The following is a 54,467-nucleotide window of genomic DNA, read 5'->3' as shown; positions in this document are numbered from 1 at the left end:
TGATAATCATTTTTATCTAGCGGGGAGTCAGCCCTGCGTGGAGAGCTCCCGGCGTCGGCGGACTTCGACGTGGCTCCCACCCCCATCCGACCGGAAGGCAGCACCAGTGAGGGATGAAGCAGTCGTCCAGGCGCGGACCGCGCAAGGAGACTTCGGCGGTCGTGGCCGCCACGCGTCCACGGCGGTGCGTGAGGCGGTGGCACGCGCGCTTCGGATGGCGCCGGAGGAGTTGGACGACGACCGCGACCTCTTCGAGCTCGGCCTCGACTCACTGGCCCTGATGTCCCTGGTCGGTACCTGGCGGCGAGAGGGCAGCACGGTCACCTTCCAGGACCTCACGAGCAGTCCGACCCTGCGGGACTGGACGACCCTGCTCGCGCGGGCGTGGAGCGCCGGGACGGCCACCACCACGGCCCCGCCCGCCCCGTCCACGCCAGTCCCGTCCGCGCCGCAGGGTGCGGCGGAGTCGGACTCCTTCCCTCTCGCCACGATGCAGCACGCCTACTGGATCGGACGGCAGGACGGACAGCCTCTCGGCGGCGTCGCCGCGCACTTCTACGTCGAACTCGACGGCCGCGAGGTCGATCCGGCCCGGCTCGACACCGCCGTGCGGGCGCTCGTGCTGCGGCACGGCATGCTGCGAGCCGTCTTCGACGAGGAGGGCCGTCAGCGCTTCGCTGCCTCGGGTGCGCCCCTGACCGTCCACGATCTGCGGCAACGCACCCCCGCCGAGGCCGAGTCGGAGCTGGAACTGCTGCGTGAGGGCAACACCCACGCCCGCCCGGACGTCAGCTCCGGTGACGTCTTCCGCGCGGCCCTGTGCCTGCTCCCCGACGGCAGGACCCGCCTGCAGATCGACCTGGACATGATGGCCGGTGACGCGCTGAGCCTGCGGGTCCTCCTGTCCGACCTGCGCCGTTTCTACGAGAGTCCCGACGACCCGCCGCGCGGGCTCGGCCTCGACTACCGGCGCTACCTCGCGGAGTGCGACGTCCGCAGACGGGCCGACCGCGAGCGGGACGCCGCCTGGTGGCGCGAGCGCCTGCCGGATCTGCCACGGGCCCCGCGGCTGCCCACGACCGTCGACCCCCTGACCCCGGTCAGCGCGGACGACAGTACGCTGACCCACTCCCGCCGCCTGCACCACTGGCTCGGCCCCGCCGACAAGGCCGCGCTCATCGGCGCCGCCCGCCGGCACGGCCTGACCCCCGCCGCCGCCCTCGCCACCGCCTTCGCCGAGGTGATCGCCGCCTGGAGCGACAGCCGGCGCTTCCTCCTCAACCTGCCGCTGTTCGCCCGGGAGATGTTCGAACCCGAAGTCGCCGATCTGGTGGGAGACTTCAGCAGCTCGGTCCTGCTCGACGCGGACATGAGCGCCTCCCTTCCCTTCTCCCGGCAGGCCCGCGGCCTCCAGGAACGGCTGCAGGAGGGCATCTCCCACGGTGCGTACGGCGGAGTCGAGGTGCTCCGCGACCTCACCCGAGCCGAGGGGGTCCCGGTAACGGCTCCGGTCGTGTACACCAGCGCAATCGGACTGGGGGAGATCTTCGAGCAGGACGTCCAGAAGTCCTTCGGACACCCTTCCTGGATCATCTCGCAGGGCCCGCAGGTCTACCTGGACGCCCAGGTCACCGAACTCGACGGTGGCCTCCTGCTCAACTGGGACGTCCGGGACGGCGTGCTCGAGGCAGGCGTGCCCGACGCCGCCTTCGACGCCTACCGCCGCCTCGTCACACGCCTGGTGCGGGACCCCGGCACCTGGGCCCGGCCGGTGGACGGCCTGCTCGCCCCCGACGTCCTGCCCCGGCGCGCGGTAGCGGCCCTGCCGCCCACGCCCGTTCCGGACCGCGCCCTGCACACGCGCTTCTTCCGGCTCGCCGAGACCGAGCCGGGCCGCACCGCGGTCGTCCGCGCGACCGGCGACACGATCACGTACGGCGAACTCGCCCACGCGGCACGGAGCATCGCCGCGCTGCTGCGCGCGAACGGCGTGCGGGAGGGCGACACCGTCGCGGTGACCCTGCCCAAGGGCGCCGACCAGATTCCCGCTGTCCTCGGCATCCTGACCGCCGGCGCGGCCTACGCCCCCGTCGGCGTGGAACAGCCCGCCGCACGCCGGGAACGAATCCACTCCGTGGCCGGCGCCTCCGCCGTGCTCACCGACCGGGACCACGCCCACCTGTGCGAGGACGTCTCCTCGGCCCCGGTACTGCTCTTGGAGAACGCGTCGGGGACCCGGCCCGCACCGGTCGTCCAGCCGGACCCCGCCCTGCCCGCCTACGTGCTGTTCACCTCGGGCTCGACGGGACTGCCCAAGGGCGTCGAGGTGTCGCACCGGGCGGTCGTCAACACCATCGAGGCGATGGCGGACCAGCTCGGGCTCGGCCCCGCGGACCGCACGCTCGCGATCTCCGCGCTGGACTTCGACCTCGCCACCTGGGACATCCTCACCCCGCTGTCCCTCGGCGGTCAGGTGGTGGCCACAGGACAGGCGCACCGCCGCGACGCCCACCACTGGGCGCGGCTGGTGCGCACGCACGGGGTGACGCTGGTGCAGTGCGTGCCCGCCCTGCTGGACCTGCTGATGGCCGCGGGGGAGGACGAGGGCCTCGGGGACTCCCTGCGCATGGTCCTGCTCGGCGGGGACTGGGTCGGGCTCGACCAGCCCCGCAGACTCCGGGCCCTCGTCCCCGGCTGCCGTTTCGTGGCCCTCGGCGGCATGACGGAGGCCGCCGTCCACTCCACGGTGTTCGAGGTGGAGGAGACCGACCCCGTCTGGAAATCCGTCCCCTACGGCGTTCCGCTGCGCAACATGCGGGCCCGTGTCGTGGACGGACGGGGACGCGACTGCCCCGATCTCGTCCCCGGTGAGTTGTGGATCGGCGGCCCCGGTGTCGCCAACGGCTACCGCGCGGACCCCGAGCGCACGGCGGAACGCTTCGTCGGCCACGACGGTGAACGCTGGTACCGCAGCGGCGACCTGGCCCGCTACCGGCCGGACGGCGTGCTGGAGTTCCTCGGCCGCGCCGACCACCAGGTGAAGATCCGCGGCCACCGCATCGAACTGGGCGAGGTCGAGTCCGCGCTGGAGGACGACCCCGCCGTCCTGCACGCGGTCGCCTGCGTGCTCGACACCCCGGTACGCCACCTCGCCGCGGCCGTGTCCGTCCGGGGCGGGACACCCGACCCGGACGAGGTCCGCCTGCGGGTGGCGGAACGCCTCCCCGCCCACATGGTTCCCGAGCGCCTCCTCGTCCTGCGCGACCTGCCGCTGACCTCCAACGGCAAGCTCGACCGGACGGCCGTCCGCCGGGCGCTGGCCGAGGCCGCCGGCCGGCACGGCCCCCGCACGTCGGCGCCGACCGGTCCGGTGGAGACCGCCGTGGCGGCCGAGTGGGCCGACCTGCTCGGCGTGGCCGAAGTGGGGCGCGAGAGCAGCTTCTTCCTGCTGGGCGGCGACTCGCTCGTCGCGACGCGCGTGATCGGCCGGCTGCGCGCCGCGGGCTTCCCCGGCGCCCGCGTGGCCGACCTCTTCGCCCGCCCCGTACTCCGGTACTTCTGCGAGACGCTGCGCCCCGCGACGACCGACGACGAACCGGCACCGGCCACCCCTGCCGTCCTCCTGCCCGATCCGGACCATGCGCACGAACCGTTCCCGCTGACGGACGTCCAGGCCGCCTACCACACCGGCCGCGACCCCCGGTTCACCCTCGGCGGCGTCGGCACCTGGCACTACACCGAGTTCGACGGCACCGACGTCGACCTGGACCGGCTGGAGCGCGCCTGGAACACCCTCGTCGGGCGGCACGGCATGCTGCGCGCGGTCGTCGAGGACGGACACCAGCGCGTGCTGCCCGACGTGCCGCCGGTGCGCGTGCCGGTGGAGGACGCACGTGCCGGCGGCGCGGCGAGGGCCCTGGCCGGCCTGCGCGTCCGCCTGTCCCAGCAGGTCCGCGACCCCGCCCGGTGGCCGCTCTTCGCCCTCGAGGCGGTGCGCTACCACGCGGACGAGGGCGCCGACGAGAAGGGCCGCGAGGTACGGACCCGTATCGGCATCGGCCTGGACTACCTCGTGCTCGACGCGCTCTCCATCACCACGCTCTACGCCGAACTGAACGCCCTCTACACCGACCCGGAACACGAACTGCCGCCCGTGGACGTGGCCTTCCGCGACTACCTGACCCGCCTCCCGGCGGACCCGGGGCCGACCGCGCGGGCCCGCGCCCACTGGCAGGCCCGCCTGCCGGAACTGCCGCCGCCTCCCGCCCTGCCCTTCGCCCGGGACCCGGCGACGCTCGACGCCCCCGTCTTCACCCGGCGCCGGCTGAGCCTGCCCGCCGAGGACTGGGGAGCAGTGAAGCGGGACGCGGCCCGGCACGGCCTGACTCCGTCCACCGTCCTGCTCGCCCTGTACGCGGAGGTCCTGGCGGCCTGGAGCGGGTCCGACGCCCTGACCGTCACGCTCACCCTCTTCAACCGGCGTGACGTCCACCCCCACATCCACCGGGTGCTGGGTGACTTCACCTCCCTGTCCCTGGCCGGGTACCGGCGCGCGGGCACGTCCTGGCCGGCGGCGGCCGCCGCGCTGCAACGCCGTCAGGCGGAGGACCTCGACCACGCCGACGTGCCGATCGACTGGCTGCTGCGGGAGTTCGGCCGGCGCACGGGCACGGTGGACGCCGCCGCACCCGTGGTGTTCACCAGCGCCATCGGCGTCGGGGACGCGACGCTGGCCGGACCGGGCACCGGGTTCCCCGAGAAGGTCTGGGGCATCTCCCAGTCCCCGCAGGTCTGTCTGGACAATCAGGTCACCGAGGAGTCCGGGAACCTGGTCGTCACCTGGGACGCCGTCGAGGAGCTGTTCGCCGAGGGCGTGCTGGACGCGATGTTCGCCGCGTACGAGCGACTGCTGCGGCACCTCGTGGCCGGTGACCGGGAAGCACCGCTCCCCGACCTGGTGCCCGCCTTGCAGTACGAACGGCGGGCCGCCGCGGCACGGGAGGCCGCTCTGGAACCGGTGGCGCCGCGCCCGCTGCACCAGCCGTTCTTCACCCACGCGACGGCCACCCCCGACCGCACCGCCCTCGTCACGACGACGGGGGAGGAGGTGACCTACAAAACCCTCGCGCAACAGGCGCTGCGCGCCGCCACCGCGCTCGGCGACGCGGGCGTGCGGCCGGGCGACCTGGTCGCGGTCACCGTGCCCAAGGGCCCGGAACAGGTCGCGGCGGTCCTCGGCGTCCTCGCGGCCGGCGCCGCCTACGTCCCTCTGAGCCTCGAACAGCCCGCCGCACGGCTGGAGCGGGTGCGCGCCACCGCCGGCTTCGACGTCGTCCTGGGGAGCTGGCCCGCCCGGGAAGGCGCCGGCCCCCGCACCCTGTCCTTCGCGGACACGCAGGACCGCGAGCCGCTGAGCGCGCCGGGTGGGGCATCCTCCCAGGCCCTCGCCTACGTGATCTTCACGTCGGGCTCCACAGGGGAGCCCAAGGGCGTCGAGATCACCCACGCCGCCGCCTGGAACACGATCGCGGACATCAACGCCCGGCACGGGGTGTCCGGGGACGACCGCGTCTTCGCCCTGTCGGCACTGGACTTCGACCTGTCCGTGTACGACGTCTTCGGCCTGCTCGCCGCGGGCGGCTCCCTCCTGCTGCCCACCGACGACCAGCGCCGTGAACCGGCCCGCTGGCCGGGCCTGCTGGACCAGTACGGCGTGACCGTCTGGAACACCGTCCCCGCCCTGCTCGACCTGCTGCTCGACGCCGACGAGCAGGGCGGCCGGGAAGGCGGCCGGGAAGGCGGCCGGATCGGAGGGCTGCGGACCGCGCTGGTCTCCGGCGACTGGATCGGTCTCGACCTGCCCGCCCGGCTGCGGGCCCGGACCACGCGGCCCTGCGCCTTCGTCGCCATGGGCGGAGCCACGGAAGCCGCCATCTGGTCCAACACCCTCACCGTCACCGAACCGGACCCCCGGTGGGTCTCCATCCCCTACGGACGTCCCCTGACCGGGCAGCACTACCGCGTGGTCGACCGGGACGGCCGGGACTGTCCCGACTGGACGCCCGGCGAGCTGTGGATCGGCGGCGCGGGACTGGCCCGCGGCTACCTGGCCGACCCGGTCCGCACCGCCGAGAAGTTCGTCGAACGGGACGGGCTGCGCTGGTACCGGACGGGCGACCTGGGCCGGTTCCGGGGTGACGGACTGCTGGAGTTCCTCGGCCGGCTCGACAGCCAGCTGAAGATCGCCGGTCACCGCGTCGAGGCGGGCGAGGTGGAGGCCGCGCTGGAGGCGCATCCGGCCGTCGCGCGTGCCGCCGTCGTGGCCGTGGGGGAGCGCACCGCCAGGCGCCTGGTCGCGTTCGCCGTACCCCAGGACCTCACCGCGGGCGGCACGCCCGTGGACGGAACGGGTCCTGTCGAGTCCGGCACGCCTGCGGAGTCCGGCGCGCTCGTCGAGGATCCGGAGCTCATCGAAGGCCTGTTCGGCCTGCTGGCGGAGCGAGTGCCGGTCTACGCCGTCCCGTCCCGCATCCTGCTCCTGCGGGCCATGCCGCTCACCGCGAACGGCAAGGTCGACCGCGCCGCCCTTGCCGGCCTCGCGGGACCGGAGACGGTCTTCGCCGCCGCCGAACCGCCACGGGGCGAGACCGAGACGGCCCTCGCCGCGCTCTGGCACGAGTACCTGCCACAAGGGGCGCCGGACCGCAACGCCAACTTCTTCACCGTCGGCGGCGACAGCCTCACCGCGCTGCGCCTGCTCACGGCGATCGAGCGCCGCTTGGGGGCCACCGTGCCCGCCCGCCGCTTCTTCGCCGCACCGACCATCGCCGCGCTCGCCGCGGACGTCACCCGAACGCTCGCGGCCCACGGGACCGCCTACGAGACCGGAGAGCTGTGAACATCTCTGAACTGCTGGCCCGATACGCCGACGAGGGCGTGGTGCTGTGGGCCCAGGACGGACAACTGCGTTTCCGGGCCCCGCAGGGCCGGCTCACCGACACGCACCGAGCCGAACTGCGCACGCACAAGGAAGCCGTCCTGCGCCACCTCGAGGCGCCGGAGCACACGCTGCGCGCCGACCCCGGCAACCGCCACGAACCGTTCCCGCTGACGGACATCCAGGCCGCCTACCTCATCGGCCGCACCGACGCGTACGCCTACGGGGGCGTCGGCTGCCACGCCTACGTGGAGCTGGAGTACCCCGACCTGGACGTCGACCGCGTCACCTCCGTCTGGCGGGAGCTGATCCAGCGGCACGACATGCTCCGCGCCGTCATCCACCACGACGGCTACCAGCGGGTCCTGCCCGAGGTGCCCGCGCTCCCGGTCGGGACCGACGACCTGACCGCGCTGCCGGCCGCCACCGCCGAGGCACGGACGCGGCACACCCGAGCCCGGCTGTCCACCCGCGAGGCGCCCACCGACCAGTGGCCCCTCTTCGACGTGCACGTGACCCGGACCGCCGAACGGGCCGTGCTCCACCTCGCCTTCGACATGCTCGTCGTCGACCACGCCGGCCTGCGCATCCTGCTCGCGGAGTTCCAGCGGAGCTACGGCGGCACCGCCCTGACCGACGCACCGCGGATCACCTTCCGCGACTACGTCCTGGCCCGCCGCGCCCTCGCCGACACCGACGGCCACACCCGCGACCGCGCCTACTGGACCGAACGGCTCGACACCCTGCCGCCGGCCCCCGAACTGCCCCTCGCCGAGGGCTGGGAAGCCACCGTGAGCGGCCCTGGAGGAGAGGGCGGCGCTCCGGCGTCCGGTGACGCGGTGGCGTTCCGCCGGCTGGAGGCCCTGCTGCCCGCGGCCGACCGGGACCGGCTCGCCGAACGGGCCGCGCGGCGCGGACTGACCGTGCCGACGGCTCTGCTCACCGCGTACGCCGAGACGGTCGGCGCCTGGTCGCGGACCAGCCGTTTCACGCTCAACGTGCCCACGGTCGACCGGCCCGCCCTGCACGAGGACATCGACCGCCTCATCGGTGACTTCACGTCGCTCGAACTCCTCGCCGTCGACCTCGACGCCCCGGCCACCTTCGCCGAGCGGACCGGGGCCGTGGGTGAGCAACTCCTCGAAGACCTGGCACACCCGCTGTTCACCGGCTCGGAGGTGCTCGCCGAACTCTCCCGCAGGGCGGGTGCGCCGGTGCTCATGCCGGTGGTCTTCACCAGCGCCCTGGGCTCCGGCGCCACCTCCGAGGGCGTGCCCCCCGAGGTGACGTACGCCGTGACCCGGACGCCGCAGGTGTGGCTCGACTGCCAGGTCATGCACCGCGGTGACGCGCTCAGCCTGTCCTGGGACATCCGGGAGGGCGCGCTCGCCCACGGGGTGGCCGACGCCATGTTCGAGGCGTACACGGCACTCGCGCGGTCGCTGTCGGCCGAGGGCGAGGCCGGAGAGGCCGCCTGGGACGCGCCGGCCCGCACCGCCCTGCCCGAGGCGCAGGCGGAGCGCCGGAGCGCGGTCAACGCGACCGGGGGCCCGCTGCCGGACGTCCTGCTCCACGAAGCCGTACTGGCCCGGGCCCGGGCCACACCGGACGCGATCGCGGTCCGCACACCCGAACTGGCCCTGTCCTACCGCCGGCTCGTCGCCCGCGCGAGCCGTCTCGCCCAGACGCTGACGGCGTCCGGACTGCGCCCCGGGGAACCGGTGGCCATCTGGATGGACAAGGGCTGGGAGCAGGTCGTCGCCGTCTACGGCACCCTCATGGCGGGCGGCGCGTACCTGCCCGTCGACACGGCCCAGCCGCCGGCCCGCCGGGACACGATCATCGCGGACGCGGGCGTCCGCACCGTCCTCACCCAGTCCTGGCTCGCCGAGCTCGAAGACCTCCCGGAGACGGTGACGTCCGTGGCCGTGGACCTCGTCGAGGAGGCCGCCGGGGACGGTACGACAGTCGCCGTCCACCGGGACCCGGACGACCTCGCCTACGTCATCTACACCTCGGGCTCCACCGGCACGCCCAAGGGCGTGATGATCAGCCACCGGGCCGCCCTCAACACGGTCGAGGACATCAACCGCCGCTTCGCCGTCACCGAGCGCGACCGCGTTCTCGGCATCGCGGGACTCGGCTTCGACCTGTCCGTCTACGACCTGTTCGGACCGCTCGCCGCGGGCGCGACCCTCGTCCTGCCCCGGGCCGACCGGCGCGGCGACCCCTCCCACTGGGCCGAACTCGTACGCGACTTCGGCGTCACGGTGTGGAACTCCGTGCCGGGCCAGCTCCACATGCTGTGCGACTGGCTCCGCTCCGAGCCCCCCACCGACGACGGCTCACTGCGACTGGCGCTGATATCCGGGGACTGGATACCGGTCTCGCTGCCCGACCAGGCGCGCGAACTCCTGCCGGGCCTGGAGATCGTCTCCCTCGGCGGAGCGACCGAGGGCTCCATCTGGTCCATCGCCCACCCGATCGGCGAGGTGGACACCGCTCGCCCGAGCATCCCGTACGGCAAGCCCCTGACCAACCAGACCTTCGCCGTACTCGACCGGCACCTGCGGCCACGTCCCGAATGGGTCCCGGGTGAGCTGTACATCGGCGGCGCCGGCGTCGCCCTGGGCTACTTCGGCGACGAGGAGCGCACGGCACAGCGGTTCCTCACCGACCCCGCCACCGGAGAGCGGCTCTACCGCACGGGCGACCTCGGACGGTACCTGCCCGACGGGACCATCGAGTTCCTGGGCCGGGAGGACGCCCAGATCAAGATCCGCGGATACCGGGTCGAACTCGCCGAGGTCGAGGCCGCCGTACAGGCCCACCCGGCGGTAGCGGCCGGCGCGGTCGTCGTCGACGACTCGGCGGCGGGCGGGCGACGCCTGGCCGCGTTCGTGGAGACGGCCCGCAAGGACGGCGGGACACCGCGCGAGGAGGAAGAAGGGGAACGCAAGGACGGCGGGACAGCGCACGAGGAGAAGGAGAGGGAACGCGGAGAGGGCGGGACGCGACGCGCAGAGGGTGGAGCGGCACGCCAGGACGGCGGCGGGCCCGCCGTGACGAGCCGCGAGCAGGCGCGCGTGGCGGCCGCCGACGCCGTACGCGAAGCCTCCGCGGCCGTCGACGCCGCACGGCTCACCGACTTCCTGGCGGCCCTCGACGAGATGGCGATCGCCGAGATGACCCGGGTCCTCGCCGCCTCCGGAGTGCTCGACGGGCAAGCGGCGGTCACGGCGGAGGAGGTGGGCACGGCACTGCGCGCCACACCCCGCCACCGGCACATCGTGCGCCGTTGGCTGCGCGCCCTCGCCGCCCGGGACCGGCTCACCCACCGGGCCGCCGACGACACCTACACCGGCCTCGTCCCCGTCTCCGCGCCCGAGGCGGAGCGCCGCCGGCGGCTGGCCGCCGACCTGGAGCAGGAGATCGGGTGGAGCACCGAGCTGCTCACCGTCATGCGCACCTGCGCCGAGCGGCTGCCCGAGCTGGTCTCCGGGGAGGTCGGCATCCGCGACCTGCTCTTCCCGGGCGCGGCGACGGAGGCCGCGGACGCCGCCTACCGGGACAACCTCGCCATCCGGCACCTGAACCGCGCGGTGGCCGCCGCGCTGCGCGAGATCGCCGCGAGTCACACCGGTGAGGAGCGGCTGCGGGTGCTGGAGGTCGGCGGCGGCGTCGGCGGCACCACCGGGGAACTGGTGCCCGTGCTCGCCGAGTACGGCGTCGACTACCTGTTCACGGACGCCTCGGCGTTCTTCCTGAACGAGGCCCGCGAGCGCTTCGCCGACCACGCCTGGGTCCGCTACCAGCGTTTCGACGTCGACGAGGACCCGCGCGCCCAGCACCTGCCGCCCAACACCTTCGACGTCGTGCTCTGCGCCAACACGCTGCACGCCGCCGCCGACGCGGACGCCGCCGTGGGCAGGCTGCGGGAACTGCTCGTACCGGGCGGACAGCTCGTGTTCGTGGAGAACACCCGCGACGAGAACCTCCCGCTGCTCGTCTCCATGGAGTTCCTGGAGGTCGCCGGCCGGGCGTGGACCGACGTGCGCCGGCACACCGGACAGTCCTTCCTCACCCACACGCAGTGGCGTGAGCTCCTCGAGGGGCACGACGCGTCCGAGGTCACCTCGCTGCCCGACGCCCGGGACGCCCTGGCACTCACCGGGCAGGAGGTGTTCATCGCCACGCTGAAGGACGACCGGCACCACGTGCCGGTGGGGGAGCTGGCCCGTACGGCGGCCACCCGGCTCCCGGAGTACATGCTCCCCTCGGTGTGGCAGGTCGTCGACACCCTCCCCCGCACGGCCAACGGCAAGACCGACCGCGCGCGCCTGCGGTCCTGGCTGCCCCGGGAGAGCGCACCGGTCGTCGTGGACGAGCGGCCGAAGGACGAGCTGGAGAACAGCCTGGCCGACCTGTGGGCGGAACTCCTCGCGGTCGAACGCGTCACCCGCAACGACGACTTCTTCGACCTCGGCGGCGACTCGCTCCTGGTGGCCCGGATGGTGGGCCGGCTGCGTGAACGGATACCGCGGGCGGCGGACCTGGAGTGGGAGGTCGTCCTGCGCCACATGCTGCGCCGCCCCACGGTCGCGGGTCTGGCCGGGTTCCTGCGCGGCCTGGCCGGTCCGCAGGACGCGCCCGCGTCCGGTGCCGTACGCACGGACCCGGTGATCCACCTGCACGGCTCGCGTTCGCAGGACGAGCCGACGACCGTGCTGGTGCACGCGGGGACCGCGACGATCATGCCGTACCGGGCGCTGATCACCGAGGTCAGGCGCCGCTCGCCGGGCCTCGCCGAGGTCGTCGGCGTGGAGGTCCCGGACCTGGACGGCTTCCTCGCCGCACCTCCGGACGGACTCATCGAGCAGATGGCGGCCGACTACGCGCGCGCCCTGACGGCGGACGGCCGCAGCCGCTTCCACGTCGTCGGCTACTGCCTGGGCGGCCTGATCGCCACCGAGGTGGCCCGCAACCTGGCCGAGTCGGGAGCGGAGGTGGAGAGCCTCACCGTCATCAGCAGCCACAGCCCGCGCTTCCGCCTGGACGACGAACTCCTCGCCGAGTACTCCTTCGCCGTCATGATGGGCATCGACCCGGCCGACCTCGGCTTCCCTGACGACCAGTACCGGGTGGCCGCGGCGGCCGACGCCGTCCTGGCCGCCAGTCCCGGTGTGCTGACGGACGGCGGACTCGCCGCGCTGCCCGAGGAGTTCGAGGACGTCGCGGGCCGCTTCCGGCGACTGGCCGACGTTCCCCGTGCCACCCGTATCGCCCGGATGTGCGAGGCGGTGCCGGCCTCGGCCGGCACCTACGAACCCGACCACATGACCCGGCTCTTCCTCGCCTTCCGCCAGAGCGTCTTCGCGATCACCCGTTACGACGCGGAGCCGTACGCGGGTGACATCACCTTCCTGCGCCACGACGGCGCCTACCCCTTCCCCGGCAGCAAGGACGCCGTCACCGCCTACTGGGAGGAACTGACCCTGGGAGACCTGGACATCGTCGACATCGGCGGCGACCACTACAGCTGCCTGTCCGTCGAGCACGCGCCCGGCATCCTCAAGACCCTCGGTGAGCTGACCCGGGGGGCGATCACCCGATGACCAAACCCGTGATCGGGGTCCTGGGTGCCTCCGGGGCGGTCGGCCGGGCCGCCGTACGGGAACTGCGCGCGCTCGGCCACACCGGACTCCGCCTCGGCGGCCGTACCGCGTCAGCGCTGTGCGCGGTCGCCGAGGAGGATCCCGCCGGTCATGACGAGACCGTGTGGGCGGACGCCACCGCACCGGACGGCCTGCGCGCCTTCACCGACGGCTGCGACATCGTCCTCAACTGCGTCGGCCCCACCTACCGGCTCCGCGCCACGGTGGCCTCGGCCGCACTCGCCGCCGGAGCGCACTGCGTCGACGTGGCCGGGGACGACCCGGCCGCCGAGGACCTCCTCGAGGCCGGCGACCCGGCCCACGACGGCCGCACGGTCGTCCTGTCGGCCGGAGCCCTGCCCGGCCTGTCCAGCCTCCTGCCCCGCTGGCTGGCCGGGCAGGGTCTGGACGACGTCTCCGCGCTGACCGCGCACTGCGGCGGCCTGGAGACCTGTTCGCCGACGGTGGCGCACGACCTCATGCTCTCCCTCTCCTTGGGAGGCGCGGACGGCGCGGCCTACGGCGAGGCCCTCGCCGCCGTCCGCGGCGGCCGGCGGCTCTCGCGCGCCCTGCGCACGGCCGAGGACGCCGAACACCGGTCCTTCCCCGGCCGGGTGGCTCTCCAGCCCTATCTCAGCGGGGAGAGCGAACGCCTCGCCGACGTCCTCGGCCTGGACCGGCTCGACTGGTACAACGTCCACCCCGGCCCCGCCGTACGCGCGCTGCTCAACCTGCTGCCCGGCCGTCTCGCCGCCGGGGACGCCCCCGCCGAGCTGGCGGACCGGCTGATCCTCGCCGCCGACCTCGACCTGGCCGGACGAAGGCCCTACTACGTCATGGACTTCGAGCTGTCGGGCACCGCGTCCGGACGGCCGGCCACCGCGGGGCTGACCCTGCGCGCGGCCAGCAGCTACCGGCTCACCGCGGCCGTGGGCGCGCTCGCGGTGGACGCGGTACTGCGGGCCGAGGTACCGGCGGGGGTGCGCTTCGCCTGCGACGTGCTGGACCCCGACACCGTGGTGCGGCACCTGCGAACCCGGGGAGCCGCGGACCTCCGGCCTACCGGAGCGGCGGCCGGCGCCGATCAGGTGGAAGAGGGCGTGCTGTGAACACATCGACACCCTTGCGCGTGCTGGTCTGCGGCACCAACTTCGGCCGTTTCTACGCCGAGGCGGCACACCGTCGCCCCGGATACGAGCTGGCCGGCATCCTGAGCCGGGGTTCGGCCGCCTCCCGGGCGTACGCGGAGCGACTCGGCGTTCCCCACTACGCGGACGTCGACGACCTCCCGGCCGGCATCGACGCCGCGTGCGTGGCGGTCAGCTCCTCCATCTCGGGCGGCCGGGGCACCGAGGTGGCCAGGGCGCTCATGGACCGGGGCATCCACGTCCTCCAGGAGCACCCCGTCCACCTCACCGAGCTGACGGACAACCTCGGACACGCACGCCGCCGGGGAGTGCAGTACCGCCTCAACACCCACTACCCGCACGTCGCCCCGGTCCGCGACTTCGTCGACGCGGCCCGCAGGCTCGTCGCGCGACAGCGGCCGCTCTTCGTGGACGCCGCCACCCCGGTCCACCTCATGCACCCCCTGGTGGACATCCTCGGCCGGGCGATGGGCACGCTGCGGCCCTGGCGCTTCGCGGACCCGGCGCCGCTGCCCGCCGGGACCGGTCCGCAGCCGTTCCGCTCCCTGCACGGCGTGTTCGCCGGCGTACCTCTCACCCTGCGGGTGCACCACCAGCTCGACCCGGCCGACCGGGACAACCACGCCCTGCACTGGCACCGCGTCTCCATCGGCACGGAAGGCGGAGTCCTCACTCTGGCCGACACCCACGGGCCGGTCCTGTGGAGTCCCCGCCTGCACATCGGACGCGACGCCGACCGGCGCTTCGTCCTCGACGGACCGGGCACCGGCCGTCTGGGGCTCGCCACCACGTCCGTCGTCGGAAACACGGGAACCTTCCGCACCGTCTTCTCCGACCTGTGGCCGGAAGCGGTCGGCAGCGCCCTCGACGGGCTCCGAGAGGCCGTCGAGCAGGGTGGCGACGCCCTGCGCACGGGTCAGTACGACCTGGCCGTGTGCCGCATCTGGACCGACCTGGCCGCACGGCTCGGACCGCCCGAGATCGTCCGTCCGGCCACCCCTCGGCCCCTCGCGGTCAGCGACGTCTTCCCCGCACCGGAGCAGACCCGCGGCGACACGGACCAGGCCCGCAGCGACGCGGACCAGAGTCGTACCGACGAGGACCGCGTCCGCGTCGAACGGCCCCCCGCCGGTGGGCGAACCGGCACGGAACACTCCGGTGCGGACTCGCCTTCCGCCCCTTCCCACGCCTCGCCCTACTCCCCGTCGGCGGAGTTCTTCGACCTTGTCGCCGCCGAGCACACCGCGACCGCGAGCGCGCCCGCGATCGCCGCGCTCCTCGCCGACGCCGACCTGAGCACCGGGCCGGTGGTCGACATCGGCGCCGGCACCGGCCTGGTGACCGAGGCTGTCGCCCGTGCCCGGCCGGACGCCGAGATCCTCGCCTGCGAGCCGGCGGTCGGCATGCGTGCCGTGCTCACCAGCCGGGTCTTCAGCGATCCGGACCTGCGCTCCCGAGTCACCGTCACCGCGGACTCGGCTCCCGACCTGGACCTGCCGGACCGGGTCGGCGTCGTCCTGCTCTGCGGAGTCCTCGGCCACCTCGATGCCGACGAACGAGCCCGGCTCTGGCGGCGAGTGAAGCAACGGCTGGCCCCCGGCGGGCTGGTGGTCGTCGAACTCATGCAGTTCGAGGAGCCGTTGACTCTCTCCGAGACCAGGCTCGCCACCGCCACCGCCGGACGGCACCGCTACGAGTGGTCGTTCGCGGGAGCACCGGACGAGACGGAGGACGGTGTGATGCGCCTGCACTCCACCTGGCGCGTCTACCGGGACGACGCCACCCGGGCGGAGCGCGAGGTGCACGACTCCTACCGATGGGTGCCCTTCGGACTGAAGGACGTGGCGGCCGAGTCCGGGATGACCGCACGCGCCCTGTCCACCCGTCCCGGGGCGCCCCCGCTGGCCGTGCTCACCCGGGCACCGGACGCGCCGGACACGGCGCGTGAACCGGCCCTGCCGAAGGCGCGGACCGCACCGGACGGCCCGGGCACGCAACGCGCCACCACCCCGTTCGTCTCCTCCTCCTCCACCACCGCCACTTCCACCCCCGCCTCCACTTCCACCTCCACCGACGGCTGAGGACCACCCATGACAAACCCCGCACCCCCGACGGCGTCCGACACCCCCGACGAGCCCACCATCGGTGCCGCCCCGGCCCTCGCCGCCCCGCCCCGTGACTTCCCGATCCAGCGCGGCTGCCCCTTCGCCGCACCCGCGGAGTACGCCGAGATGCGTACCGACGACCCGGTCGCCCGCGTCACCCTGCCGACCAAGCGGGAAGCCTGGGTGGTGACCCGCTACGACGACGTTCGCGAACTGCTCTCCGACCCGCGCGTCAGCGCCGACATCGGCCGCCCCAACTTTCCCGCTCTCGGAGAGGGCGAGCAGGAGGCCGGGGCCAGGTTCCGTCCCTTCATCCGCACCGACGCCCCCGAGCACACCCGCTACCGCCGCATGCTCCTGCCGGCGTTCACGGTGCGCCGAGTGCGCGCGATGCGGCCCGTCGTACAGGCACGGGTGGACGAGATCCTGGACGGCATGCTGGACGCCGGCGGTCCGGTGGACTTCGTGACCGCGTACGCCAACGCCGTCTCCACGTCGGTGATCTGCGAACTGCTCGGCATCCCGCGGCACAACCTGGAGTTCTTCCGGGACGTCACCAGGATCTCCGGCTCCCGCAACAGCACCGCGGAACAGGTCTCCGAAGCACTCGGCGGCCTCTTCGGACTGCTCGCCGAACTGATCGCCGAGCGGCGGGAGGACCCCCGGGACGACCTGATCTCCAAGCTCGTCACCGACCACCTGGTCCCCGGCAACGTGACGATGGACCAGCTGCTGTCCACCCTCGGCATCACGATCAACGCCGGCCGCGAGACCACCACCAGCATGATCGCCCTGAGCACCCTGCTCCTCCTGGAGCAGCCGGAGTTGATGGAGGAACTGCGGCAGGACCCCTCCCGGATGCCCGCGGCCGTCGACGAACTCCTGCGCGTCCTGTCCGTCGCCGACTCCATCCCCCTGCGCGTCGCCGCCGAGGACATCGAGCTGTCGGGCCGCACCGTCCCCGCCGACGACGGTGTCATCGCCCTCCTCGCCGGAGCCAACCACGACCCCGAGCAGTTCGACGACCCCGAGCGGGTCGACTTCCACCGCACGGACAACCACCACGTGGCGTTCGGATACGGCGTGCACCAGTGCGTCGGACAGCACCTGGCGCGGCTGGAACTGGAGGTCGCCCTGGAAACGCTGATCCGCCGCGTCCCCACCCTGCACCTCGCGGGGGACCGGGACCAGGTCGTCGTCAAGCACGACTCGGCCACCTTCGGCCTCGAAGAACTGATGGTGACCTGGTGACCGCCGCCTACTCGCCGAACGCCTCCGCACGCGCCGCGCGTGACGACAGCCCGTGGATCAGGTCGTGGAACGAGGGTCCCGCCTCCCGGCTCACACTGATCTGCCTGCCGCACGCCGGCGGCAGCGCGGGCTTCTACCGGACCTGGGCGGCGCTGATGCCCCCCGAGGTCGAACTCGTCGGCATCCAGTACCCGGGCCGCGAGGACCGCTTCGACGACCCGGAGAGCGCCGGCATGGGCGAGCTGGTGACCGCGGTGGCGGACGCCGTCCTGCCACTGCTCGACCGGCCGTACGCCCTCTTCGGGCACAGCATGGGCTCCGCCGTGGCCTGGGAACTGGCCCACGAACTGGACCGCCGGGAGGCCCCCGGCCCGCGCCGGCTCTTCGCGTCGGGCCGGGCCGCTCCCGGCAAGGCGGTGACCGGGCAACTGCACCGCCAGGACGACGACGTCCTGTGCGCGGAACTGAGCCGCCTCGGCGGCACCAGCCGTGAGGTCCTCGACGACCCCGGGCTGCGCTCCCTGATCCTCACGGCCGTGCGCCACGACTACCGGATCATCGAGACCCACCGGCCCGAGGAGCGCCCACCGCTGTCCTGTCCGATCCACGTCCTGACCGGAGGTGCCGACCCGGAGCTCGGCGAGGAGCGCAGCCGCGACCGGGCCGGCGGCTGGGCGGACCTCACCACCGCCCGCACCGAGGTCCGTGTCTTCCCCGGTGACCACTTCTACCTCACTCCACGACGCCGTGAGGTGGTCGCCACCGTCCTGCGCAGGATGGACCCCTCGCTGACCACGGACGGCCGGCGCACGTGGCCGAGCACCCCGTGAGCCCCCGCCACCCGGCCGCCCTCACCCGGCCGGCCACGTCCGCCCCCGCCTGGAGACTGCCGTGATCGACTACTACTCGGCCTCGGCCGAGTTCTACGAGCTGGTCGCCACCCGGCACACCGCCAGCAGCGGCCCCCCGCTGTCCCGCGTCCTCGCGGGTCTGGACGTGTCGCACGGCCCCGTCCTGGAGATCGGCGCGGGCACCGGACGCGTGACCGAGGTCATCGCCGCCGTACTCCCCGAGGCGGAGATCCTCGCCGCCGAGCCGTCGGCCACCATGCGGGCCATGCTCACCTCCCGGGTCGCCCGCGACCCGGACCTGCGGCGCCGGGTGACGGTGGTCGACGGTGCCGCCCAGGACCTCGACCTTCCCGAACGGCTCTCCGCGGTCGTCATCTTCGGCGTGGCCGGTCATCTCACCGTCCCCGAACGCGTCGCGCTGTGGAAGCGGCTCGCGGACCGCCTGCCGGACGGTGCGCCCATCGTCGTGGAACTGATGGGCGTCTCCTCCCCCCGCGTCATCCCCCCGGTGATGTCCCTGAGGGAGACCATCGGACGCCAGACGTACGAGTGGTGGATCGGCGGCGAACCCATCGAGGGCGACGCCATGCGGTTCACCACGACCTGGAAGGTCCTGCGCGACGGCCGCACCGTGCGCGAGGTCGCCGACAGCTACGACTGGCACACCTTCGACGTCGCCCGGCTGGCCCGGGAGGCAGGCATGACCAGCCGCCGCATCACCGAGGCGGGCGGCCGGCCCATCCCCGAAATCGGAGTACTCGTCAAGTGAAGTCACAACCTCCCGAGTCCGGCCCGGACCCGGTGTCCCAGGGCCCGGCGGCCCCCGGAGCGGGCCCCGAGGCACCCCCGCGCCCGCTCCGCACCCTGACCGAGCCCGTCCGGGGCCGGCTCGCCGTCGCCGTCGTCCTCCAGACCGTCGCGGCCCTCGCCTCGGTGGTGCCGTTCATCGCCGTCTCCGAGATCGCCGACCGTCTCACCGGAGGGACCCCTGCCGACGGTGACGTGCTGTGGCCGATGGTCATGCTGGCCGGTGCGGCGGGGCTGCTCGCCCTGGTGTGCGGCACGGCGGCCGGCGCCCTCGCCCACATCGCCGACAACGACCTCCAACTCACCCTCCGCCGCCGCCTCGCCCGGCACATCGGGCGGCTGCCGCTCGGCCGGCTCACCGACCGGGGCACCGGCGAGGTCAAGCAGGCGGTGCAGGACGACGTGAGCGCGCTGCACACGCTGTTCGCCCACACTCTGCTCGACGTCGTCGCGGTACTCATCGCGCCCGTGCCGGCCCTGGCCTACCTGTTCATCGTCGACTGGCGCCTCGCCCTCGTCGGGGTCGTGCCCCTGACGCTCGGCGTGCTCCTCTTCAGCCGGGCCATGGCGGGCGCGGCGGCGCAGATGGCCGAGTTCGGCGCCGCGCTGGGACGGATCTCCGCCGCCGCCGTGGAGTTCGCGTCCGGCATCGCCGTCTTCAAGAGCTTCGGGCGCGGAGGCAAGGCCCACGAGCGCTTCGTCCACGCGACCGAAGGCTTCGCCGACTTCTTCTCCCGCTGGGTCCGGACCACTCTGGTCAGTTCCACCGCCGCCGTGCTGGTGGTCGCCCCGGCCGTGGTGCTGCTCCTCCTGACCGTGGTGGGAGCGGTGTTCGTCACCCTGGAGTGGACGACCGGTGCCGAACTTGTCCCCTTCCTGCTGCTCGGTCCCGCCGTCGCCGCCCCCATGGGCGTCGTCGGACCCCGCATCCAGCAGATCCGGGCCGGCCAGGCCGCCGCCGTACGCGTCACGGAGCTGCTCCACGCTCCCACGCTCCCCGAGCCCGCCAACCCCGTGCTGCCGGACGGCCACCACATCTCCCTGCGCGGGGTGTCCTTCTCCTACGACGGGCAGACAGACGTCCTCAGCGACGTGGACCTCGACCTGGCGCCCGGCACGGTCACCGCGCTGGTCGGCCCCTCCGGCTCCGGCAAGTCGACTCTCGCGTCACTGCTGCCTCGCTTCCACGACGTCACAACCGGCACGGTGACCCTCGGCGGTGCCGACCTCCGTGACATCCCCGCGACCGAGCTGTACCGCCGGGTCGGCTTCGTCCTCCAGGACGTACGGCTGCTGCGGGCGAGCGTCGCCGACAACATCCGCCTCGGCCGCCCCGACGCCACCGACGAGGAGGTCGAGCGGTGCGCCCGCGCCGCCCGCATCCACGACCGTGTCATGGCCCTGCCCGACGGCTACGCGACCGAACTCGGCACCGCCGTCACCCTCTCCGGCGGTGAGGCACAACGCCTCTCCATCGCGAGAGCCCTGCTCGCCGACGCCCCGGTCCTCGTGCTCGACGAGGCGACCGCGTACGCCGACCCGCACTCCGAGGCACTGATCCAGGACGCGCTGTCCGCGCTCGCGGCCGGCCGCACCCTGCTCGTCATCGCCCACCGGCTGTCGACCGTCCGCTCCGCCGACCGGATCGTGGTGCTGGAGGACGGGCGCGTCACCGAACAGGGCCGCCACGACGACCTGCTGGCCGCCCGGGGCCGTTACGCCACGCTGTGGGACGCCCAGGGGAGCGCGGACGACATCCGAGAAGGAAGTGCACGATGATCCGTCAGCTCTACCGTGTCCTGGGACCGGAAGGCCCCCGCCCGCTCAACCGGCTGCTCCTCCTCCAGTGCGGCGCGGCCGTCCTGCAGGGCGTGGCCTTCGCCCTCCTGGTGCCCGTCCTGCGCACCCTGCTCGGCCCGGAACCCGACGACGTGTGGCCCTGGCTGACGGCGTTCGTCGTCTGCGCGCTCGCGCACGCCGTGCTCCAGGGCGCGGCCATCAGCGGCGGGTTCACGGTCGGTTCCCAGCTCTCCCGGGTGCTGCACCGCCGTCTGGCGGACCAGGCCCTGCGCCTGCCGCTGGGCTGGTTCACCGCCGGCCGCACGGCCGAGTTCAGCAGGCTCGCCGGGCAGAACGTCATCCAGGTGATGAGCACACCGGCCCACCTGCTGCGCCCGTTCATCAGCTCCCTGCTCACCCCGGCGACGCTGGTGGTCGCCACCTTCTTCTTCGACGTCCGCACCGCCCTGGTGCTGCTGGTCTGCGCGCCCGTGCTGTTCGCCGTCCAGAGGGCGAGCACGGCCGTGATGCGCCGGCTCGACCTCGGCCGTGACGCCGCGATCGGCGAGTCCGCCGACCGGGTCCTGGAGTACGCGCGCAACCAGCCGGTACTGAGGGCGTTCGGCCGGACCACCGAGGGTTACGGAGCGCTGGACGACGCCCTGATGGCCGAGGCGCGCGCGGACCGGCGGCTCATCGCGCGGGGGCTGCCCGGCCTGGTCTCTTTCTCGTTCGCCACCCGGCTCGTGTTCGCCCTGCTGCTCGCCCTGGGCGTGTCCTGGCAACTCGACGGATCGCTCACCGTGCCCACCCTGCTGGCGCTCCTCGTGCTCCTGGTCCGCCTGACCGACAGCGTGTCGTCCGCCGCCGAGGCCGGCGCCGGCCTGCGCATCGCCCGCAACACCCTGGACCGCCTCGGCGCGGTCCTCGACGAACCACCGTTCCCCCAGCCCGCCGAGCCGAAGACACCTCGCGACGCGAGCGTGGAGTTCACCGGGGTCGGCTTCCGCTACGACGGCGGCCCGTCGGAGGGCACGGGCACACGGCCGGTCCTGAACGACGTGACCTTCCGCCTGCCCGAGCGCAGCATGACCGCGCTGGTCGGGCCCTCCGGCGCGGGCAAGACCACGATCGCCGGGCTGCTCGCCCGGTTCCGGGACCCCACCGAGGGCACCGTCCGCATCGGGGGCGTCGACGTACGCGAGATCGGGGCCGACGACCTCGCGGCCCACGTCTCCCTCGTCTTCCAGGACGTGTACCTCTTCGACGGCACGATCGAGGAGAACGTCCGCATCGCCGCGCCCGGTGCGGGCCCCGGCGAACTGGCCGAGGCCGCGGCACTGTCCGGGCTGGACCGAGTGATCGGCGAGCTGCCCGAGGGGTGGGCCACGAAGGTGGGGGAGGGCGGCGCGCGACTGTCCGGTGGACAGCGGCAACGGGTGTCCGTCGCCCGCGCCCTTCTCAAGGACGCCCCGATCCTCGTTCTCGACGAGGCCACCGCCGCCCTCGACCAGGAGAACGAGGCGCTGTTCGCGCGGGCCGTGCGGACTTTGGCGGACCGCAAGACCCTCCTGGTCATCGCGCACCGGCTCAGCACCGTCGTGAGCGCCGACCGGATCCTCGTCCTGGAGGACGGCGAGATCACCGAACGGGGCACGCACGACGACCTGGTGACGAAGGGAGGCACGTACGCCTCCTTCTGGGAACGGCGGGCGCGGGCCCACGGCTGGCGACTGGAGGCAGCACCGTCATGACCCCTCGCCCGACACCAGCGGCCCCGGACCCAGCGGCAGAGAGAAGGCACGACACGATGACCATCGGACCCCACAACACCTGGGAGACATGGGCGAGGTCCGTCCCCCCGCTCGCATGCGCCGGCACCCGGGAGCCCTGCCCCGACCCGGCGGCCACCGCCACCCGTCTCGCACAGGCGGGACTCGCCGGCCAGTACGTGGTGTACGAGGGAGACGGCGGAGCCTGGCACTTCGCGGCGGGCTCCGACGCGAGTGTCACCGCGGGCGCCACCGGCATCACCGCGCGGGCGGGCGGACGTACCTGGACCTCGCGCACCGACGGGGAGCCCCTGACGGCGTTCGCCACCGCCCTGTCCGCCCTGCGCGACGAGAACGGCGAAGGCCGCCACTTCTACGGCTGGGCCGCCTTCGAGCTCGCCCATCTCCTTCACGCGGACCCCGCGGCGGCCGGGGACCAGCCCCTGCTGCACGCGCTGATCCCGTCCGTCGAGGTGACCCTCACCGGCGAGCGGACAGTGGTCCGCGCGGTGGACGAGGCGTGGGCGCGCAAGGTCGCCGACCTGCTCGCGGAGCCCGCGGCCGGGCGGGCCTGGCGCGACGAGCCGACGCGGGAGGGGACCGAGGGAGTCATCTCCGCGGGCACCGCCGCCTACGGGCAAGCGGTCTCCCGTACGGTCGGGGACATTCGCGCCGGGTTGCTGGAGAAGGCCGTGGTCTCCCGGAAGGTCCCGTTGCCCGCCGGATCCCGCCCGGACTTCTCCGCGACCTATCTCGCGGGTCGCCGGGCCAACACACCGGCCCGTTCCTACCTGCTGGATCTCGGCGGCTACCGGGCTGCCGGGTTCAGCCCCGAGACCGTTCTCGAGGTCTCAGACGACGGGCGGGTCAGCACACAGCCGCTGGCGGGCACCCGCGCACTGGGTGCCGACCCGGCGGAGAACGAACGCCGGCGCGCGGAACTGCTCAGCGACCCCAAGGAGATACACGAGCACGCCGTGTCCGTACGTCTGGCCTGGGACGAGATGGCGGCCGTGTGCCGCCCCGGCTCCGTCGTGGTCGAGGAGTACATGTCGGTCCGCCCACGGGGATCGGTGCAGCACCTTGCCTCGCGGGTGACGGGCCGGCTGCGTCCGGACGCCGGACCGTGGGACGCCTTCGCCTCCCTCTTCCCGGCGATAACCGCCACAGGGGTCTCCAAACGCGCCGCGCTCGAGACCCTGGCCCGCCACGAGGAAGGGCCACGGGGCCTGTACGGCGGCGCGGTGTTCCGGGGGAGCACGAGCGGCGCCCTGGACGCCGCCCTAGTCCTGCGCACGCTCATCGGAACGGAGAACGAGGCGTGGCTGCGGGCGGGCGCCGGGGTGACCGCCCAGTCCAGCCCCGAACGGGAGACCGAGGAGACCTGCGAGAAACTCCGCAGCGTCGCCCCGTATCTGCGGTTCTCCACGGAGTGACCCGGGACGGGACAGCCGAAGAGACGTCGGGCAGGGCGGGTGGCGGGCGCCCACCTCACCGATGATTCTTGCGGCAGGCCTGGTGGGGCGAGTTCGAGAGAAGCGCTCCTGGCTGGTCGGTGTACCGGAGCGGGAAACGGACCCAGGGGACGGCTCCCAAGGCGCCCCCACTGATCCGGGTGAAGGACACGACCACCGAAGCCGTCCGCACCACCCCACCGGGCTTGTCTCCACGTGTCGACCCTGAGAACGCCACCGTCTAGAAGCCTCAGGCGGCGACGTGGGCTGCGAGCCGGTCAGCGGCGGTGCGGGGCTCGCGGCCGAGGAGTTCGGCCAGCAGCGGGTCGGCTTCGGCGAATAAGGAGCGGTCACCGGCGAGGACGACCGCGGTGGCCTCGGCGATGTCGGCACGGTCGGTATACGGGACGGGGCCGTCCTCCGGCTGGGCGATCACGCCGGTCCGCTGCCACGGGCCGAGAACCTGGTCGAGCGGGCCGTAGGCCCCTTCGATATACCCCCACGGGTAAACTGCCTGGCGGTCGGAAGGTCAGCCAAGTCCGTCAAAGCGCGGAACGCCCCAGGGGCTGTCGGCAATGCAATCTTCGCTTCGTCCGCCGGGGCGTAGACGGCTGCGCAACCAAGGCCGGACGTTGCCCCAAGGGGGGCAAAGGCAGACGCCGGCGCGATGCTCACCGTCCTGTACGCCACTCTCCTGACTGTGCCCGCTTTGTGCGAGGTGGGCGCAGCCACAGAAGGAGGTGGGTGAAACCGGCAAGCTCAGCCGTTGTAAGGCGCTCCAGGTCCGGATCCATGCCGGAAGCCGGCAGCAAGGGGCGCGGTACCATCGACGGTCTGCTTGGGGGCGGGGGAGACCGGCTCGCCGACCGAAACTCCCCAAATTCTCCCCAGCGCCGTTGACCGATGGTTCTGCCTCCACGCCCCCGGGAAATGGTCCGTGGATTGCAAGGTCGAAGAGATGGGTGGCCTGGGAAGTGTTGAAAGAGGTCGTAGCGACCCGCTACGTCACGCCCTTGCGTGAGGGCGGCTCGCTGCCGGGACTCGTCGAGGCCGACGACCTCGGCACGTACGTCCTGAAGTTCACCGGCGCGGGGCAGGGCCGCAAGACGCTCGTCGCCGAGGTGGTCTGCGGCGAACTCGCCCGTCGGCTGGGCTTGCGGGTGCCGCGTCTCGTGACGGTCGACCTCGATCCGGTGCTCGGGCTGGGCGAACCCGACCAGCAGGTGCAGGAACTGCTCAAGGCGAGCGGCGGCATCAACCTCGGCATGGACTTCCTCTCCGGCGCGCTCGGCTTCGACCCGCTCGCCTTCGAGGTGAGCGCCGAGGAGGCGGGGCGCGTCGTCTGGTTCGACGCGCTGGTGAACAACGTCGACCGGTCCTGGCGCAACCCCAACCTGCTGTGGTGGCGCGGCGAGGTGTGGCTCGTCGACCACGGCGCGACCATGATCTGGCACCACAACTGGCCCGGTGCCGAGACCTCCGCCGCCCGGCCGTACGACACCTCCGACCACGCCCTCGCGCGCTTCACACCGGACATTCGCGCCGCAGCCGCCGCGCTCGCGCCCCTGGTCACCGAGGAACTCCTCGCCGAGGTCACCGCCGAGATCCCGGACGTCTGGCTGCTCGGCGAACCCGGCTTCGCCACCCCCGACGACCTCCGGCGCGCCTATGCCGAGCCCCTGCTCGCGCGGGCCGCCACCATCCACGAACGCGTCAAGGGGGACCGGTGAGCGACCGCCACGTCTTCGAGTACGCGCTGTTGCGCGTCGTACCCCGCGTCGAGCGCGGGGAGTGTGTCAACGCCGGAGTGCTCGTGTACTGCCGGGGCAGGTCCTACGTCGGTGCCCGCACCCACCTCGACGAGACCCGGCTGCTGGCCATCGATCCGGACGTGGACCTGCCCGGCGTGCGCGCCGCCCTGCGTGCCGTCGAGGGGGTGTGCGCCGGCGGCGACGCGGCGGGCCAGGCGGCCGGCGACGACCCCGGCCGCCGCTTCCGCTGGCTGATCGCCCCCCGTTCCACCATCGTCCAGCCCGGCCCCGTTCACACCGGCCTCACGACCGACCCGGCGGCGGAGACCGAACGGCTCCTCGACCTGCTGGTGCGGTAGCCGTGCTTCGCGCTCCCCGCCTCAGACGCGTCGGCGGCGCCTGATCGCGTAGGCCCCCGCGAGCCCGGCGCTTGCCACGAACCCCAGCCCGATGCCGATGTCCTGGCCGCTCGGCCCGGTACCCGAGGCACCGCCGACTCCGCCCTGGGTGCCGCGCGTCGGCACGGCGGTGGGAGAGACTGCGGGATCCGGCGTGGCGGTGGCCGAGGCCGTCGGGGTCGAGGTGGGGCGGGGCACGGAGGTCGCGGAGATGGTCGGGAGCGAGGCTCGCCTCGGCGGCGCCGCGCCGGCCGCGCCTCCGTCCGCTTTCCCGGCGGCGACGATCCCTCCCTGGTCGAGTCGGCTCTCGCCCGGCCGGCCTTCGCCGGGCCGGGCCTGGTCTGTTCCGTCCTGACCGACGTCCTGGCCGATGCCGCCCTGCTCGGGGCGGCCCAAGTCGTTTCCGCCCGCGCTGCTCTCGTCCCCGTCGATTCCTTCCGAGCCGTGCCCGCCCTCGTCGGGCCGGTACTCGTCGAGTCCGCCCGCGTCGAGGGCGACCTCCTCCGGCCGGCCTTCGCCGGCCCCGCTTCCGTCGGCTCCGCCTTCGTTTTCGTTGGCCTGGCTTGCCTCGGGCCGGTTCCCGTCGGACAGGTCTGCGGGGAGCGCGTCCGGACCGAAGGCTTCAGGGTCGGACGGTTCCGGGTCGAACGGGTTCCTGTCGAGGGCGGACCGGGACGTCTTCTGGTGGGTGAGATCCCAGGAGTCCGGTCCCTGGGGGTGTGCGGGGTAGGCCAGCGGCACGATCGCGGCGATCGCGACGGCTATGCCTGCGGCACCGGTACGACGGCGCATGGACGCCTCCTTTTCCGGCCACGAGTGGCTCGCGCTCCGACGCTAGGGCGCCGGTGGCGCGGGGGCCCGCAGCGCTGGGCCGATCGGGTGGGCCGCGCGCGGCCCACCCCCGGGAGTCCAGGTAATGGATCACACCGGCCCGGTGTCCCGTTGACACCGGGTGCCGAGGCTTCTAGCGTCACGTCTGCGGAAGGTACTAAGCGGTCGCTCACCCAGGGCGCACCGCGACACTCCGCACGGGCCGCATCCCCAGGACGAGGAGAAGCAGCAATGTCCACCACTGAGCAGCGGGTCGCCGTAGTCACCGGAGCCGCGCGCGGCATCGGTGCCGCGACCGCCGTACGACTGGCCGCCGAGGGCCGCGCCGTCGCCGTCATCGATCTCGACGAGGCCGCCTGCAAGGACACGGTCGAGAAGATCACCGCGGCCGGCGGCAAGGCGATCGCGGTCGGCTGCGACGTCTCCGACGAGGCGAAGGTCGAGGCGGCCGTCGCGCGGATCGCCGAGGAGCTGGGCGCGCCGGTGATCCTCGTCAACAACGCGGGCGTGTTGCGCGACAACCTGCTGTTCAAGATGAGCGTCTCCGACTGGGACACTGTCATGAACGTGCACCTGCGCGGCGCCTTCCTGATGTCGAAGGCCTGCCAGAAGCACATGGTGGACGCCGGCTTCGGCCGCATCGTCAACCTGTCCTCCTCCTCCGCGCTCGGCAACCGCGGCCAGGTCAACTACTCCGCCGCGAAGGCCGGTCTGCAGGGCTTCACCAAGACCCTCGCCAAGGAGCTCGGCAAGTTCGGCGTCACCGCCAACTCCGTCGCCCCCGGCTTCATCGCCACCGAGATGACCAAGGCCACCGCCGATCGCGTCGGCATGGGCTTCGACGACTTCAAGGCCGCCGCCGCCACGCAGATCCCGGTGGCGCGCGTCGGTGAGCCCGACGACATCGCCAACGCCATCGCCTTCTTCACCGGCGAGGCGGCCGGCTTCGTCTCCGGCCAGGTGCTGTACGTGGCCGGCGGACCGCTCGACTAGGGAAGACGGAGAAGAGAGAACACTGGGACCAGGGACACTCGGACTAGGGACCACTGACATGACTGAACTCCCGGGGCTCTCCGGCAGGGCCGCGCTCGTCACCGGCGCCAGCCGCGGCATCGGCTACGGCGTCGCCGAGGCGCTCGTCGCGCGCGGCGACCGCGTCTGCATCACCGGCCGCAACGAGGACGCCCTCGAGGAAGCCGTCGACAAGCTCGGCTCGGACCGCGTCATCGGCGTCGCCGGCAAGGCGCACGACGAGGCCCACCAGGCCCTCGCCGTCGAGCGCACGATGGAGGCCTTCGGACGCGTCGACTTCCTTGTCAACAACGCCGGCACCAACCCGGTGTTCGGGCCGATCGCCGACCTCGACCTGAACGTCGCGCGCAAGGTCTTCGAGACCAACGTGATCTCGGCGCTCGGCTTCGCCCAGCGCACCTGGCACGCCTGGCAGAAGGACAACGGCGGCGCGATCGTCAACATCGCCTCCGTCGCGGGCCTGTCGCCCTCGCCCTTCATCGCCGCGTACGGCGTCAGCAAGGCAGCGCTGATCAACCTCACCGCACAGCTGGCGCACGAGTTCGCGCCCGGGGTGCGGGTCAACGCGATCGCCCCGGCCGTCGTGAAGACCAGGTTCGCCGCCGCCCTGTACGAGGGCCGCGAGGAGGAGGCCGCCGCCGGCTACCCGCTGGGCCGGCTCGGTGTGCCCTCCGACATCGGGGGCGCCGCCGCGTTCCTCACCTCGGAGCAGTCCGCCTGGGTCACCGGGCAGACGCTCGTGGTCGACGGCGGCATCTTCCTCAACGCCGGCGTGGCCTGACTGGGCGGCCTCCGACACCTCGAGATCGATCCCGGACAGGGGCGCCGTCGACGAGAACGGCGCCCCTGTCCGCGTTTCGAGACGACCGCGGCCATGACAACGTAGTCATCCCCAGATGATCAAAACCCCTGTTCACAAGGGGGTTCAGGTGACGTGGCGCTGCGGTATGGTCTGCCGACCTTGGTACGGCGGATCGAGGAGCGTGCGCGTGTTCAACCGGAACCGAGGCCTGCGGCGGGTCGCGGCCATCGTGTCCATGTCGTCGCTGGTCACCGGATGCGGCATCCTGTCGCCCGACAGCCCGGAGGACGAGGGGCCGATCGTCGTGGGGACGTCCAGCGCCCCCAGCACGTTGGATCCGGCCGCTTCCTGGGACGGTTCGTGGGAGTTGTTCCGCAACGTCTACCAGACGCTCCTCAGCTACCCCAACGGCGCGACGGCGCCCGAGCCCGACGCCGCCGAGAACTGCTCGTTCACCGACTCCACCCACCAGGTGTACCGCTGTGAGCTGCGCGAGGGCCTGACCTTCTCCAACGGGGACCGGCTGGACGCCAAGGCCGTCAAGCACTCGATCGACCGGATCAAGGACATCAACGTCAACGGCGGCCCCGCCGGTCTGCTGGGCAGCCTCGAACGGGTCCAGGCGCCGAGCGAGCGCGAAGTGGTCTTCCACCTCAACAAGCCCGACGCCACCTTCCCCTTCGTGCTCGCCACGCCCGCGATGTCGATCGTCGACCCCGGCGGCTACCCGGCGGACGCCCTGCGCGAGGACGGCGAGGTCGTCGGCTCGGGCCCGTACACGCTCCGGTCGTACGAGGAGGGCGAGCGGGCCGAACTCGTCCGCAACGACCGCTACAAGGGCTTCGCCGAGCGCCACAACGACGCGGTGACCATCCGCTACTTCAAGGACTCCGCCGGCATGGTGAAGGCGCTGCGCGGCGGGGAGATCCAGGTCACCTATCGCGGCCTCGCGGCCGACGATGTCATCACGCTGCAGGGCGGGGCCGCCAAGGAGGACGACCTGCAGCTGGTCGAGGGCAGCGGTACGGAGATCCGCTACCTCGTCTTCAATCCCGAGGACCCGTGGGCGGGCCGCAAGGAAGTGCGCCAAGCCGTCGCCCAGGTGATCGACCGGGCGGCGATCGCCCACAAGATCTACCGGGACACCGTCGACCCGCTGTACTCGATGGTCCCCAAGGGCCTGACCGGCCATACCACGGGCTTCTTCGACGACTACGGTGATCCCAGCGTCCCCAAGGCCCGCGAGCTCCTCACCGACGCCGGCATCACCGAGCCCGTCCCGCTGACCCTCTGGTACACCAGCGACCGCTACGGCTCCGAGACGGCGCAGGAGTTCAAGGAGGTCAAGCGCCAGCTCGAGTCCTCCGGCCTGTTCACGGTCACTCTCGAGAGCCGCCCCTGGAAGACGTACGTCGAGGGCTACCAGAAGGGGGAGTACCCGGTGTTCGGACGCGGCTGGTCCCCCGACTTCCCGGACGCGGAGAACTTCATCGCGCCCTTCGTCGGGGAGCAGAACGCGCTCGGCACGCCCTACCTCGCACCGGAGATCACCGGTGAGCTGCTGCCGCGCTCACGCCAGGAGAGCGACCGCGCCAACGTGGAGAAGGAGTTCGAGCGGGCGCAGCAGATCCTCCTGAACGACGCCAGGCTGCTCCCGTTGTGGCAGGGCAAGCAGTACGTGGCCGTCAGCACGGACATCTCGGGGGCGGAGCAGGCCATGGACCCCTCGTCGATCATGATGATGTGGCAGCTGTACCGGAAGACCAGCTGGTAGGCGCCGTCGAGCGCCGGCGGGCGGTCCGATTGTCAGTGGTCGCCGGTAGGTTCTTCAGGAGTGGAAGCGACCGCACAGCGTAAGGAAGTTGACGTGACCGACATCGCCATGCTGCCCGAGTCCTGGCGCGAGGTGCTGGGCGGCGAACTGCACAAGCCCTACTTCAAGGAGCTGATGGAGTTCGTCGAGGAGGAGCGGGCGAACGGCCCCGTCTACCCCCCGCGCGAGGAGGTCTTCGCGGCGCTGGAGGCCACACCGTACGACCAGGTGAAGGTGCTGGTGCTCGGGCAGGACCCGTACCACGGCGAGGGCCAGGGCCACGGTCTGTGCTTCTCCGTCCGGCCGGGCGTGAAGGTGCCGCCGTCCCTGCGGAACATCTACAAGGAGATGCACGCGGAGCTGGACATCCCGATCCCGGACAACGGCTGTCTGATGCCGTGGGCGGAGCAGGGTGTCCTGTTGCTCAACGCGGTGCTGACGGTCCGGGCCGGCGAGGCGAACTCGCACAAGGCCCGCGGATGGGAGCTGTTCACCGACGCGGTGATCCGCGCGGTGGCCGGCCGGCCGGACCCGGCGGTGTTCGTGCTGTGGGGCAACTACGCGCAGAAGAAGCTGCCGCTGATCGACGAGACGCGGCACATGATCGTCAAGGGCGCCCACCCCTCGCCGCTGTCGGCGAAGAAGTTCTTCGGCTCCCGTCCGTTCACGCAGATCAACGAGGCGGTCGCGGGGCAGGGGCACGAGCCGATCGACTGGGCCGTCCCTCCTCTGGGCTGACCATGACGGGTGGGCCGTTTCGTCACCGGCCGACCCGTGCGCGTCACGGACAGCCTGACCGGTATTTCCGGTAAGTGCCGTTAGCGTCGTCGGGACAGCCGACGACGGGCACGGAGGACGCGGTGACCGAGGGACAGGAGCAGGCGGCGCCGGATGCCGTGCTGACGCGGATCGGGCAGGGCGTCATGCTGCACCACGCGGGCGACCGTGAGGAGGCCCGGCACCGTTTCCTCGGCCTGTGGGCGGAGCTCGGCGAGCACGGCGATCCGCTGCACCGCTGCACCCTGGCCCACTACCTGGCCGACACCCAGGACGATCCGGAGGACGAGCTGGCCTGGGACCTGCGGGCGTTGTCGGCCGCCGAGGAACTCACGGAGGACCGGCCCGCCGAGTGGTGCCGCGGCACGCTCGCCGCGCGTGCCCTCTACCCCTCGCTGCACCTGAACCTGGCCGCCGACTACGACCGTCTCGGCCACCGCGAGGCCGCCCGCGTTCACCTGCGACGAGCCCGCGGCGCGGCCGAGTTCCTCGCCCCGGACCGCTACGGCGAGGGGGTGCGCGCGGCGATCGATCGGCTGGAGCGACGACTGGGCGACGGCGGGCCCACGCCCGATCGGCACGGCCGGCCGGACGGGCGGTGGGGACCACCACGACAGCGGCCCTAGGGGGTCCGTCCCGAGGCCCGCGTCAGTGACGTGAATTTCGCCCGCTCTCCCGGTGGGAGAGGGGTGCGGCTCAGCGGCCGTACGCCTGCTCGCAGATGGCCGACTGGGGGCTGCCCGGCCGCCAGCCGCCGTACTGCTTGCCGAGGGAGCACACGTCCACGTTCCGGCCGGCGTCCTGGCCCGCCGGCGGCGGAACGTCGGGGACCTGGGCGCGAGGTCGCTCGGGACCGTGCGCCCGCTCCGGCGCCTTGGAACGGCCGGGCCGCTGCTGCTCTTCCGGGTGGGCGCGGGCGGCCGGGGCTTTCCGTCGCGGTGGGACCGCCGGGGGTGTGGTGCGGCCCGGCTCGCCGGAGGCGTGGTCGGACGTCGGGGAGGGGCCGATCATCTCCAGTGCCTCGCGGGCCGGGGCCTGCACGACCCGCGGCTCGGCCGCGCCGTCCGGGTGCGGCGCGGACGAGCGGGCGCCGGCCGCCGACGGGTCGGCCGCGGCCGGACCCTGGACCGTGGTACAGGCGGTCAGGGCCGAGACAGCCACGGTCACGAGGAGCGTTGCGGTGGTCGTCGTTCGATGCACCCGTGCCACTCTGCTGGGTCGGGCCCCGTCCGCGACGCCGGACGAGCGGAGGTTGCCCCGCACGGGTGATCTCCGGCCCCGTACGGAGTCCCCGGGGCCGTCGAAGGTGACGTCAGTCGCCCGTGGCGCCGTCGAGGCGTTCGCGGATCAGGTCGGCGTGCCCGTTGTGGCGGGCGTACTCCTCGATCATGTGGGTGTGGATCCAGCGCAGGGTGTACCGCTCACCGGTGCGCCGGTGCCTGCCGCGGGTCGGTTCGTCGAGGGGGAAGCCGGCCGCGTTGCGCCGGGCCGCCTCGATCTCGGCCTGCCAGGTGGCGTGGACCTCCTGCCAGGTGTCCGCCTCGGTCACACGGAAGTCGCCGTCCAGGTCGTCGTCGGAGTAGTGGATCGGACCCGCGTCCTCGTCCGCCAGCACCCTGCGGTACCAGCTCCGCTCCACATCCGCCATGTGCCGCACCAGCCCCATCAGGGAAAGGGCGGACGGGGCCACGGAGGCGGTCCTGAGCTGGGCGTCGGTGAGGCCCTCGCATTTCAGCGCGAGGGTCTGCCGGTGGTACTCGACCCAGCCCTCCAGCATGGTGCGTTCGTCGGCGTCCTTGGCGGGTTCGCGGCGTTCGTTGGTCATGTCGGCATCCTCACCGACGAAGACCTTCGCTGACCAGAGGATTTCAGCCGTCCAGCATGCCGTTCAGCAGCTCGCGCACTCCCGCCCGGACCTCATCGAGGCCCGGCACCTCCGCGTGGAAGGACCCGGCCACGCAGCTGAACATCAGCCCGTCCGCCCAGGCGACCAGCGACAGCACGTGCCGGGCCGGTTCGGCCGAGCCCATCGCCGTGACCAGAGCGCCGAGCTGCTCCCGGAAGCGGGCGCCCGCCGAGTCGTAGTGGGCCCGCAGCTCGGGGCGGCGCGTGGCCTCGAGGGCCAGTTCGTAGCGGGCCAGCGTCAGTTCGCGGTTGCGGGTCAGCGCGCGGTGCGTCGCCAGTGCCAGGGCGTCCACCAAGGAGTCCATTCCGTGGCGCGGGTCCGGCATCTCGTGCAGCGCCAGCACCCGCGCCTCCCGGTCGGCCAGGCGCCGCACCGCCAGTTCCAGGAGCGCCTGCCTGGTGCGCGCGAGGTTGGACGTGGAGCCCTGGGGGAGTCCGGCCGCCTCGTCGACCGCACGGTGCGTGAGTCCGCGCATCCCGCGCTCGGCGAGCAGGGCGAGGGCCGCGTCGGCGACGAGGTCGGCCCGGGAGGTGCCGGCCGGGGGCGAGGGAGGAGCGGTGCGTCCGGACATGGGGATCAACCTACCCGCCTCACTACACCTGTAGTACAGTCGGGGCGGGAAGCGCCACTACAGCTGTAGTGAGCGAGTGGTGAGTCGGAGGAGGAGCCATGACACGGACCAGGCGGGCCGTAGTGATCGGCGGCGGGATCGGCGGTCTGACCGCGGCGGCGGCCCTGCACCGCCGCGGCCTGCGGGTCACCGTCCTGGAGCGCGCCCCCTCGCTCCAGCCGGTCGGCGCGGCCATCTCCCTGTCGCCCAATGCTTTGCGCGCCCTCGACGTCATCGGTCTCGGCGAGGAGATCCGCGACCTCGCCGCCTGGCAGGGCGACGGGGGACTGCGCACGCCGGGCGGGCGCTGGCTCTCCCGTTCCGACGCCGAGGCCGCGGCGGCACGGTTCGGCGGTCCGCTGGTGCTGCTGCAGCGGGCCACCCTCATCGACCTCCTGGCCGCGCGACTGCCGCCCGGTGCCGTCCGCACCGCCGCCGACGCGACGCTCGCCGACCCCGGCGGCAGCGACCGGCCGGCCCGGGTGCGTACACCCGACGGCGAGCTGGAGGCCGACCTGGTCGTCGGAGCCGACGGCATCCGCTCCGGTGTACGCGGCACGCTGTTCCCGCGCCATCCCGGCCCCGTCTACTCCGGCTTCACCACCTGGCGTGTGGTGATCCCGGTACCCGGCGTCGAGTTCGCCTCGCACGAGACCTGGGGCCGGGGCCGCATCTGGGGCACGCACCCGCTGGGGGACGGCCGGGTCTACGCCTACGCCGCCGCCGTCGCCCCGGCCGGCGGACACGCCGCCGACGAGAGGGCCGAGCTGCTGCGGCGGTACGGCGACTGGCACGAGCCGATCCCCGCCGTCCTCGCCGCCGCCCGGCCCGAGGACGTCCTCCGGCACGACGTGCACCACATCGCCGAGCCGCTGCCCGCCTGCCACCAGGGCAGGGTCGCTCTCCTCGGGGACGCCGCGCACGCCATGCCGCCGACCCTCGGTCAGGGCGGCAACCAGTCCGTCGAGGACGCGATCGTGCTCGCGCACCACCACGACGACCTCGCCGCCTACACCGCCGCCCGGCTCCCCCGTACGACCGCCGTCGCCCGCAGGGCCGTCCAGGTCGCCCGGCTCAACCTGATGACCAACCGCGCCGGGATCGCCGTACGCGACACCGCGATGGCCGCGCTGTCCAAGGCCGGGCCCGCCCTCTTCCTGCGCGGCTTCGACGGCATCGCCGACTGGCGGCCCCCACAGCGGCCGTATGCTTCCCAGCAGACCCAGGTCGGCGAACGATAGAGGAGCACACCCCGTGAAGGTCGGCTGCATCGGACTCGGAGACATCGCGCAGAAGGCCTACCTGCCGGTGCTCGCCACCCTCCCCGGCGTCGAGCTGCACCTGCAGACCCGTACCCCGGCGACGCTCAGCCGCGTCGCCGACGGACTGCGCCTCCCGGACGGGCAGCGCCACGCGGACCTCGACTCGCTCCTCGCCGAGGGCCTCGACGCCGCCTTCGTGCACGCGCCGACGGCCGTCCACCCGGAGATCGTGACCCGTCTGCTGGAGGCCCGCGTCCCGACCTACGTCGACAAGCCGCTCGCCTACGAACTCGCCGACTCCGAGCGACTGGTGGCCCTCGCCGAGGAACGCGGCACCGGCCTCGCCGTCGGCTTCAACCGACGCCACGCCCCCGGGTACGCGCAGTGCGCCGACCATCCGCGCGAGTTGATCCTCATGCAGAAGAACCGCATAGGCCTGCCCGAGGAACCGCGCACCATGATCCTCGACGACTTCATCCACGTCGTCGACACGCTGCGCTTCCTGGCGCCCGGCACGGTGGACGACGTGACGGTGCGCGCCCGCGTCGAGGACGGCCTGCTCCACCACGTCGTGCTCCAGCTCGCGGGGGACGGCTTCACCGCACTCGGCGTCATGAACCGGCTGAGCGGCTCGGCGGAGGAGATCCTCGAGGTCTCGGGCCAGGACACCAAGCGCCAGGTGGTCAACCTCGCCGAAGTGATCGACCACAAGGGCCAGCCGACCGTGCGACGGCGCGGCGACTGGGTCCCGGTGGCCCGACAGCGCGGTATCGAGCAGGCGGTGCTCGCCTTCCTCGACGCCGTGCGCGCCGGCAAGGTGCTCAGTGCCCGGGACGCGCTCGAGACCCATGAGCTGTGCGAGCGGGTGGTGCGGGAGGTGGCGGTGCGCTCCGCCTGACCCGTACTCCCCGTACGCCCTCGGCGGCGGCCCAGGCCGCGAGGACCAGCAGCGCCGCGTGCAGCGTCCAGTCGCCGTGGCGGACGTAGGGTGTACTGCCGTGCGTGAGCGGCACCTCGTACACCCGCGACGCGCTCGCGTCGGTGCCGAGCCAGGAGCCGATCCGCGCGCCGTTCGCGTCGTAGACGGCGGAGACACCGGTCAGGGTCGCGTGCACCATCGGGCGGCCGGTCTCGGCGGCGCGCAGCGCGGCGAGCGAGGCGTGCTGCTCCGGTGCCCAGGTGTGCTGGAAGGTCGACGTCGACGACTGGGCGAGCAGTACCTCGGCGCCGTCGGCGGCCAGCCGACGGCTCATGTCGGGAAACGCGCTCTCGAAGCACACCATCGGTCCGATCCGCAGTCCGTCCCCGACGTCCATCACCACCTGCTCGGTGCCCCGCCTGCGGTCCTCGCCCGCCGCCTCGCCGACGGAAGTGGCCCAGCCGAGCAGCGAGCGGGCCGGGACGTACTCCCCGAACGGGACGAGCCGCATCTTGTCGTACCGGTCGCCGGTCGGGCCGTCGGGGCCGACGAGCACGGAGCTCTTGTAGATGCCGGGCTTGTCGGAGCGCCGCGCGTCCACGTTGACCAGGATGTCCGCGCCGGTCTCCCGCGACAGCGCCGCGAGCCGCCGGGCCAGGTCGGGCCGGTCGTCCAGGTCGAAGCCGACACTGCTCTCGCCCCAGACGATCAGGTCGAGGTCCCGGTCGGCGAGCCGGCGGGTCAGCTCCTCCTCGCGGTCGAAGCGCCGGTCGGCGCTCGCCGCCCCGGCGACGACGCCGGGCTGCACCACGGCGATCGCGGCCCGCTCGCCGTCCGCGTCGGGCCGCGGCGACCAGACCCAGGCCGCGGAGGTGGCGGCGACGGTGGCGACCAGCCCGGCCAGGGCGGGCATCCGGGCCCGGCGGACGGCGACGAGCACCGCGACGGCGACATTGACGGCCACCACCAGGAAGCTCAGCAGCCACACTCCACCCACCGAGGCGAGCCGCAGCGCCGGTGCCACCTGCCACTGGCTCGCACCGAGGACACCCCAGGGGCCGCCGAGCCCCTCCCAGGAGCGGACCAGCTCCACCGCCAGCCAGCCCGACGGCAGCACCAGCAGGGCCGCCGCGGCCCGGCCGGCCGAGGGCGCCCCGCCCAGCAGGCGGCGCACCAGCCAGCCCCACGGCGCCCAGAGCGCGCCGAGCAGCGCGGCGATGACGAACGTGAACACGTGCAGGTTGGGCAGCAGCCAGTGATGCATGGCCAGCATGAACCCGAAACCGCCGCACCAGCCGTCGTACGCCGCCCGCTTCCAGGTCGGCGCCGTCCGGGCCAGCAGCAGCCAGGGCACCAGCGCGACCCAGGCCCACCACCACAGGGCCGGACCCGGAAAGGCGAGTACGGGCAGCGCGCCGACGACCGCCGCGGCAGCCGAGCGCCGCCACGGGGAGGCGAGCCAGTGGCTGAGCGTCTTCATGGCGCCTCCCTACCCCGTGGTCCCTTCAGTGTGCGCTCTCGAGAGGGGCGGATTCAGTTGATCGGACCGCACGCTCGCGACGTGGCGTGCCAGGCCGGTGACCTCCCTTACGATGATCGATGATCGATCAAACGTCTCCCGATCTACTGCTGGAGGTAACTCATGGAGCGTCCCGTCACGGTGGTCACCGGTGGCAGTCGCGGAATCGGCGCGGCGACCTGTCTGCGGCTCGCGGCGGACGGCCACGACGTCGCCGTGGGGTACGTGCGGGACCAGACGGCCGCCGAGGCGGTCGTGGCGGGGGTGCGCGAGGCGGGCGGCCGCGGTGTCGCGGTACGGGTGGACACGTCGGTCGAGGCCGACGTCGAGCGGCTCTTCGAGGCGGCGCGGGAGCGGCTCGGGCCGGTGACGGGGCTGGTGAACAACGCCGCGGTGACCGGTCCGCTGGGGCGGCTCGCCGACAGCGACACCGCCGACCTGCGCCGGGTCATCGACGTCAACCTGCTGGGCGTGCTGCTGTGTGCCCGGCGTGCCGCGCGGCTGATGACCGAGCGGGGGAGCGGTGTGATCGTGAACGTGTCGTCGGGCGCCGCGACCATCGGCAGCCCCGGGGAGTACGTCCACTACGCGGCGTCCAAGGCGGGCGTCGACGCCCTGACCCTGGGCCTGGCCAAGGAGCTCGGGCCGGACGGCGTCCGCGTCAACGCCGTCGCGCCCGGGGTGGTCGACACGGAGATGCACGCGGCGATGGGCGCCCCGGACCGGGCGCTGCGGATGGGGTCCGCCGTTCCCCTGGGCCGTGCGGGCCGGGCGGAGGAGATCGCCGCGGCGATCTCCTGGCTGATGTCGCCGGACGCGTCCTACACGACGGGAACGGTGCTGCGGGTGGCCGGTGGCCGCTGAAACCTGAACGTGCACCGCGGGTGGACGCCGAAGCCGGGCGGGGTCGAGGGCGGGCGGGCTGAGGGCGGGCCGCGCCGGCCGCGCCGGCCGTCAGGCCGCCTCGATGACCTCGCAGCGGATCGCCGTCGCCCACTCGACCACCAGCAACTCGTACTCCACACGCTCCTGTGCCGACAGGGTCCCGCCCGCGCGCCGCCACAGCGCACGGATCTTGTCGTTCAGCTCCGAGGCGGACCGCACGGAACCAGGAGTCACGGAATCGGGGGACATGCGGACAAGCCTAGGGGCAAGCACTGACAGTGCGCTACCGGACGGCTACTCAGGCGGATGCGGTCAGCCCGACGACTCCGCGGCGTGCGGGCTGAGGGCACTCGTCGCGACCAGGGCGATGATGACGATGCCGAGCGCGATGCGGTACCGGACGAACGGCATGAAGCTCTTGGTCGAGATGAACTTCCGACTCCGTCAGCGGACCCTCGCGAAAGATCGAGGCCAATAAGAGCCTTCGCCGTTCATGGCGGCGACCGTCCCGTACCTCGCCGGTCGACAGGAGCGCGGCCCATGAGCGGTTTCCACCATGAACCGTGACCACTCACAGTCCAAGATCTACTTTCCCACAGGGCCTAAAAGACGTCGCGCAGGGTCTCCAGGAGGCAGGCTATGTTCTCTTCGTCGCGGCGGTAGTAGGTCCACTTGCCTCGCCGGGTGGCGACCACCAGCCCGGCCTGCCGCAGCGTCGTGAGGTACTGCGAGGTGGTCGGCTGACTGAGACCGGCGCGCCGCTGGATGTCGCTCACACAAACACCGATCTCGACATCGCCGGGCTTCTGGCCAGGGAAGCTCATCGGCTCCTTGAGCCACACCAGCATCTGGCGGCGGGCTGGATTGGACAGGGCCCGGAACACAGCCAACAACTCCGCCTCCGAGAACACGCACTCATCCTAACGCAGGCATGCATTGATGATTCGCAATGTGTCGATTTATAGTGGCCGCGTGTCTACTTCAATGCGTGTGATGGAACTCGTCAGCTTCGGTGGCGCGGACACCGCGTTCGCCGCCCGAGAGTTGCCGCGGCCTGCTCCGGGACCCGGCCAGGTACTGGTGCAGGTGATGGCCACGTCCGTGAATCCCCTTGATCTGCAGACCCGGCGCGGCGACTACCGCGACCAGGTCGCGTTGCCCGCGGTGATCGGCAACGACGTGTCCGGAGTGGTGGTCGAGACCGGCCCCGGGGCGGACGATTTCCAGCCGGGTGACGAGGTCTGGTACCTGGCGCCGGTGTTCGCCGGGCAGGGAACCTATGCCGAGTTCCACGTGGTAAACCAGGCACTGATCGCCCGCAAGCCCACGCGCCTCTCGCACGTCGAGGCCGCCGGTCTCGTGCTCGTGGGCGTGACGATGTGGGAAGCGCTGGTCGAACGCGCCGCGGTGCGGGCCGGGGAAAGGGTCCTGGTGCACGGCGGAGCGGGCGGGGTCGGTTCGGTCGCCATTCAGATCGCCAAGGCGCTCGGAGCCGAGGTGGTCACCACCGCGCGGGCCAGGGACCACGAGTTCGTCACCGAACTGGGCGCCGACACCGCGATCGACTTCTCGGCCGGTGACTACGCGCCGCAGGTCCGCGCGATGGGCGGGGCGGACGTCGTCCTGGACACCATAGGCCGGGACACCCTCACCCGCAGCCCGGAGATCCTCGCCGACCGTGGCCGTGTGGTGTCCATCGTGGACACCCCCGAACCCCAGAACCTGCTCGCCGCGTGGGGCGTGAACGCGACCTACCACTTCATCTTCGTCAGCCCCGGCCGGGCGAAGCTCGAGGCCCTCGGCCGACTGGTCGACCAGGGCAAACTCCGACCGGTGATCGGTGCTGTGCACCCGCTGGCCGACATCGCGCAGGCACACGCACTGCTGGAAGGCGGCTCTACCGCCGAGGGCCGTAGCCGCCCCCGCGGCAAGATCGCCATCGCCGTGCACCCCCTGACTTAAGGCCGCCGAGCCTGCCTCCGGCCCGGCGCACCCGATGGGTGTACGAGCCGAGTCGGCCACTGCGACCGGTCTGGTGGTCCCCGAGAGGTGAGCGTGAAGCGGCGGACGAGCGGTGACGGTTCGGGCCCGGAGGCGGTGGGCGACGCATTCGCATCGTCGGACGTGGCGCGGGCGAGCGTGCCAGGAGCGGCGGGCGATCGGGAGCGAGGGGTCTCGACATGGGAATGCGGCCTGAAGGAAATCTCCTCGGATCGCAGTTCGGAATCTGTATACGCTTTCGCAGCCGACCTGTGCGCCGGCCTCCAGCTGGGCCCCGGCCCGGGACGAACCAGGGGGACCAGTTGACCACCACGAAGACCGCGAGCCCGGCAGTAACGGTGCCCGACCGTACGCCGGGCGCCCCCGTCGCCCTCTTCAGCGACGCGGCGTCCGCGGTGACGAGAGCCGTGCCCGGCGCGGCCCGGAACCTGCCGCGGCCACTGGACACCCTGACCTGGCAGGAGCCCTCCGCCCTGGAGGACGTGGACGACGACGCGCGGTGACCGCATGGCCCGGGCGACGTCGCCTCTCGCCGCTCGGCTGATCAGCCCAGACGCCCCACCACGATCACCGGTTGTGCCAAGCAGAGTGGTCCTCGTTCCACTGCTCCCGGGCGCGGACCCTCTCCACTTCGGCGTCCAGACGTTCGATGCGCGTTCCGTCCTCGATGTGGACATCGGCGTGCGACGAACCAGCGTGGTACCGGTGGCGCTGGCTGACCATGACCACGGTCCGGGCGATAACCGCCTGGCTCGGCAATGCCATCGCCGTCGACACGAATGGCCCCGCCGGGCCGTCCGGCACCGAGATCCAGTCGTCCTCCTGGCCTGGCAGGGGAAGATCAGGCCTCCTCCCTGAGGGCCGGTGCCCGAGGGAAGACCTGCGAGCGCCGGTTCAAGACCGGCGGTCTACCTGGCGAGCGCCTCCTGTTCGAAGACGGCCACCTGGAAACTGTCCCCGGGGCCGCCATCTGCCGGAGCATGGCGAGCTCTGAGGCCACCCGGCGCCATTCCTCCGCGCGGTCACCGGTGATGCTCCGGTCCGTGGGCAGTGTGGTGAGGGTGCGGGTGACGAAGGCGTGACGGGCACGTTCTCGGCCTGCGTTGCCTCGCATGGCCGGGGGCAGAGGCGGGAGGCGGTCGGCGAGGCGCTGGACGCGGAGTCGAGTGTCCGGGGCGGGCATCGGGGTCCTCGAAGTCGAAGGGCGGTCGGGCGGGTTCTGGCTTGCCGCTGCGCGCCGGTCCGGTGCCGTCGCGGACTACTACGACGGCACCGGACGGGGCGGAGTGAGTTCGGGGGGGGCACCGGCCAGGGCGGGGAGGGAGCTACTCACCCCGGGTGCTCGACCCGAAGAAGGACCAGGTCGGTTCGTCTCCCGGCGTGCGCAGCAGCAGTGCGGTGGCGCCGGAGCTGACGATCAGGCCGTAGTCCTCGATCAGGCCGTCGCCGAGTCAGTCGGCGTCGTCCTCGCACAGCGGCCCGCCGTCTTGACCGTCGAAGCACCCGTCGGCGCGCAGCCGGTCGCGGCTGTTGGCGACCTTCACCTCGGTCACCTTCGACAGGTCCGCGCGGGGCCGGAACGGATCGTGCGGCTGTTCGGCGTCCTGGGCGGCGAAGGCCGCTTCGGGCGTGGGCCCGCTCGCCGTGAAGCGGAACAGCATGGGGGCAGTGATCATGTCGGTCCTCACACCTGGGGGCGGGGCGCCGGGTGTTCGGTCTGCTGGCCGGGGCCGCTGCTGAGGGCGTGCACGAACCGGCGCAGGGCGACGGGGATGGTGCCCTCCAGCTCCGGTACGCCCTCTCGTCCGCCCCTGGCGGGGAACCCGACGGCGGCCGGAGCGCCGCTCACTGACAGACGCAGGCCACCGATCACGGCGCCTGCCCGGCCCGTGCGTCCCACCCTCATGACCATCTTTCGGGCGGCCTCCCGGCTCGAAGAACCGCGAGCCCGCCTGAACGCCCCGAGGACCAGGCCTAGTTGACGCGTCAATCACCGACCTTTAATGTAGATGACGCGTCAACCAAATGGTGGGGGTCGCCGGCCCGGCCATCCGTATCTGCCTCACTGCGGGGCATCGAGATGCCGGGAGCCGCCGGAGACCCGCGGACGCAAGGCTTCAGAAGGGGAATCCCGTGAGTTCTGAGAACAAGACCGGACTCGGCGCGCTGCTGACGCCCGAGGACAGCGTGCTCGCCCTCATCGACCATCAGCCGTTCCAGTTCGCCAACCTGCACAGCCATGAACCGACGATGGTCATCAACAACGTCGTCGGGCTCGCCAAGGCAGCCAAGGTGTTCGACGTTCCGACCATTCTGACGACCGTCCTGGAGGAGCGCGGCGGCCTTCTTCTCCAGGATCTGCAGGATGTGTTCCCGGAGCAGAAGCCGATCAACAGGACCCTCATCAACACCTGGCAGGACGAGCGTGTCGTGGATGCCGTCAAGGCGACCGGGCGCAAGAAGCTGATCATTGCCGGCCTATGGACGGAGATCTGTGTGGCCATGCCGGCGATACAGGCGGCGGGCGAGGGCTTCGAGGTCTACGTTGTCACCGACGCGTCGGGCGGTGTGTCGAAGGAGGCCCACGACATGGCGGTGCAGCGCATGATCCAGGCGGGCGTGGTCCCGGTCACCTGGCTGGCCGTGCTGGGCGAGTGGCAGCGGGACTGGGCCCGCGAGGAGACCGTGCAGGGTGTCGCCGGGGTCCAGGCACAGCACGGCGGTGCCAGCGGTGTGGCCTTCGCCTGGGAGATGCAGTTGCTGGCCACGCCCACGGGAGAAGAGGCCTGACATCGCTGCCGCCCCGGCACTGATCCGTTTCGGCTACCGCCTGTCGTTGACCCGTTTCTCGCGGACACCACCCGGCCGGTTCCTCCGGCCCATGAAATCCGGCGCCAGGACGCCGACAGCCGCCGCGGGGATTCGTCCGGTACGACGACGCGTACGACGTGGATCTCACCGCCGGGCGACGGCGGCCCATAGCGGCCTGCCGAGAACGGGCTGCCGGATGGTCCGGCGGCCCGTGTCCGTCGACCCGGGGACGGGCATCAATCGAGGGGGAGTCGACGCGGCCCGGAATACTCGCGCCGAGTGACACCGTTGTTCGCGTGGGCACCGGCCGTACGCGTTGCCGGAGAGCCGCATCGGGAGGACGGAGCACCGGCGTGGACGTCTTCCTCGTGGGCATCACCGGTGGTATCGGGGCTCTGCTGGCGGCACGGCTTCGATCGCGAGGCGACACCGTGCACGGGTTGACCCGTCGAGACGATCAGCAGGCCGACCTGACAACACGAAGCTTTCACTCGCGAGTCGGCGAATTGGCCGACATGACGGTGGAACAACTGGCAGCGGCCCTCGGCAAGGTCGACGCCCTTGTCTTCAGTGCCGGATCGAACGGCGGCAGCAGGGGCGTCACGACGGCCGTCGACGGCGATGGAGTCGTCGAAGCGATCAAGGCGGCACGCCTTGCCGATGTGGAGCGCTTCGTGCTGGTGTCGGTGCTTCCGGAATCATGGCGGGAGCGCGACCTCGGGGACGAAGTCGAATAGTACTTCGCCGTGAAGAAGAGCGCGGAGGTCGCACTCAGCCGCAGCGGACTGAATTGGCTGATTGTCCGTCCCTCGCTCCTCCTGGACGATCCGGGAACCGGCACCGTGTCGCTCGGCCCGGCGGAATTCCATGGGGAGATCGCTCGCGAAGACGTCGCCGCCACCCTCGCCGAACTCCTCCACGAGCCCCGGATCGGTCGGCAGATCCTCGAACTCGACACGGAGTCCACACCCATCGAGGAGGCGGTCCGTGCAAGCGTCCGTTCCTGACGACACGCTCACGAGTCAGGAGGGACGACGAGCGCAGTCACCGAACGGGACTCAGCGGCTGTCTTGAGACACTCACTGATGCGACGACGCCACGGCGGTTGTGCTGTTGACGATGACCGCGGTCATGGTGCGTGCGACCGCCTCGCCGGCGGCTCCGGCACCCCAGTTGCCGCGTTCCAGCTCCCGGGCCCGGTCGATCACCACCGAGGTCCAGGGGATCTGCGGATCGAACTGGGGGAGCGTACCGCTGGCCCAGATCAGAGCCGCCAGTGCGGCGATGCGAGCCGTTGGCTCCGCACGGTCGACGAGGACGTCGCGGACTTCTTCGAGGAGACCGGCCCGACGCCCGTTCCGGCTGTCCTTGAGGACGGTCGTCCTGAAGAAGCCGAACACCTTGCGGCTGTCCCTGCGAATGTCGCCGCGGGCGATGAGGCGTTCCAGCACAGGGTGGTGGAGTCCCGGGCCGATCGCGGGGAGCACCGTCTGCACGCCGCGTGGTCTGTCCGACACATACTCCCAGGCGGAGAGGAGGATCTCGTCCGACGGCGGCGGCTTGTCCCGGACGGCTTCCACGGTGACGGCCCCGGCCCGGGTTGTCGTCACGGCTACGGATTCGTGAAGGGCGAGGTCCGCGAGCGCGGCTCCGGCGAGCACGTGGAAGAGAGTGGTCTCTCCGGCGACGACTCCGGACTCGGGTTGAAAGAGCAGAAGCGGGAGGTCCTCGGGCAGGGTGGGGGAGTCCGGACCAGTCGCGGTCCCGGGTGTCCCTGTCCTTGCCTCGGTGGATGGTTCGTCAGCTTGTTCAGTCATGTGCAGGGTTCCTTCCCTTACCGCCCGGAGCGCGTACGGTCAACGGCGTGTCACCAGAGGCGGGCCGGAGACCGCGCCCGTTCTGATCGGTGTGCGCCGCGGTGCGGATTCCTCCCTACGTGATCAACCGCCCTGACCTTCTCCCGCGAACGTGGCGTGCAGGTCGGCGCGGTCCACGTGGTCCACATGGTCCACGAGCATGACTCGGCCGTCATCGCCGGGATAGGGATCGGGCATGACCGATTCCGGGTCGACCAGGTAGACCTCGTGACCACTCAGCGTCAGCCGGCGCGCGACCTCCAGCAGCACGCGCCGCGCCACGTCGTCGATCGAGTAGACCCTTGTCAGGTCCAAAGCCACCCTGACGTCCGCAGGGGGAATGTCCATGGCTTCCTGAACAACTCGCTCGGCCCCGGCGAAGCCGATGCCCCCTTGCAGTTGCAGGACCCGGAGCGCGTTCGGTCCGCTGCCAACGACATGGTGGGACCGCACGACGGCACGTGCAGCGGCGGGAACCTCCATCACATGCAGACCCATGTCGGAAGAGAAGCGTTCGAACAGTGACACCCCGCGAACGCTGTTCCCGTGACCATCCAGCCGTGGTGAGAACGTGGCCATGCCGATCTGTCCCGGGAGCGCGCCGATCAGGCCTCCGGCCACCCCGCTCTTCGCCGGGATGCCGACCTGGGTCGCCCAGTCACCAGCGGCGTCGTACATTCCACAGCTGAACATGACGCTCAGCACCTGACGCACCACCGGTTCCGGCACCACCTGCTCGCCCGAGAGCGGGTTCTTCCCACGGTTGGCCAACGTCGCGGCCATCATGGCGAGATCTCGCGTGGTGACGAGCACCGAACATTGGCGGGTGTAGCCGTCCACGATGACCCTCGGGTCCTCGGTGAGGACGTTGTGGTTGCGGAGCATATGGGCAATGGCGAGGTTGCGGTGCGCGTGCTCCATTTCTGACACACACACCGCCTCATCCATCTTCAACCGCCGACCCGCAAACGCCGAGAGACCGTGGAGCACGCGTTCCACACGCTCCCTCGGTTTCAGGCCCTCTGTGCCGGCCAGCGAGTGCACGGTGATCGCGCCGGCGTTGATCATGGGATTGAGAGGGCGCCCCGTATCGCTCTCGAGCGAGATTTCGTTGAACGCCTCTCCGGACGGCTCGACACCGACTTTGGCGAGCACGGGGTCGAATCCACGATCGGACAGCGCCAACGCGTAGACGAACGGCTTGGAGATCGATTGAATGGTGAACTCGGTATCGATGTCACCGGCACCGTAGACCTCTCCGTCAATCATGGCGAAGGCCGCACCGAGGCGCTCGGGGTTCGCTGCCGCGAGCTCAGGGATGTATCCCGCCGGCTCCCCGGACGTGTCCGGCTCCACGTCTCTCAATGCCTCGGCCAGATAGTCGGGAATGATGGGCCGCATTCGTCCTCCATGCATCATGGCAGTCCTCACGCTGAGAGAACCGCGTTCCGTCCGTCCTGGGGCCGGGCTGCACCTGGCGGCGTGTCACTGCGTCACAGTGTCGATGTACTCCACGGGGATGACTTGACGCCCCGCCGGGTCCGGCGCGCGTGATCACTCCTGTGTCCTCGGTGCGCCCCGTCAGAACGCCCCGATGTCAGCGGTGAATTGGCCTCCCTGTCCCCGTCGGCGCGGAGATGTGCAAGAGCTGATCGAGCCGGCGATGTGGAGGGCGACCGTTGCAAGAGCCCCTGTCCACGACGCCCGCGCCCGGCGAGGCGGCGGACCACCCGTCACCGACGGGCAGCTCACGCCGTTGACGGAGGTGCCGGGCGGCACCCGGCCGTCCCCCCCCGTACGTGAGCGTGGACGTCGCCGTGGGGGTTTCGAGAGGTCGGGCGCGGGAAGCCGTAGGTCGCACGGGAAAGGCTCGCCTGCTAGCGGCAGTTGATGCTTCCTTGCCTGTCGCGCACCTGGTGTTCCGCGGGGCTGACCGCCCGCGGGGCCGACCTGCCGGGCGAGCGGAGTGCAAGTCGTCGGCCGTGAACAGCCGGTCCGGTCTTTTTCGTGGTTGGTTCTCATGGCGAAGTGGGCTTTTCGTGTGCGTTCCGCTTGAGGAAGTGTCGAGAGTGCCTGTCGAGTGCGGGCTCGATGTCGAGATCGCGCCTTCCCGGCCCGGGAAGTGGCAGGTCGGGGGGCGCCAGGGGTGGCACGCCCTCGGCGGCCTCGCTGCACCTTAAAAAACCATATGTGCGGTTTTTGGTTGACAGGTCGGACAGGTTCATTTAATGCTATGAGCTGACATCGCTCGGGTGATCGATCCCGTCCGGGTGCAGGCAGGTCGCCGTTTCCGTGTCGAGTGACCGGTTGCCGGTGGGTGTGAAACGTTCCGACCGTGGTGACAACACGTGGTGACAACAGGGGAGACAACGTGGACATCGCTTTACTGGGCGTGCTGGCGGTGCGGGAGAACGGTCTGTCGATCACACCGACCGCTCCCAAACCCAGAAAAGTGCTCGCCCTGTTGGTGCTGCACGCGGACCGGGTGGTGCCGGTGTCCGTCCTGACCGAGGAACTGTGGGCCGGTGCGCCGCCGCGCAGCTCGCGCACCACGCTCCAGACGTACATCCTCCAGATCCGTGACCTGATCGCGAAGGCCCTGAAGCGGGGCGGGAAGCAGGGGACGGCAAGGGGCACCGAGCGGCGCACCCCCAAGGACGTCCTGGTCACCTCGCCGGGCGGATACATGCTGAACACGGGCGAAGGGTCGCACGACGTCCGGGAGTTCGACCGGCTCGTCGGCGCGGGGTACCGCGCCATGGACGCCGAGGACTACGGGAAGGCGGCACAGCAGCTGCGTACGGGCCTGGACCTGTGGTCGGGCTCCGCGCTGACCGACGTGCAGGCCGGATCGCAGCTCAGGACGGAGATCCGGCGACTGGAGGAGAGCCGGCTGTGCGCCATAGACCAGCGCATCGAAGCCGACCTGCGCCTGGGGCGGCACCGCGAACTCCTTCCCGAACTGACGATGCTGGCCAGCCGCCACCCCACCCACGAGAACCTGCACGCCCAGTTGATGACCGCGCTGCACGGCTCCGGACGGCGTGGCGAGGCCCTGGAGACGTACCAGCGCCTGCGCGGCATCCTCGTGCGGGAGTTGGGCCTGGAGCCCTCCGCCCGCCTGCGCGGACTCCAGCACTCCATCCTCATGGCCGGTCCCGAGGAGCCCGTCCCGCAGGGCGACCCGGGCGTACGACTGGCCCCCACCAGCTGACGTACCGAAGGCCCCGCTGCGGCGCGCACCATCCTCGGAGCGCCCGCCGCCGCCTCGCCGTCCCGGCGGGGCGAATCGTCGAGAAGGAGCAGGCGTGAGCACCTGGGACGCCGAAGTCGCGGTCGTCGGTGTGGGCGCCTGGGGCGCCTGTGCCCTGTGGCGCATGGCCGACCGGGGCGTGGACGTCCTGGGCATCGAACAGTTCGAGCCCGGTCACCCCCTCGGTTCCTCGCACGGCGGCTCACGGATGTTCCGCATCACCTGCCTGGAGCACCCCGGTCTGGTCCCGCTCGCCCGGCGTTCCCTGGAGCTGTGGCACGAACTCGCCGAGGCCTCCGGCACCCCCCTGTTCGACGAACGGGGCGGACTGCTGATCGGCCCCGAGGACGGAAGGGTCGTCGGCGGGACCCTGTGCGCGGCCCGGCAGCACGGCATCACCGTGCAACGGCTCTCCCACAGCGAACTGACCGAGCGGCACGGCCAGCATGCCGCCCTCGGTCCGCAGGACATCGCCGTGTGGGAACCCTCCGCCGGCATCCTGCGGCCCGAGGAGTCCGTACGCGCCGCCGTCCGTCTCGCCCGCTCCGCCGGCGCGCCCGTGCTCACCGGTACCCGGGTGCACGAGGTGACCCCGGTGCCCGGGGGCGTGGAACTGCGCACCGCCTCCCGCACCCTGCGCGTGCGCCAGGCCGTCGTCACCGTCGGCTCCTGGCTCGGCGGCCTCGTCCCCGGCCTGCCGCTGACCACCTTGCGCATGCCCATCACCTGGTTCCGCTCCCGCACCGGGGACGGCCGTCACACCCTCGACCGGTTCCCGGTGTTCATGCGCGACCTGCCCGGCGGGCAGGTCCTGTGGGGCAACGGCAGCGAAGGCCCCCATCCCGTCAAGCTCGGCCTGGAGATCCACGGCCGCCCCGGCCGGCCCCTCGACCCGCGCACCGACGACCGCTCCGTCGTCGCCGAGGACTGGACCGACCTCGCGGCCGTGCTGGAGACCCGCCTGCCCGGGCTGGAGCCGCACCCCGCCAAGGTCTCGGTGTGCATGCTGACGGCCACCCCCGACGGGCAGTTCGTCCTCGGCCGCCCCGGCGGCGATCCCCGCCTGGTGCTCGCCGGCGGCTGCAACGCCCACGGCTTCAAGCACGCCACTGGGATCGGCGAGGCGCTGAGCGACCTCGTCACCGGCGGCACACCCCGGATGCCCCTGGACTTCGCCTCACCCGACCGGGCGGCCCTGCACTGACACCGTCGGGTGAATACGCCGTGATCCTCACTCCCCGGAGTGAACGTGGTGCGCACGGCAGGCCGGTGAGCGGACATGATCGCGTGATCTGTCCACGCGCCCGCACGGCAGCGCGACGCCCTTCCGCGCGCCGCCCGACGGGGCCACCGCGCCACGAGGGGAACCCCCGCCTTGCCCACCGAACGATCCGGCGCCCGGGCGGGTGCCCAGGCGCGCCCCGGGGATCCGTCCACCACCTGTGAGACCACCGTGATCCCCGTCCCCGGCGACGGTCCCTACGCCGTGGCCGTCGCCGCCGACGGGGCCCTGTGGGTGTCGCTCGCCCGTTCCGGGAACCTCGCTCGCGTCAAGGACGGGGAACCGGCCCGGCTCCACCCGGCCGGCGGCGCCTCGGCGCGGCCCACCGTCGTCGCACCGGGCCCCGGCGCCCGGACCATGTGGGTCACCCAGTTCCTGGGCGACGCGATCACGGGCGTCGGCACCGTCGACGGACGCACCGTGCGGGTGCCGCTGGACCGGGGAGCGGGACCCTTCGGCATCGCCACCGGTCCTGACGGCGCCCTGTGGTTCACCGAGCTGAACGCGGACCGTGTCGGACGGCTCCCGCACCCCGAAGTGGTCCTGGAGGGCCGCCCCGCGGTGGTCGAGGAGTTCCCGTTGCCGGTGCGGGCCGCCGGAGCCGCCGGCATCACCGCGGGCGCCGACGGTGCCATGTGGTTCGCCCTGAGCCAGGCCGACATGATCGGACGCATCGGCGCCGACGGTTCCGTACGCCTCCACCGGCTGCCCACCCCGGGGGCCCGGCCGGTGGACATCACCGCGGAACCCGACGGGACCCTGTGGTTCACCGAGAACGGCGCCGGACGCATCGGACGCATGACCGGCGACGGACAGGTGGACGAGGTGGCGCTGCCCGGCGGGGCCGCCACCAGGCCGCACGGCATCACCGCCGCGGCCGACGGCGGCTGCTGGTTCACCGCGTGGGGAACCCGCCGGGTCGGCCGCGTCACCCCGGCCGGTCGGGTACGGATGTACGAACTGCCCCCCGGCGTCAGTGAGCCGCACGGCATCGTCGCGGCCGCGGCGGGCAGCGTCTGGACGGCGACGGAGAGCGGGGAGCTGGTGCGGCTGACGCCGCGCTGATCGGGGCGGGACCCGCGGCCCCGCCCCGATCCGTCAGGACGTCGGCGCGGCGAGAGGCTCCCGCCGCACCACGTCGGCCGCCCACCCGCAGGCCAGCAGCGCGGCGGCGGCACACACCGCCAGCGCGGCACCGAAGCCGTGCCCCGAGTCGCCCAGCGAGAGACCCGACAGGGCGAGACCCACCGCGCCGCCGAGCTGCTGGCTGGAGTTGACCAGCGAGGCGATGACACCGGAGGTCCGCTCGTCGGCGTCCCGCGCCGCGGACGACGCCGCGGCCGGCAGCCCGGCGCCCACCCCGACCGAGAACAGCAGGATGCCCGGCAGGAGCCCGGCGTAGCCGAACTCCTGGGAGGCCGCCCAGGCCAGCAGCAGCGCGCCCACCGCGGTGCCCGCGCACGCCACGGTCAGGACCCGGCCCGCCGTGAAGCGCACCGTCGCGCGTTCACCGGCCTTGACCCCGCTCAGGGACCCGAGCGCGAACGGCACGTAGGCGAGGCCGGCCTCCAGCGGCGTGAATCCCAGCCCGTTCTGCAGGTACAGCGTCAGCACCAGGAACCCCTGGAAGGTCGCCGCGGACAGCAGCACGGCCGCCACCAGCGCCCGCGCCCGCACCGGGGAGGCGAAGACGCCCCTGGTGACCAGGGGGTTGGCCGAACGCCGCTGGTCGAGGGCGAACGCGGCGAGCAGCACCAGCGACAGCACGGCACACGCCGCGGCCACCCCCGGGCGGCCGTCACCGCCGAGCGACAGCAGGGCGTACACCAGGAGCGCCAGACCGCAGGTGAGCAGGGCGGCGCCGCCCCAGTTGAGTGTCTGGTCGCCGTTGGGGCGGTGGATGCCGCGCAGCAGCCGGGGCAGGAGCACCAGGGCCAGCGCCGCGACCGGCAGGTTGATGAAGAAGACCCAACGCCACGACCAGTACTCGGTGATGACGCCGGACAGGATCAGACCGGCCAGCGCACCGGTCACCGCCGTGGCACCCCACACCGCGAACGCCTTGGCCCGTGCCGCCGGTTCGGTGAACACCAGCGTCAGCAGGCCCAGGACGGCCGGTGCCACCAGGGCCGCGCCCAGGCCCTGGAGGGCGCGGGCGCCGATGAGCTGCCAGGGCTCGGCGGCCAGGCCGCACAGCAGCGAGGCCAGCGCGAACACCGCGGTGCCCGCGGCGAAGGTGCGCACCAGGCTGTAACGGTCGCCGAGCCGGCCGCCCAGGACGAGGAAGCCGCCGAAGGCCAGCATGTAGGTGTTCACCACCCACACCAGGGACGGTCCCGAGAAGCCGAGGTCCTGCTGGATGGTGGGCAGCGCGATGTTGACGACGTTGTCGTCCAGGGTCAGCAGGAGCTGGGTGAGGCAGAGGATGGCCAAGATCACGCGCGGGTGCGAGGGAGTCGTCCGGGGCGCTTCCTGCGACGTGCTCGTCATGGGTTCAGCGGTCCTCTCGTGACGTGCGGAGATCGGAAGTGGCGTTGCGGCGCACGCGCGGCCCCGAGGGGGCGGGCGCGGCGGGGCGACGGCTCACGGGAGGAGGCCGGGCTAAGGGCATCGGGGTGGAGGCTCGCCTCGCAATACGTGGGGGTACGGGCGCGGTGGTCCGGTCGTCCGCTGGCCCCCGCGGAACGCCGCGCAGGGCCGACGCGGAACTTGCCATAGTGTTTCATATCGCCCTCGGCGGGCTCCAGCGCCGGTGCACACCGCCCTCACCGGGCCCCGGCGCTTCCCCGATGGCCCGTCAGGGCCGGCAGCCGGGCGTGGTCGACCTTGCCGTTCGCCGTGACCGGCAGGGCGCCGGTGAGCACGATCCGCTGCGGCACCATGTAGGACGGCACGGACTCCCGCAGCGCGTCCGCCAGTTCGCCCCGGACCACCTCCGCATCGCGGGCCAGCGCCTCGGGAGCCAGCGCGGCATGCGCCACGAGCCGGGTGCGGCCGTCCGGCGTGCGGTCCACCGACGCCACCGCGCGACGCACCGCCGGCAGCCGGTCCAGCACCGACTCGATCTCGCCCAGCTCGATCCGGTGCCCCCGGATCTTCACCTGGCGGTCCCTGCGCCCCAGGAACTCGATGGCGCCGTCGGTCCGCCACAGCCCCAGGTCGCCGGTGCGGTACAGCCGTTCGCCGAGGGTGGGGTGGACCGGGAACCTGGCAGCGGTCTGCTCCTCGTCCCCGGCGTACCCGCGCGCCAGGCCCTGCCCGGCGATGTGCAGTTCCCCCGCGCACCCGACCGGTACCGGACGGCCCTCGTCGTCCAGGATGTGGAAGAACTGCCCGCGCAGCGGTCGCCCGTACGGGATGCTCCGCCAGTGGTCCGGCACGGCCCCCACCGGATGGCAGATCGACCAGATCGCGGCCTCCGTCGCGCCGCCGGCGCTGATCACCCGCACGCCGGGCACCAGGGCCCGCAGCCGGTCCGGCAGCGTCACGGGGATCCAGTCGCCCGACAGCAGGACGCAGCGCAGCGGCGCCAGTTGCCGCGCGGCGGCGCCTGGATCGGACTCGGCCAGGTCCAGCACCATCTGCATGAGCGCCGGTGCCGTGTTCCACAAGGTGACCCCGTGCCGCTCCACCAGGTCGAGCCAGTGCTGCGGGTCCCGCTCACCGTCCGGTTCGGGCAGGACCAGCGCCCCGCCCGCGCCGAGGACCCCGAAGATGTCGTAGACCGACAGGTCGAAGCTGAGCGCCGACAGACCCAGCACCCGGTCCCGGGGACCGACGCCCAGGCGGTCGGTGATGTCGTCCACGGTGACGCGCGCCGCCGCGTGGTCCACGACCACGCCCTTCGGTTCACCCGTCGAACCGGAGGTGAAGATGACGTACGCGGGAGAGTCCGGGGCCGCCGCACCACCGGTGTCCGGCGACGTCCCGCCGGACGCCTCCGCGGCCGCGGCCTTGTCCTTGCCCTCCTTCTCGTTCTCGTTCTCGGCCTCGGCGGAGTCCGTGCCCGGGTCCGGGTCGAGCACCACCTCGGTCACCCCCCGGGGCAGTTCGGGCCGGGCACCAGGGGTCACGACGGCGTACGCGATGTCCGCCCTGCGGCAGACGGCGGCGATCCGCTGCCCCGGCCACGCGTGGTCGACCGGCACGTACACCGCGCCCTGCCGGGAGACCGCGAGGACCGCGGCTATCTGGTCGAAACTCTTGGGCAGCGTGACGGCGACCGTGCCCCCCGGCCGCACCCCGGCCCGGTGCAGGAGCCGTGCGATCCCCGCGGCCCGCTCCGCCAGCCGTCCGTGCGACAGGGACCCGGACGCCCGCAGGAGCGCGGGCGCGTCCGGGGTGCTGAGCGCGGCGGCCCGCACCGGGGCGTCGAGCTGTGGCCCGGCAGCGGGGAACGGACGCGCGGTGAGCGGCTCCTGGAAGGCGAAGGTGGGGTCCCAGCCGAGGTCCGGCCGCAGCCAGGCGTCCTCCGTGCCGGACAGTGCCGACAGCAGGGTGGCGTACGCCGTCCCGATGCCGCGCGTCAACGGGTCGTCGCACTGCTCCGGGGCCGGGCTCCGCCGCTCCCACCGCGCGTACGGCCGTGGCCCCGACGGGTCGAGGACGACGAGGTACTCCAGCCGGTCCTCCCCGGCCTGCGGCAGCGGCGCCCCCAGTCCGAGGCGCTCGACGGGGCCGGCGGTGGGTGGGGCGGCGGACCGCAGATCCCGGGCGTAGGAGGCGAACCCCGACCAGTGCAGCGGATCGGGGCCCGGCACGCGGACGCCGTCCAGGGTGCCCGGTCCCTCGACGGTCAGCTCCAGGGGGGCGGTGCCGGAGGACCAGCGCGCCAGGGTGAGCGTGGCCGCCGCCGACAGGACGTCCTCCAGGGCCAGTCCGTGGTCGCGGGCGCGGGCGGTGAGGCGGTCCACGAGCAGCGCGTCGAGCGGCAAGAGGTGCGTGCCGGGCGGGTCCGGGTCCGGGCCGGGGCGGTGCTCCAGCGGTGCCCGGCGGGCGCGG

At 72.5% G+C, this 54,467-nt stretch carries 40 protein-coding genes and 3 pseudogenes (1 of these 43 only partly in view); 27 read left to right on the top strand and 16 right to left on the bottom strand.

Features of this window, described 5'->3' with window-relative positions:
* Positions 1–106 precede the first annotated feature (106 nt).
* From ABEA26_RS01535 to ABEA26_RS01490, 10 genes are all read left to right on the top strand, one after another.
* On the top strand, positions 107–6,898 hold the full coding sequence (locus ABEA26_RS01535; protein WP_345588397.1) for an amino acid adenylation domain-containing protein: 6,792 nt from the start codon (positions 107–109) through the stop codon (positions 6,896–6,898).
* Positions 6,895–12,552 (top strand): non-ribosomal peptide synthetase, encoded by a 5,658-nt coding sequence (locus ABEA26_RS01530; RefSeq protein ID WP_345588396.1) that lies wholly within the window; start codon positions 6,895–6,897, stop codon positions 12,550–12,552. Before ABEA26_RS01535 ends, ABEA26_RS01530 begins: the two co-directional genes overlap by 4 nt.
* A complete protein-coding gene (locus tag ABEA26_RS01525; RefSeq protein ID WP_345588394.1) occupies positions 12,549–13,700 on the top strand; it encodes a saccharopine dehydrogenase NADP-binding domain-containing protein in 1,152 nt (383 codons plus the stop codon). The genes ABEA26_RS01530 and ABEA26_RS01525 overlap by 4 nt, the downstream gene beginning before the upstream one ends.
* Positions 13,697–15,820 (top strand): Gfo/Idh/MocA family oxidoreductase, encoded by a 2,124-nt coding sequence (locus ABEA26_RS01520; RefSeq protein WP_345588392.1) that lies wholly within the window; start codon positions 13,697–13,699, stop codon positions 15,818–15,820. The genes ABEA26_RS01525 and ABEA26_RS01520 overlap by 4 nt, the downstream gene beginning before the upstream one ends.
* A 9-nt stretch (positions 15,821–15,829) precedes the next feature.
* Positions 15,830–17,095 (top strand): cytochrome P450, encoded by a 1,266-nt coding sequence (locus tag ABEA26_RS01515; protein WP_345588390.1) that lies wholly within the window; start codon positions 15,830–15,832, stop codon positions 17,093–17,095.
* Entirely contained in the window at positions 17,092–17,925 is an 834-nt protein-coding gene (locus tag ABEA26_RS01510; protein WP_345588388.1) for a thioesterase II family protein, read from the top strand. Before ABEA26_RS01515 ends, ABEA26_RS01510 begins: the two co-directional genes overlap by 4 nt.
* 61 nt (positions 17,926–17,986) lie before the next feature.
* Entirely contained in the window at positions 17,987–18,715 is a 729-nt protein-coding gene (locus ABEA26_RS01505) for a class I SAM-dependent methyltransferase (protein ID WP_345588386.1), read from the top strand.
* A complete protein-coding gene (locus ABEA26_RS01500; RefSeq protein WP_345588385.1) occupies positions 18,712–20,532 on the top strand; it encodes an ABC transporter ATP-binding protein in 1,821 nt (606 codons plus the stop codon). Before ABEA26_RS01505 ends, ABEA26_RS01500 begins: the two co-directional genes overlap by 4 nt.
* The gene (locus ABEA26_RS01495; RefSeq protein ID WP_345588384.1) at positions 20,529–22,286 is read left to right on the top strand and encodes an ABC transporter ATP-binding protein; all 1,758 of its coding nucleotides are present in this window, start codon (positions 20,529–20,531) and stop codon (positions 22,284–22,286) included. The genes ABEA26_RS01500 and ABEA26_RS01495 overlap by 4 nt, the downstream gene beginning before the upstream one ends.
* Positions 22,287–22,342: 56 nt before the next feature.
* Positions 22,343–23,740 (top strand): salicylate synthase, encoded by a 1,398-nt coding sequence (locus ABEA26_RS01490; RefSeq protein ID WP_345588382.1) that lies wholly within the window; start codon positions 22,343–22,345, stop codon positions 23,738–23,740.
* Between the two features lie 268 nt (positions 23,741–24,008).
* Here ABEA26_RS01490 and ABEA26_RS01485 read toward each other — a convergent pair.
* Positions 24,009–24,263, bottom strand: a pseudogene (locus ABEA26_RS01485) (SDR family NAD(P)-dependent oxidoreductase); the annotation flags it as partial.
* A gap of 469 nt (positions 24,264–24,732) precedes the next feature.
* Here ABEA26_RS01485 and ABEA26_RS01480 point away from each other — a divergent pair.
* A complete protein-coding gene (locus tag ABEA26_RS01480; protein WP_345588402.1) occupies positions 24,733–25,488 on the top strand; it encodes a HipA family kinase in 756 nt (251 codons plus the stop codon).
* Complete coding sequence (locus ABEA26_RS01475) at positions 25,485–25,868, top strand: DUF3037 domain-containing protein (protein ID WP_345588380.1); 384 nt, start codon at positions 25,485–25,487, stop codon at positions 25,866–25,868. The genes ABEA26_RS01480 and ABEA26_RS01475 overlap by 4 nt, the downstream gene beginning before the upstream one ends.
* A 21-nt stretch (positions 25,869–25,889) precedes the next feature.
* Here ABEA26_RS01475 and ABEA26_RS01470 read toward each other — a convergent pair whose 3' ends face one another.
* Positions 25,890–26,699, bottom strand: a complete 810-nt coding sequence (locus tag ABEA26_RS01470; RefSeq protein WP_345588379.1) for a hypothetical protein — start codon at positions 26,697–26,699, stop codon at positions 25,890–25,892.
* Between the two features lie 270 nt (positions 26,700–26,969).
* On the opposite strand from ABEA26_RS01470, the gene fabG reads away from it, so the two are divergent.
* The 5 genes from fabG to ABEA26_RS01445 all read left to right on the top strand — a co-directional run bounded on the left by fabG (position 26,970) and on the right by ABEA26_RS01445 (position 31,788).
* Complete coding sequence (fabG, locus tag ABEA26_RS01465; protein ID WP_345588377.1) at positions 26,970–27,731, top strand: 3-oxoacyl-ACP reductase FabG; 762 nt, start codon at positions 26,970–26,972, stop codon at positions 27,729–27,731.
* 58 nt (positions 27,732–27,789) lie between these two features.
* On the top strand, positions 27,790–28,551 hold the full coding sequence (locus tag ABEA26_RS01460) for an SDR family oxidoreductase (RefSeq protein ID WP_345588375.1): 762 nt from the start codon (positions 27,790–27,792) through the stop codon (positions 28,549–28,551).
* Between the two features lie 208 nt (positions 28,552–28,759).
* A complete protein-coding gene (locus tag ABEA26_RS01455; RefSeq protein ID WP_345588374.1) occupies positions 28,760–30,346 on the top strand; it encodes an ABC transporter substrate-binding protein in 1,587 nt (528 codons plus the stop codon).
* A gap of 93 nt (positions 30,347–30,439) precedes the next feature.
* Positions 30,440–31,123, top strand: a complete 684-nt coding sequence (ung, locus tag ABEA26_RS01450) for a uracil-DNA glycosylase (RefSeq protein ID WP_345588373.1) — start codon at positions 30,440–30,442, stop codon at positions 31,121–31,123.
* Between the two features lie 122 nt (positions 31,124–31,245).
* On the top strand, positions 31,246–31,788 hold the full coding sequence (locus tag ABEA26_RS01445) for a hypothetical protein (RefSeq protein ID WP_345588372.1): 543 nt from the start codon (positions 31,246–31,248) through the stop codon (positions 31,786–31,788).
* Between the two features lie 70 nt (positions 31,789–31,858).
* On the opposite strand, the gene ABEA26_RS01440 is transcribed toward ABEA26_RS01445, so the two are convergent.
* The 3 genes from ABEA26_RS01440 to ABEA26_RS01430 all read right to left on the bottom strand — a co-directional run bounded on the left by ABEA26_RS01440 (position 31,859) and on the right by ABEA26_RS01430 (position 33,639).
* On the bottom strand, positions 31,859–32,323 hold the full coding sequence (locus tag ABEA26_RS01440) for a hypothetical protein (RefSeq protein WP_345588371.1): 465 nt from the start codon (positions 32,321–32,323) through the stop codon (positions 31,859–31,861).
* 151 nt (positions 32,324–32,474) lie between these two features.
* On the bottom strand, positions 32,475–32,987 hold the full coding sequence (locus tag ABEA26_RS01435; protein ID WP_345588369.1) for a DinB family protein: 513 nt from the start codon (positions 32,985–32,987) through the stop codon (positions 32,475–32,477).
* Between the two features lie 43 nt (positions 32,988–33,030).
* Positions 33,031–33,639, bottom strand: a complete 609-nt coding sequence (locus ABEA26_RS01430) for a TetR/AcrR family transcriptional regulator (protein ID WP_345588368.1) — start codon at positions 33,637–33,639, stop codon at positions 33,031–33,033.
* 98 nt (positions 33,640–33,737) lie between these two features.
* Between ABEA26_RS01430 and ABEA26_RS01425 the strand changes: the two genes are divergently transcribed.
* Positions 33,738–34,919, top strand: coding sequence for an FAD-dependent monooxygenase (locus ABEA26_RS01425; protein ID WP_345588366.1), 1,182 nt, complete (start codon positions 33,738–33,740; stop codon positions 34,917–34,919).
* 13 nt (positions 34,920–34,932) lie between these two features.
* On the top strand, positions 34,933–35,838 hold the full coding sequence (locus ABEA26_RS01420) for a Gfo/Idh/MocA family protein (protein ID WP_345588364.1): 906 nt from the start codon (positions 34,933–34,935) through the stop codon (positions 35,836–35,838).
* Here the strand turns inward: ABEA26_RS01420 and lnt are convergent.
* Positions 35,762–37,339 carry an apolipoprotein N-acyltransferase gene (gene lnt / locus ABEA26_RS01415; RefSeq protein WP_345588362.1) on the bottom strand — a complete coding sequence of 526 codons (1,578 nt, stop codon included), beginning with the start codon at positions 37,337–37,339 and terminating at the stop codon, positions 35,762–35,764. The genes ABEA26_RS01420 and lnt overlap by 77 nt on opposite strands.
* Before the next feature lie 162 nt (positions 37,340–37,501).
* Between lnt and ABEA26_RS01410 the strand changes: the two genes are divergently transcribed.
* Positions 37,502–38,242 (top strand): SDR family NAD(P)-dependent oxidoreductase, encoded by a 741-nt coding sequence (locus tag ABEA26_RS01410; protein ID WP_345588360.1) that lies wholly within the window; start codon positions 37,502–37,504, stop codon positions 38,240–38,242.
* Positions 38,243–38,332: 90 nt separating this feature from the next.
* Here ABEA26_RS01410 and ABEA26_RS01405 read toward each other — a convergent pair whose 3' ends face one another.
* The 3 genes and pseudogenes from ABEA26_RS01405 to ABEA26_RS01395 all read right to left on the bottom strand — a co-directional run bounded on the left by ABEA26_RS01405 (position 38,333) and on the right by ABEA26_RS01395 (position 39,174).
* On the bottom strand, positions 38,333–38,512 hold the full coding sequence (locus tag ABEA26_RS01405) for a hypothetical protein (RefSeq protein WP_345588359.1): 180 nt from the start codon (positions 38,510–38,512) through the stop codon (positions 38,333–38,335).
* Between the two features lie 63 nt (positions 38,513–38,575).
* Positions 38,576–38,698, bottom strand: a pseudogene (locus ABEA26_RS01400) (UDP pyrophosphate phosphatase); the annotation flags it as partial.
* 167 nt (positions 38,699–38,865) lie between these two features.
* The gene (locus ABEA26_RS01395; protein WP_345588357.1) at positions 38,866–39,174 is read right to left on the bottom strand and encodes an ArsR/SmtB family transcription factor; all 309 of its coding nucleotides are present in this window, start codon (positions 39,172–39,174) and stop codon (positions 38,866–38,868) included.
* Between the two features lie 73 nt (positions 39,175–39,247).
* Between ABEA26_RS01395 and ABEA26_RS01390 the strand changes: the two genes are divergently transcribed.
* Together ABEA26_RS01390 and ABEA26_RS01385 are read left to right on the top strand one after the other, a co-directional pair.
* Positions 39,248–40,225, top strand: coding sequence for a zinc-binding dehydrogenase (locus tag ABEA26_RS01390; RefSeq protein ID WP_345588400.1), 978 nt, complete (start codon positions 39,248–39,250; stop codon positions 40,223–40,225).
* 341 nt (positions 40,226–40,566) lie between these two features.
* The gene (locus ABEA26_RS01385) at positions 40,567–40,767 is read left to right on the top strand and encodes a hypothetical protein (protein WP_345588355.1); all 201 of its coding nucleotides are present in this window, start codon (positions 40,567–40,569) and stop codon (positions 40,765–40,767) included.
* A 64-nt stretch (positions 40,768–40,831) separates the two neighbouring features.
* Here ABEA26_RS01385 and ABEA26_RS01380 read toward each other — a convergent pair whose 3' ends face one another.
* The 3 genes from ABEA26_RS01380 to ABEA26_RS01370 all read right to left on the bottom strand — a co-directional run bounded on the left by ABEA26_RS01380 (position 40,832) and on the right by ABEA26_RS01370 (position 42,113).
* On the bottom strand, positions 40,832–41,029 hold the full coding sequence (locus ABEA26_RS01380; protein WP_345588353.1) for a hypothetical protein: 198 nt from the start codon (positions 41,027–41,029) through the stop codon (positions 40,832–40,834).
* Between the two features lie 686 nt (positions 41,030–41,715).
* Positions 41,716–41,940: a hypothetical protein gene (locus ABEA26_RS01375; protein ID WP_345588352.1), complete on the bottom strand. Its 225-nt coding sequence runs from the start codon at positions 41,938–41,940 to the stop codon at positions 41,716–41,718.
* 8 nt (positions 41,941–41,948) lie between these two features.
* Positions 41,949–42,113: a hypothetical protein gene (locus ABEA26_RS01370; protein WP_345588351.1), complete on the bottom strand. Its 165-nt coding sequence runs from the start codon at positions 42,111–42,113 to the stop codon at positions 41,949–41,951.
* Positions 42,114–42,397: 284 nt separating this feature from the next.
* Between ABEA26_RS01370 and ABEA26_RS01365 the strand changes: the two genes are divergently transcribed.
* The gene (locus ABEA26_RS01365; RefSeq protein WP_345588349.1) at positions 42,398–43,054 is read left to right on the top strand and encodes a hydrolase; all 657 of its coding nucleotides are present in this window, start codon (positions 42,398–42,400) and stop codon (positions 43,052–43,054) included.
* Between the two features lie 158 nt (positions 43,055–43,212).
* Positions 43,213–44,082: pseudogene (locus tag ABEA26_RS01360) on the top strand (NAD(P)H-binding protein).
* A gap of 72 nt (positions 44,083–44,154) precedes the next feature.
* Here the strand turns inward: ABEA26_RS01360 and ABEA26_RS01355 are convergent.
* Together ABEA26_RS01355 and ABEA26_RS01350 are read right to left on the bottom strand one after the other, a co-directional pair.
* Positions 44,155–44,892: a GOLPH3/VPS74 family protein gene (locus ABEA26_RS01355; RefSeq protein ID WP_345588347.1), complete on the bottom strand. Its 738-nt coding sequence runs from the start codon at positions 44,890–44,892 to the stop codon at positions 44,155–44,157.
* 123 nt (positions 44,893–45,015) lie between these two features.
* The gene (locus ABEA26_RS01350; RefSeq protein WP_345588345.1) at positions 45,016–46,332 is read right to left on the bottom strand and encodes a glutaminase; all 1,317 of its coding nucleotides are present in this window, start codon (positions 46,330–46,332) and stop codon (positions 45,016–45,018) included.
* 970 nt (positions 46,333–47,302) lie between these two features.
* Here ABEA26_RS01350 and ABEA26_RS01345 point away from each other — a divergent pair.
* The 3 genes from ABEA26_RS01345 to ABEA26_RS01335 all read left to right on the top strand — a co-directional run bounded on the left by ABEA26_RS01345 (position 47,303) and on the right by ABEA26_RS01335 (position 50,531).
* Positions 47,303–48,145 (top strand): AfsR/SARP family transcriptional regulator, encoded by an 843-nt coding sequence (locus ABEA26_RS01345; RefSeq protein WP_345588343.1) that lies wholly within the window; start codon positions 47,303–47,305, stop codon positions 48,143–48,145.
* Positions 48,146–48,239: 94 nt separating this feature from the next.
* Positions 48,240–49,388 carry an N-methyl-L-tryptophan oxidase gene (gene solA / locus ABEA26_RS01340; RefSeq protein ID WP_345588341.1) on the top strand — a complete coding sequence of 383 codons (1,149 nt, stop codon included), beginning with the start codon at positions 48,240–48,242 and terminating at the stop codon, positions 49,386–49,388.
* 171 nt (positions 49,389–49,559) lie between these two features.
* Positions 49,560–50,531: a Vgb family protein gene (locus ABEA26_RS01335; protein ID WP_345588339.1), complete on the top strand. Its 972-nt coding sequence runs from the start codon at positions 49,560–49,562 to the stop codon at positions 50,529–50,531.
* Positions 50,532–50,564: 33 nt separating this feature from the next.
* On the opposite strand, the gene ABEA26_RS01330 is transcribed toward ABEA26_RS01335, so the two are convergent.
* Together ABEA26_RS01330 and ABEA26_RS01325 are read right to left on the bottom strand one after the other, a co-directional pair.
* Positions 50,565–51,956, bottom strand: a complete 1,392-nt coding sequence (locus ABEA26_RS01330) for an MFS transporter (protein ID WP_345588337.1) — start codon at positions 51,954–51,956, stop codon at positions 50,565–50,567.
* A 275-nt stretch (positions 51,957–52,231) separates the two neighbouring features.
* Positions 52,232–54,467: the 3' portion of an amino acid adenylation domain-containing protein gene (locus ABEA26_RS01325; RefSeq protein WP_345588335.1), read on the bottom strand. The gene runs 227 nt beyond the window's last position; only the last 2,236 of its 2,463 coding nucleotides appear in the window; its start codon lies off the right edge, out of view — the gene reads right to left on this strand; its stop codon occupies positions 52,232–52,234.

Origin of the sequence: Streptomyces marokkonensis, assembly GCF_039539045.1 — a bacterium.
In the GTDB taxonomy this organism is placed as follows: Bacteria; Actinomycetota; Actinomycetes; order Streptomycetales; family Streptomycetaceae; genus Streptomyces; species Streptomyces marokkonensis.
This window is presented reverse-complemented; position numbering and strand designations above follow the sequence as displayed.

Excerpts from the sequence above, each read along its gene's own strand:
- ABEA26_RS01525 (WP_345588394.1), top strand. The coding sequence starts at position 12,549 with ATGACCAAACCCGTGATCGGGGTCCTGGGTGCCTCCGGGGCGGTCGGC.
- ABEA26_RS01515 (WP_345588390.1), top strand. The coding sequence starts at position 15,830 with ATGACAAACCCCGCACCCCCGACGGCGTCCGACACCCCCGACGAGCCC.
- ABEA26_RS01495 (WP_345588384.1), top strand. The coding sequence starts at position 20,529 with ATGATCCGTCAGCTCTACCGTGTCCTGGGACCGGAAGGCCCCCGCCCG.
- ABEA26_RS01490 (WP_345588382.1), top strand. The coding sequence starts at position 22,343 with ATGACCATCGGACCCCACAACACCTGGGAGACATGGGCGAGGTCCGTC.
- ABEA26_RS01470 (WP_345588379.1), bottom strand. The coding sequence starts at position 26,699 with ATGCGCCGTCGTACCGGTGCCGCAGGCATAGCCGTCGCGATCGCCGCG.
- fabG (WP_345588377.1), top strand. The coding sequence starts at position 26,970 with ATGTCCACCACTGAGCAGCGGGTCGCCGTAGTCACCGGAGCCGCGCGC.
- ABEA26_RS01460 (WP_345588375.1), top strand. The coding sequence starts at position 27,790 with ATGACTGAACTCCCGGGGCTCTCCGGCAGGGCCGCGCTCGTCACCGGC.
- ABEA26_RS01435 (WP_345588369.1), bottom strand. The coding sequence starts at position 32,987 with ATGACCAACGAACGCCGCGAACCCGCCAAGGACGCCGACGAACGCACC.
- ABEA26_RS01430 (WP_345588368.1), bottom strand. The coding sequence starts at position 33,639 with ATGTCCGGACGCACCGCTCCTCCCTCGCCCCCGGCCGGCACCTCCCGG.
- ABEA26_RS01425 (WP_345588366.1), top strand. The coding sequence starts at position 33,738 with ATGACACGGACCAGGCGGGCCGTAGTGATCGGCGGCGGGATCGGCGGT.
- lnt (WP_345588362.1), bottom strand. The coding sequence starts at position 37,339 with ATGAAGACGCTCAGCCACTGGCTCGCCTCCCCGTGGCGGCGCTCGGCT.
- ABEA26_RS01410 (WP_345588360.1), top strand. The coding sequence starts at position 37,502 with ATGGAGCGTCCCGTCACGGTGGTCACCGGTGGCAGTCGCGGAATCGGC.
- ABEA26_RS01405 (WP_345588359.1), bottom strand. The coding sequence starts at position 38,512 with ATGTCCCCCGATTCCGTGACTCCTGGTTCCGTGCGGTCCGCCTCGGAG.
- ABEA26_RS01390 (WP_345588400.1), top strand. The coding sequence starts at position 39,248 with ATGCGTGTGATGGAACTCGTCAGCTTCGGTGGCGCGGACACCGCGTTC.
- ABEA26_RS01380 (WP_345588353.1), bottom strand. The coding sequence starts at position 41,029 with ATGGCATTGCCGAGCCAGGCGGTTATCGCCCGGACCGTGGTCATGGTC.
- ABEA26_RS01375 (WP_345588352.1), bottom strand. The coding sequence starts at position 41,940 with ATGATCACTGCCCCCATGCTGTTCCGCTTCACGGCGAGCGGGCCCACG.
- ABEA26_RS01355 (WP_345588347.1), bottom strand. The coding sequence starts at position 44,892 with ATGACTGAACAAGCTGACGAACCATCCACCGAGGCAAGGACAGGGACA.
- ABEA26_RS01350 (WP_345588345.1), bottom strand. The coding sequence starts at position 46,332 with ATGCGGCCCATCATTCCCGACTATCTGGCCGAGGCATTGAGAGACGTG.
- ABEA26_RS01330 (WP_345588337.1), bottom strand. The coding sequence starts at position 51,956 with ATGACGAGCACGTCGCAGGAAGCGCCCCGGACGACTCCCTCGCACCCG.